The 51,135-nt window shown below is 42.1% G+C and carries 38 protein-coding genes, 1 tRNA gene and 1 pseudogene (1 of these 40 cut by a window edge); 24 read left to right on the top strand and 16 right to left on the bottom strand.

The features are described from left to right. On the top strand, positions 1 to 527 hold the end of the coding sequence (locus ACM0OS_RS02275; protein ID WP_414541527.1) for a GAF domain-containing protein. 2,602 nt of this gene lie to the left of the window's left edge; only the last 527 of its 3,129 coding nucleotides appear in the window; the start codon falls outside the window, past its left edge; it ends in the stop codon at positions 525 to 527. A gap of 17 nt (positions 528 to 544) precedes the next feature. Here ACM0OS_RS02275 and ACM0OS_RS02280 read toward each other — a convergent pair whose 3' ends face one another. Together ACM0OS_RS02280 and ACM0OS_RS02285 are read right to left on the bottom strand one after the other, a co-directional pair. Further along, complete coding sequence (locus ACM0OS_RS02280) at positions 545 to 1,714, bottom strand: AGE family epimerase/isomerase (protein ID WP_414541528.1); 1,170 nt, start codon at positions 1,712 to 1,714, stop codon at positions 545 to 547. Positions 1,715 to 1,785: 71 nt separating this feature from the next. Further along, the gene (locus ACM0OS_RS02285) at positions 1,786 to 2,037 is read right to left on the bottom strand and encodes a hypothetical protein (protein ID WP_414541529.1); all 252 of its coding nucleotides are present in this window, start codon (positions 2,035 to 2,037) and stop codon (positions 1,786 to 1,788) included. A 126-nt stretch (positions 2,038 to 2,163) separates the two neighbouring features. Between ACM0OS_RS02285 and ACM0OS_RS02290 the strand changes: the two genes are divergently transcribed. Next, complete coding sequence (locus ACM0OS_RS02290; protein ID WP_414541530.1) at positions 2,164 to 2,469, top strand: DUF4090 family protein; 306 nt, start codon at positions 2,164 to 2,166, stop codon at positions 2,467 to 2,469. Positions 2,470 to 2,569: 100 nt separating this feature from the next. On the opposite strand, the gene petA is transcribed toward ACM0OS_RS02290, so the two are convergent. Together petA and petC are read right to left on the bottom strand one after the other, a co-directional pair. Continuing rightward, the gene (gene petA, locus ACM0OS_RS02295) at positions 2,570 to 3,571 is read right to left on the bottom strand and encodes a cytochrome f (RefSeq protein ID WP_414541531.1); all 1,002 of its coding nucleotides are present in this window, start codon (positions 3,569 to 3,571) and stop codon (positions 2,570 to 2,572) included. An 84-nt stretch (positions 3,572 to 3,655) separates the two neighbouring features. Then, positions 3,656 to 4,195, bottom strand: a complete 540-nt coding sequence (gene petC, locus ACM0OS_RS02300) for a cytochrome b6-f complex iron-sulfur subunit (protein WP_414541532.1) — start codon at positions 4,193 to 4,195, stop codon at positions 3,656 to 3,658. Positions 4,196 to 4,424: 229 nt separating this feature from the next. Here petC and ACM0OS_RS02305 point away from each other — a divergent pair, with 229 nt between their 5' ends. The 7 genes from ACM0OS_RS02305 to truB all read left to right on the top strand — a co-directional run bounded on the left by ACM0OS_RS02305 (position 4,425) and on the right by truB (position 14,197). Further along, a complete protein-coding gene (locus tag ACM0OS_RS02305) occupies positions 4,425 to 4,733 on the top strand; it encodes a DUF3067 family protein (protein ID WP_414541533.1) in 309 nt (102 codons plus the stop codon). Between the two features lie 832 nt (positions 4,734 to 5,565). Beyond that, positions 5,566 to 7,341, top strand: a complete 1,776-nt coding sequence (locus tag ACM0OS_RS02310; protein ID WP_414541534.1) for an alpha/beta hydrolase — start codon at positions 5,566 to 5,568, stop codon at positions 7,339 to 7,341. A gap of 223 nt (positions 7,342 to 7,564) precedes the next feature. Next, positions 7,565 to 9,799 carry an ATP-binding protein gene (locus tag ACM0OS_RS02315; RefSeq protein ID WP_414541535.1) on the top strand — a complete coding sequence of 745 codons (2,235 nt, stop codon included), beginning with the start codon at positions 7,565 to 7,567 and terminating at the stop codon, positions 9,797 to 9,799. A gap of 105 nt (positions 9,800 to 9,904) precedes the next feature. After that, positions 9,905 to 10,501: a Uma2 family endonuclease gene (locus ACM0OS_RS02320; RefSeq protein WP_414541536.1), complete on the top strand. Its 597-nt coding sequence runs from the start codon at positions 9,905 to 9,907 to the stop codon at positions 10,499 to 10,501. Between the two features lie 203 nt (positions 10,502 to 10,704). After that, positions 10,705 to 11,154, top strand: a complete 450-nt coding sequence (locus ACM0OS_RS02325) for a response regulator (protein ID WP_414541537.1) — start codon at positions 10,705 to 10,707, stop codon at positions 11,152 to 11,154. Positions 11,155 to 11,418: 264 nt separating this feature from the next. Beyond that, a complete protein-coding gene (locus ACM0OS_RS02330; protein WP_414541538.1) occupies positions 11,419 to 13,143 on the top strand; it encodes an ATP-binding protein in 1,725 nt (574 codons plus the stop codon). A 181-nt stretch (positions 13,144 to 13,324) separates the two neighbouring features. Beyond that, a complete protein-coding gene (gene truB / locus ACM0OS_RS02335) occupies positions 13,325 to 14,197 on the top strand; it encodes a tRNA pseudouridine(55) synthase TruB (protein WP_414541539.1) in 873 nt (290 codons plus the stop codon). A 99-nt stretch (positions 14,198 to 14,296) separates the two neighbouring features. On the opposite strand, the gene ACM0OS_RS02340 is transcribed toward truB, so the two are convergent. Then, on the bottom strand, positions 14,297 to 15,508 hold the full coding sequence (locus tag ACM0OS_RS02340; protein WP_414541540.1) for an RNA-guided endonuclease InsQ/TnpB family protein: 1,212 nt from the start codon (positions 15,506 to 15,508) through the stop codon (positions 14,297 to 14,299). 157 nt (positions 15,509 to 15,665) lie between these two features. On the opposite strand from ACM0OS_RS02340, the gene ACM0OS_RS02345 reads away from it, so the two are divergent. Continuing rightward, positions 15,666 to 16,370: a mobilization protein gene (locus ACM0OS_RS02345; RefSeq protein ID WP_414541541.1), complete on the top strand. Its 705-nt coding sequence runs from the start codon at positions 15,666 to 15,668 to the stop codon at positions 16,368 to 16,370. 13 nt (positions 16,371 to 16,383) lie between these two features. Here the strand turns inward: ACM0OS_RS02345 and ACM0OS_RS02350 are convergent, their stop codons facing one another. Further along, positions 16,384 to 16,680 (bottom strand): hypothetical protein, encoded by a 297-nt coding sequence (locus ACM0OS_RS02350; RefSeq protein WP_414541566.1) that lies wholly within the window; start codon positions 16,678 to 16,680, stop codon positions 16,384 to 16,386. Between the two features lie 382 nt (positions 16,681 to 17,062). Here ACM0OS_RS02350 and rnc point away from each other — a divergent pair, with 382 nt between their 5' ends. Beyond that, complete coding sequence (rnc, locus tag ACM0OS_RS02355) at positions 17,063 to 17,782, top strand: ribonuclease III (protein WP_414541542.1); 720 nt, start codon at positions 17,063 to 17,065, stop codon at positions 17,780 to 17,782. A 100-nt stretch (positions 17,783 to 17,882) separates the two neighbouring features. Beyond that, a complete protein-coding gene (locus ACM0OS_RS02360) occupies positions 17,883 to 18,935 on the top strand; it encodes a Gfo/Idh/MocA family protein (protein ID WP_414541543.1) in 1,053 nt (350 codons plus the stop codon). Between the two features lie 22 nt (positions 18,936 to 18,957). Here the strand turns inward: ACM0OS_RS02360 and ACM0OS_RS02365 are convergent, their stop codons facing one another. Beyond that, on the bottom strand, positions 18,958 to 21,120 hold the full coding sequence (locus ACM0OS_RS02365; RefSeq protein ID WP_414541544.1) for an ATP-binding protein: 2,163 nt from the start codon (positions 21,118 to 21,120) through the stop codon (positions 18,958 to 18,960). Between the two features lie 292 nt (positions 21,121 to 21,412). Here ACM0OS_RS02365 and ACM0OS_RS02370 point away from each other — a divergent pair, with 292 nt between their 5' ends. Together ACM0OS_RS02370 and ACM0OS_RS02375 are read left to right on the top strand one after the other, a co-directional pair. Next, positions 21,413 to 22,153, top strand: a complete 741-nt coding sequence (locus tag ACM0OS_RS02370) for a RibD family protein (RefSeq protein WP_414541545.1) — start codon at positions 21,413 to 21,415, stop codon at positions 22,151 to 22,153. A gap of 103 nt (positions 22,154 to 22,256) precedes the next feature. Beyond that, a complete protein-coding gene (locus ACM0OS_RS02375; protein ID WP_414541546.1) occupies positions 22,257 to 23,438 on the top strand; it encodes a GNAT family N-acetyltransferase in 1,182 nt (393 codons plus the stop codon). A 417-nt stretch (positions 23,439 to 23,855) separates the two neighbouring features. Here the strand turns inward: ACM0OS_RS02375 and ACM0OS_RS02380 are convergent, their stop codons facing one another. Continuing rightward, the gene (locus ACM0OS_RS02380; protein WP_414541547.1) at positions 23,856 to 24,119 is read right to left on the bottom strand and encodes a hypothetical protein; all 264 of its coding nucleotides are present in this window, start codon (positions 24,117 to 24,119) and stop codon (positions 23,856 to 23,858) included. A gap of 304 nt (positions 24,120 to 24,423) precedes the next feature. Next, on the bottom strand, positions 24,424 to 26,424 hold the full coding sequence (gene bchD / locus ACM0OS_RS02385; RefSeq protein WP_414541548.1) for a magnesium chelatase ATPase subunit D: 2,001 nt from the start codon (positions 26,422 to 26,424) through the stop codon (positions 24,424 to 24,426). Positions 26,425 to 26,636: 212 nt separating this feature from the next. Between bchD and ACM0OS_RS02390 the strand changes: the two genes are divergently transcribed. Continuing rightward, positions 26,637 to 27,410 (top strand): Uma2 family endonuclease, encoded by a 774-nt coding sequence (locus ACM0OS_RS02390; protein WP_414541549.1) that lies wholly within the window; start codon positions 26,637 to 26,639, stop codon positions 27,408 to 27,410. 61 nt (positions 27,411 to 27,471) lie between these two features. On the opposite strand, the gene ACM0OS_RS02395 is transcribed toward ACM0OS_RS02390, so the two are convergent. Together ACM0OS_RS02395 and nifJ are read right to left on the bottom strand one after the other, a co-directional pair. After that, entirely contained in the window at positions 27,472 to 28,503 is a 1,032-nt protein-coding gene (locus ACM0OS_RS02395) for a dihydroorotate dehydrogenase-like protein (protein WP_414541550.1), read from the bottom strand. 104 nt (positions 28,504 to 28,607) lie between these two features. Continuing rightward, positions 28,608 to 32,180, bottom strand: a complete 3,573-nt coding sequence (nifJ, locus tag ACM0OS_RS02400) for a pyruvate:ferredoxin (flavodoxin) oxidoreductase (RefSeq protein ID WP_414541551.1) — start codon at positions 32,178 to 32,180, stop codon at positions 28,608 to 28,610. Between the two features lie 218 nt (positions 32,181 to 32,398). Here nifJ and ACM0OS_RS02405 point away from each other — a divergent pair, with 218 nt between their 5' ends. Then, complete coding sequence (locus tag ACM0OS_RS02405; protein WP_414541552.1) at positions 32,399 to 33,475, top strand: ATP-dependent 6-phosphofructokinase; 1,077 nt, start codon at positions 32,399 to 32,401, stop codon at positions 33,473 to 33,475. A 47-nt stretch (positions 33,476 to 33,522) separates the two neighbouring features. Here ACM0OS_RS02405 and ACM0OS_RS02410 read toward each other — a convergent pair whose 3' ends face one another. From ACM0OS_RS02410 to ACM0OS_RS02420, 3 genes are all read right to left on the bottom strand, one after another. Beyond that, positions 33,523 to 34,767, bottom strand: coding sequence for a DUF4912 domain-containing protein (locus ACM0OS_RS02410; RefSeq protein ID WP_414541553.1), 1,245 nt, complete (start codon positions 34,765 to 34,767; stop codon positions 33,523 to 33,525). Positions 34,768 to 35,166: 399 nt separating this feature from the next. After that, on the bottom strand, positions 35,167 to 36,147 hold the full coding sequence (locus tag ACM0OS_RS02415; protein WP_414541554.1) for an AEC family transporter: 981 nt from the start codon (positions 36,145 to 36,147) through the stop codon (positions 35,167 to 35,169). Positions 36,148 to 36,183: 36 nt separating this feature from the next. Further along, a complete protein-coding gene (locus tag ACM0OS_RS02420) occupies positions 36,184 to 38,478 on the bottom strand; it encodes an IMS domain-containing protein (protein ID WP_414541555.1) in 2,295 nt (764 codons plus the stop codon). A 691-nt stretch (positions 38,479 to 39,169) separates the two neighbouring features. On the opposite strand from ACM0OS_RS02420, the gene pdhA reads away from it, so the two are divergent. From pdhA to ACM0OS_RS02455, 7 genes are all read left to right on the top strand, one after another. Next, entirely contained in the window at positions 39,170 to 40,204 is a 1,035-nt protein-coding gene (gene pdhA, locus ACM0OS_RS02425; RefSeq protein WP_414541556.1) for a pyruvate dehydrogenase (acetyl-transferring) E1 component subunit alpha, read from the top strand. A 263-nt stretch (positions 40,205 to 40,467) separates the two neighbouring features. Continuing rightward, on the top strand, positions 40,468 to 41,340 hold the full coding sequence (locus ACM0OS_RS02430; RefSeq protein WP_414541557.1) for an aldose epimerase: 873 nt from the start codon (positions 40,468 to 40,470) through the stop codon (positions 41,338 to 41,340). 60 nt (positions 41,341 to 41,400) lie between these two features. Beyond that, positions 41,401 to 41,472 (top strand) — tRNA-Lys (locus ACM0OS_RS02435). Positions 41,473 to 41,709: 237 nt separating this feature from the next. Beyond that, positions 41,710 to 42,789 (top strand): class II fructose-bisphosphate aldolase, encoded by a 1,080-nt coding sequence (gene fba, locus ACM0OS_RS02440; RefSeq protein ID WP_414541558.1) that lies wholly within the window; start codon positions 41,710 to 41,712, stop codon positions 42,787 to 42,789. Between the two features lie 289 nt (positions 42,790 to 43,078). Then, positions 43,079 to 44,728, top strand: a complete 1,650-nt coding sequence (locus ACM0OS_RS02445) for an alpha/beta hydrolase (RefSeq protein WP_414541560.1) — start codon at positions 43,079 to 43,081, stop codon at positions 44,726 to 44,728. A 1,323-nt stretch (positions 44,729 to 46,051) separates the two neighbouring features. Beyond that, entirely contained in the window at positions 46,052 to 47,149 is a 1,098-nt protein-coding gene (locus ACM0OS_RS02450) for a mechanosensitive ion channel family protein (RefSeq protein ID WP_414541561.1), read from the top strand. A 5-nt stretch (positions 47,150 to 47,154) separates the two neighbouring features. Continuing rightward, positions 47,155 to 48,285, top strand: a complete 1,131-nt coding sequence (locus ACM0OS_RS02455) for a mechanosensitive ion channel family protein (protein ID WP_414541562.1) — start codon at positions 47,155 to 47,157, stop codon at positions 48,283 to 48,285. Positions 48,286 to 48,323: 38 nt separating this feature from the next. Here ACM0OS_RS02455 and ACM0OS_RS02460 read toward each other — a convergent pair. Continuing rightward, positions 48,324 to 49,187, bottom strand: a pseudogene (locus ACM0OS_RS02460) (hypothetical protein); the annotation flags it as partial. Positions 49,188 to 49,586: 399 nt separating this feature from the next. On the opposite strand from ACM0OS_RS02460, the gene ACM0OS_RS02465 reads away from it, so the two are divergent. Next, positions 49,587 to 50,051 carry a hypothetical protein gene (locus tag ACM0OS_RS02465; RefSeq protein WP_414541563.1) on the top strand — a complete coding sequence of 155 codons (465 nt, stop codon included), beginning with the start codon at positions 49,587 to 49,589 and terminating at the stop codon, positions 50,049 to 50,051. On the opposite strand, the gene ACM0OS_RS02470 is transcribed toward ACM0OS_RS02465, so the two are convergent. Further along, positions 50,010 to 51,035: a M20/M25/M40 family metallo-hydrolase gene (locus ACM0OS_RS02470; protein ID WP_414541564.1), complete on the bottom strand. Its 1,026-nt coding sequence runs from the start codon at positions 51,033 to 51,035 to the stop codon at positions 50,010 to 50,012. The genes ACM0OS_RS02465 and ACM0OS_RS02470 overlap by 42 nt on opposite strands. Positions 51,036 to 51,135: the final 100 nt, after the last annotated feature.

A 51,135-nucleotide genomic window follows, 5' to 3' on the forward strand; every position in this document is an offset into this window, starting at 1 on the left:
GTTTTTCGAGACTTGATGAATCAGGCATGAAGCCTATTGACCTTCATGAAGGCATTGATAGTACTCTATTAATTTTACAACATCGTCTGCAAGCAAAAGATGGTGCTGTTGCGATTGAAATAGTTAAACAATATGGCGATTTACCTCCAGTTTTATGCTATGCAGCCCAGATGAATCAGGTATTCATGAATATAATTAATAATGCTATTGATGCTTTAGAGGAGTCAATAACCAACGCAAAGTTAACTGATAAACCGCGAATTTGTATTAGTACACAAGTAATCAGAACCAATACTGTTTTAATTCGGATTGTTGACAATGGTGGTGGCATTCCAGAAAACCTGCGATCGCGCATTTTTGAACCTTTCTTTACCACCAAGCAACCCGGTAAAGGTACTGGTTTAGGTTTATCTGTTAGCTATCAAATTATTGTGGAAAAACATGGTGGTCAAATTAAGTGTCTTTCTGAACCAGGTCAAGGCTGTGAATTTTGGATAGAAATTCCCATCACTAATTCAATTAGTTAATTCGTAGTTCGGACTATTCAACTCAACGCTGCAAATTGTTGCCAGCAAAGATACAATGCACGGGGTACATGGAAACAGCCTTTCCATTTCCCACCTTTAAGGTTTAATAGTACTTCACCACGACGATTGAGATAGCCAAACCACTCACCGTATTCTGGATCAGCAAAGTGTGACCAAGTATAATCGTGCATTTTTTGATACCATTCCCTACAAGCCTCACGCCCTGTCAAGCGATCGCCCATTGCTAATGCTACCAAAGACTCTAAGTGAACCCACCAGAGTTTTTGATCCCATTCTAGTTGCTGTGGGGGATGACCATCTGCATCCATAAAGTAATACAAGCCGCCATAGTCGCTGTCCCAGGCAAAATTGAGGATATTTAGTACTACATCAACGGCTTGGTTAATAGTATGAGTGTCGTTTTGGCGACTGGCAATATCCATGATGAACCACATGGCTTCAATACCATGACCAGGATTAATTAATCGTCCCTCAAAACAATCAATGTGGGAACCATTTAGGGCGACATTTTCGTACATCAGCCCCCGTTCCTGATGGAGAAAATCCGTCATGACTTCCTCCACAGTGCTAGCCAGAACACTGTCTAGGGTTTCGCTGGGTAGCAACCATGCCATTTCTAAAGTGAGGTTGGCTAAAATCATCGGCACAGCCAAGGATTTCATCGGGCGTGTTCCAGGATAAGTTTTATTATATTTACCCTTGGGATTATCCTTACGGCGTAAAACGTTGTTGTAAGCTTGCATAGCCACATCCTTGGCCCAATCTTCTCCAGAAGCCAGAGCATATTGACTAAATGCCATCGCCGCAAAACAGTCAGAAAAGATATTGTAAGGCTGAACTAGTGGCTGGCCGGCACGATTAAGGGCAAAGTACCAATTGCCATCGGCATCTCTGCCATGTTGGGCCAGAAAATTAGCGCCATTTTTGGCAATATTCAACCAGTTTTCCCGTTTTTCTAGCTGGTTGTACAACATAGAAAAAGTCCAAATTTGGCGATTTTGCAACCAAATAAATTTGTCTGTGTCGTAAACCTGTCCCTGACGATCAAGACAAGTAAAATAGCCGCCTTGCTGCCAGTCAATAGAGTATTTTTCCCAAAATGGCAGTACGTCATTGAGAAGCGCATTTTGATAAAGTTCAGCCAGCTTTGGAAACTCGTACCCCATAGATTGCCTACCCTTTAGTGCCAAAGTTAACAATTTAACAGATATTCAGAGCAGTTTTTCTAACTAATCAATCAACGCTCTAGACGTGTGATCGAACCGCCAACAAATGCTCCTAAAACTGTACCCAACCAGATTCCAGTTGTGCTACCTTGCCATGCTGCTCCTGGTGTCACCAAAACCTGACACATGACCTTTAAACTCCAAGAATGGTTTTGACATTTCTGCTTATGTAGCATCGATGTGGTCTGTCCACCGATGTAACCACCAAATAACCCCCCTGTCAATGCTAAAAAGGTGCAAATTAAAATTCGATGTTTAGTCATTTTCTAAATATCTGTTGGGGCTTTACGAGATTGTAATAGATTTCCACTTTTTCTCCCCCCACTAAGGATTTTTTGGTGACGGTAAGACTGGTAGAATCTACCTGATAGCTTTGAGAACAAATTGCCATGTCTGCTGAAACTAACCAAGTAAATCCCGCAACTACAGGTGCTGATGCTATTGATGAAGCGATCGCCCAGGGAATTGATTTTGATGGTTCTACCATTCCGCCTGCAAAGCTAGAACTGTATAGCAAAGTCATGGCATTAGAGGCCAATAGACAACGCAGTGGCGTATCAAATACCATGCGATCGCGCATTGTGCGAATTGGGGCTAAACACATTCCTCAATCAGAACTTGATAAGTTGCTTATAGATGCAGGTTTTGCGCCTCTAAAAGAAAAAGAAATTGCCTTTTTCTATGGCGGGAAGTAGTTGAGATATTTTTCTCACTACTTGGGGCGGTGTCGCATCTGGGGGATAAAAAAAGACAGGCATTTCGCCTGTCGTCACATATATTGATTTAGCAAAGATTTTAGAAATTAAGTTCAGCAGCTTGGACTTTTTCCACCTGCTTCTTCTTCAGCACCAGCATAACTTGAGCTAACATTACCAGAGCAATGAAAGCAATCAACCATTGGACTCTAGAAGCATCTTGCAATACGATTTCTGCATCTTGTTGACCAAATCCACCAACGTTGGGGTTATTAGTCAAAGCATCACCAGCAGTTACAGATTGACCTTCAGAAACAATCAATTCTGGCCCTGGGGGAATCGTGTCAACAGTGGTTTCACCGGAGTCTGTTTGAATGTTGACTAGATATTTGGCGTTACCATATTCATCTTCCTCTTTGGCAATTTTGCTAATTGTGCCAGTAGCGGAAGCATTGTAAACGGTATTATTGCTCTTTTCGCCAGTAGGATAAACCTGTCCACGCCCACGGTTAGCACCTAAGTGTACTGAATATTTACCGAAGTGAATATTTTTATCGGTTGCGGGGTTGGGAGAAAGAACTGGGAAGACAATTTCTTGATACTGTTCACCGGGTATAGGCCCAACAAGAAGTACATTGTCTTTTTCTTCGCTGTAGGGCTGGAAGTAAACATCGCCGACTTCTTCTTTGAGTTCTTCAGAAATGCGATCTGCTGGCGCAATTTTGAAACCTTCCGGTAACATTAACACAGCGCCAACGTTCAAGCCAACTTTAGAACCATCAGCACCTACCTGCTGCACGCCAGTGTCATAGGGAATTTTCACCACCGCTTTAAATACGGTATCAGGTAACACTGATTGGGGCACTTCCACTTCTGCTGGTTTGGCGGCTAGGTGACAGTTAGCGCAAACAATCCGCCCGGTCGGTTCGCGGGGGGTTTCAGGATAGGTTTGTTGGGCCCAAAACGGATAAGCAGCAGCGGTTTGGGGAAGAGCTAGATCGCTAGTGAAGTAAAATGTCAAGGTAGCGATCGCTATGAGCAATGTTTTGGTAATTGCTCTAGCTGTGCGAGTTAACCTCGCTGTTGTACAGGCATTTCTCATCTCGATAAGGACAACGATTCTCTGATTAATTGGTCATTGGTCATTGGTCAAGAGCCATGTTTTGACTCAGCAATCAGCACTGTGTTATGACCACCAAGGTTCTTCGCCAGTGCGGAAGTCGGTTTCAGTCCAAGGGGTCAAGACGATTTTGTCATCTTCTGTTTTGGCGTGTGCGAGAGCCAAAGACAGTGGTGCTGGGCCTCTGACTACTTTACCAGTGGCATCGTATTGGGAACCGTGACAAGGACATTTAAACTTGTTCTCAGCCACATTCCAAGGCACAACACAACCCAAGTGGGTGCAGATGGCATTAATGCCGTAATCGCCAATTGCTTCTTTGCTTTCTACTACAACATATGTGGGGTCGCCCTTGAGTCCTTGAACTAGGGTGCGATCGCCTACATTATGGGTGTCTAGAAATTTGCTGAGGGTGACATCGTTGCCTAGCTCATCTTTTGCTGTTGTACCGCCACCAGCGCCACCACTAGCTGGTGGAATAAAATACTTGACTACGGGATACAATGCTCCCAGAGCCACACCTGTGACAGTGCCAAAAGTGAGCAGATTCATGAACTGACGACGCCCCATATCGGGAACGTCCATTGATTCAGAAAATTGAGCCATAACCTACGCGCTCTGTGTGTATTTTGTTAAGCATTCTTACAAGAGTACCAGTACTTGAGCAACTCCTGTTTGGGTGGAAATGCCAACGCCTACAACGATGCTAAAACTCTTTATTCCAAGATATTTGTAGCATCTCTTCTGTTAGCATTACATTTCTTTATATCCCTATCATACTTGAGTTACGGAACGTAACATCATAACTAAATGTAAAATCTAATTGAGGAAATCTATGACAGGACAGGAATTACGTAAACTATTGCTGGACAAGTGGGGCTATTCGTACGATGTTCAGTTTCGACGTACACAGGGTAAGATATTTCTCCAAGTCATGTGGAAGTATCTGGAGCAAGCTTCTTTTCCTTTGAGTGAGGCCGAGTACCAAGAGCATCTTGACGGTGTGGCTAACTATCTTCAAGCTTTAGGCAGCGCTGTACAAGTACAAACATTTATTCAACAAACACGCGATCGCCCTAGACTGGGCAAAGCTGTGAGTATTCCTTTAGATTTAGGTGAGCGCGCTTCGGAATGGATTGTGTGATTGGCCATCGCCCCAATTTTCTCATGCTGAACCCAGCATATTTAATTAAAAGTCTTAAGAAAATATATTTTTGATTTCATCAAGCCGCATTTTTTCGTGTTCAATACACAAATTTAATTACAGCCCCAGGTAAATATATTTTTGGTAGTTCTTTGATTGTCTGAGGTACAGCAGCACAAAAGCAATTATTACAAAGCTGATCTTCCATGAATATTATGCTGATTATTTATGGTGAATGTGCTTTATTATTCATGCCATTTGCTCAACTGTGAACCATTATCAATTGGCATATTTTCTAGGCATTTGTTTTACTATTTTGTGCTTTAAATACCTTGATTACTTATGAGATTGTTGCCGTTCATCAAACCATAAAGAAGCTTAAATAGTTAGTGTAGTCATATTTTTGTCTTCTGATAACTTGATTTTTTATAAAAATTATTTCAGTAATTACACCTGTTGAGATTTTTGTAGAACACCTCAGCTTAATTGGCATATTAGGTGCTGGATTAGTGGTATGTATTTCAGTAGCGATCGCCTGGAATAAAACTGATAATTAACAGCGAATTTACATGATAAATACTGAGGTGAGGTAATTTTTTATTTGTTATGATTTCATAATGAGTGCAAGCCAGTGGAGTTAATCTTTTACTAGGTGAATCTTTGCTCTACCTATGTGTTTTTACCACATTTAAATTTTCACCTTGTTATCAAAAGAAAAACTCAATCACAATTCATCAGACGAAGGCAAATAATATTAGTTGAATTTCCAGGGTGTCTCAGTAACTACCAAAGCCAACGCCTAGTGAAACAACATCACCGAAACAGTTGAGCGATGAATAGTTTGTTTGATAATTGGACAAGCACCCTGAGAAAAAATTCGCTCTTGCTGGTTCTTTCAATGCTGCTGCCAACATTTTCTATGAATGCTTCTATGATGGCAGCAGAGCGAATTTACACATCTTTTTCTGCCCTAGAAATATCAATTTCAGTTAGTGCTTTAGCAAATTATGCCAAAAATGGTGTCATTGAAGATGAATTAGCAATTTATCAGCAATATCTGTCACCAAAACAGTTTCAAGAATTACAGAGAATTTTACTCACACCTGTAAAAGTAAGTCCAGTAGTCGTTTCACAATTTCTCTACACACCCCAAGGAGAATTGTTGCTACATCGGTTAGCAAAAGTAATTAAACCCGAATCTCGTCAACAACCGCAACGCGGATTTTATGCCTTAAGGTCAGCATTGATTTCCGCCTCTGGGGAACCGGAAGGTTTAACACTATTAAATCTGTTGCGGAAATATCCCGATAGCAGCATCCGCATTGATTTAAGGCGTAGTTTCGCTATAGCTGGGGAACTAGAGAAAGTAGTTAAAGAAAGTAATCGGGCCATCGCCGCAGTTACCCAAAAGTCTAATATAGAAGCTGCGACAATTCCCAAACCCTTAAATTTCTTACAACTAGCAGATTTACGTGGACAGGGACAGTTCCAGTCCCGAAAACACACACTGAGGTTGTTTGACTCTACACGCCATCGGCTATTGTTGACTGATGTTTACATTCCTGATGTCCAGAGTCCCACACCTGTAATTGTGATTTCTCATGGTTTGGGTACAGACAGTAGCAACTTTGAATATTTAGCTACACATCTAGCTTCCCACGGATTGGCTGTAGTGGTGCCTAATCATCCGGGTAGCGATGCTAAACAATTGCAATCATCTTTGAATAAACAAGCCAGCGAAGTTATAGAACCAGAAGAATTTCAACACCGACCTTTGGATGTGAAATATGTATTAAATCAACTGGAAAAAATTAACCATTCTGATACACGGTTTTATGGTCGGTTAAATCTGCAACAAGTGGGAATATTCGGCCACTCTTTGGGTGGCTACACAGCTTTAGCTTTGGCTGGGGCGAAAATTAACTTTGAACAGTTAGCAAAAGACTGTCAGCCAGAAGTTCTACACAAAACCTGGAATATGTCTTTACACTTCCAATGTAGTGCTTTGGCATTAAATGGCAAGTCCAGCCCAGAGTATAACTTGCAGGATGACAGAATCAAAGCTGCGATCGCAGTGAACCCCATCACTAGTTCAATTTTTGGGGAAGCTGGTTTAAGCCAAGTTAAAATTCCCGTGATGATTGTCGGTAGTAGTGATGATACTGTCGCACCAGCTGTCTACGAACAAATTCAACCTTTCTCCTGGTTGACCAATTCCCACAAATATCTTGTAATGCTTTTGGGTGGAACTCATTTTTCCACAATTGGTGATGGTAATCCAGCTAGCCAGCAAGTCCCATTACCCAGCGATGTCGTTGGGGATGCTTCCCAAGCGCGTTACTACATGAATGTTTTGAGTTTACCTTTCTTTCAAACACATGTTGCTAACAAATCACAATACCTCCCCTATCTCAACGCCGCTTATACCAACACTATTTCTAGTGAATCTCTCGGTTTGAGTATTGTCCAGTCTTTCAGCCAAACTGAGTTAGCCCAAGCCCTAAATCGTGACTCCTTAAAACCCAAGTTTCCCAACCCCATAGTTAATTTTGGCTTCTGGATGTTAGATGTGGGTGTCGCCATGCTACGGGTAACGATTTTTATCTAGGAATACACCCCAAATCCTTAACAAGTAGCGTGTGTTGTAGAACTAAAGTCCATAACACACTCTACCAGTTAAAAACAAACAGGGACGCCGTAGCCCAACTCCCGAGAACACTCAGGCTGCTTTTATCATAAAAATCTTAACAATCACAGATTCACTATATAATCTTAAGAAATGTGAAATTTATTTGCATTTTGCAAAAAATCAGCTTTATGTCGGTTGATTTATGAGCCAGTCTGAAGATAACTTTGCCCCAACGACTTCTTTGACTAATCACGATCGCATACCCATTCACATTCCTGGCTCTATTCAACCTCATGGCGTACTCTTAGCACTCAATAACCAGCTAGAGATTCAGCAAGTCAGCAATAACACCCAAGAATATTTGGGCAAAGATGTCGATGATTTGCTAGGACAACCCCTGAGTTACTTGCTTAACGCTAAACAGGTTGCAGCCGTCAAGCAGTGTTTGGGGAAAAAAGTTGGTAGTGCTAAAGTTTTTGAAGTAACTATTAATACTTCACATAGAAATCGGGACTTTTACGGTATTACTCACCGTACAAAAGACTGTGTGATTCTAGAACTAGAACCTAAAGATGCGGCATCAGAATTGAGTTTTCTAGAGTTTCAGGCTTTGGCAGGTGAAGCGATCGCTCAAATGCAAGAGACATCAAATTTGACGGAATTTTTGCATTTAGTAGCCAAACAAATCCAAGAAATTACTGAATTTGACCGAGTGATGGTTTATAAATTTGACCAGCAAGGAGCAGGTTCTGTAGTTGCTGAAGTCAAACGTGACGACTTATCACCATATTTAGGACTCCACTATCCAGCTACAGATATTCCGGCACCAGCCAGGGAATTATACCAGCGCTGTGGCTTGAGATTCATTCCCGATATCAATGCTCAACCTGTCCAGCTACTTCCTCAAGAAAATCCCCCTCTTGATTTAAGCTACTCTGCGCTAAGAAGTTTTGATGCTTGTTGTGCTGAATATCATCAAAACATGGGCGTAACTTCGCTGTTGGTAATTTCCCTGATTCAAAATCAGCAACTTTGGGGATTAATCTCTTGTCATCATCAAACTCCCAAGTATCTGCCTTACGAAGTGCAAAAGATGTGCGAACTTTTAGGACAGATTGCATCTTCAGAGTTAGCACACAAAATTAGTAATTCGGAATGGGACTATGAGGTTAAGCTGAAATCGCTCCAGTCGGAGTTTTTAGAGTCCATTTCCCAAGCCGATAATTTTATCGATGCCCTCATCAAACCAGAAATCCGCTTATTGGATTTAGTCAGTGCCGCTGGTGCAGCAGTTTGCCTGGATAATGAAATTACCTTGGTGGGGACAACACCAAATATTCATCAGGTGCGGGCATTAATTGAATGGGCAGATACCCAAGTTAACGATAACCTGTTTGCTAGCGATTCTCTGCCGAAGCTTTACCCAGAGGCGACTGCATTTAAAGATGCTGCAAGTGGCTTACTGCTATTGCGAATTTCTAAAGTCCGCCGCTACTATATTCTTTGGTTTCGCCCTGAAGTCATCCAAACGGTAAACTGGGCAGGAAACCCCAACGACTCGCTGAAAGTTGAGGCTGATGGTAGTGTTACCCTTTGTCCGCGCAAATCTTTTGCGGCATGGCAAGAAACTGTACGTTTAACTTCCTTACCTTGGCAACCATGTGAACTTGATAGTGCGATCGCTCTGCGGAATGCCATCGTTGGTATTGTACTATCTAAAGCCGATGAATTAGCCAAAATCAACTTAGAGTTGGAGCGCAGTAACCAAGAATTGGCTTCCTTTGCTTACGCTGCTTCTCATGACCTCAAGGAACCTTTGCGGGGTATCTATAACTTCTCAACGGTGCTGTTAGAAGACTATAACCAAGTACTAGATGATGAAGGGATAGAGTGCTTAGAGACAGTGGTAACTTTGTCTGTGCGGATGGAAACGCTGATTAATGCTCTTTTACGCCTTTCCCAGTTAGGACAAGTACAACTACACCGTCAAGCAACAGACTTGAATGAATTAATTAACCATGTGATTGATGTCTTTCGTGCTAGTCGCCAAGAAACGCAGTTTATAGATATTCGCATTCCCCGACCTTTACCTACAATTGAGTGTGATCGAGTTCTTGTCAATGAAATTTTCAGTAATCTCATTGGCAATGCCTTTAAATACAACGAGAAGCCAAACCAATGGGTGGAAATTGGCTACCTAGATACAGATGAACATCCCCTCGTCTTTTATGTCCGAGATAACGGTATTGGCATTCCCGAACATCACTTAGAAACAATTTTTCGATTATTTAAGCGCCTTCATTCTCAGGAAAAGTATGGTGGGGGTGCAGGTGCAGGACTCGCAATTGTCAAAAAAATTGTTGAGCTGCACGATGGTCAAATATGGGTTGACTCTACCTTGGGTGTTGGCTCGGCATTCTATTTTACGCTGAATTAATTGAGAAACTGCCATCGCCCTTGTGTGATGCGAATCGAGGTTTACTCCCAAAAAAAAGGTAAAATGAACAATTAGTTCTCATCTGGAAACAGACTGGAGACTCACATGACACCAGCAGCGATCGCTACACCTCCAAAAGAATTACCCCTTTTGTTTGAGGGACTGACTTGGAGAGAATTCAAAGCCGTTGAGCAGTTGTTAGACCGTCCAGGGTATCGGCTATCTTTTTTGGATGGTGTTTTGGAGATTCGCAGAATGCCAGGAGAACCCCACGAAACCGTTAAGAAAAGAATTGCTGCGCTGGTTGAATTTTACCTGCTCATGGCAGGGTTTGATTTTACTCCAACTGGCTCAATGACCTTGGAAAGTGAATCGGGTGCTGTTAAGCGAGAGGCAGATAAATCCTACAAACTTGCCCCTGGTCGAGTGCGTCCTGACCTGGCTATTGAGGTGGTGTTTACCAGTGGTGGTATTAATAAACTCGAAGCATACAAGCGGCTAAAGATTCCGGAATTATGGTTCTGGGAAGATGGTGTCTTAGAAGTTTATCACCTGCGTTCAGAAGGCAATGCACTTCACTATGAAAGAGTCTCTAGTAGTGAAGAGGTCAAAGGGATCGATTTGGATTTGTTGTTACGCTGCATTAATATGGTGAATCATGTTGATGCCATCAAGACTTTTCAACAAGCGCTGCAAAAATAGCTGGTTATCTGCTGCCATTTTTCCAGGTGCATAGACGCTTTGCGGCTTGTTGTTAGGCATGGCACTTGGTTAACCCACGCTACAAATTCTCTCTCATAATTCATCCAACTACCAAGCTTTCAGCTATAGTGAGAGACTTATTACCGTATTCTGTTAAAATATGTACAAAAATATTTCGTTTTGTTACGTTTAGCCAATAAGTAATGACAACAAAACTTCATGAGCCGCTGCTCGTTGTTGAGGACAGCAATGAAGATTTTCGGATGCTGCAACGCCTCATGCGGCGGATGGCTGTCCAGAATCCTATCCATCGCTGTACCAATGGGGATGAGGTTTTAGAACTGCTGTATCAACACAAGAGTGATTGCCACTCTAAAGTAGTTATCAGACCCTCTGTGATCTTGCTCGACCTCAACTTACCAGGAATTGATGGTCGTGACATCTTAGAGCGGCTCAAACAAGATATGAGTTTTAAAGAAATCCCGATTATTGTTTTTACCACATCCTCGAACCCCAAGGATATTGAATTATGTTACCAAAAGGGCGCAAATGGATATTTGGTAAAGCCGATGGATGCTCAAGAATTAAAAAAGACGATTCAGGCTTTTGTTGACTACTGGCTGGAAACCAATACTCCGCCACACCGATATTAATTTGTGGATTGTCTGTTGATGGGGCATTAGGGAAAAACGCATTGCCGGGAAGGCTGAGAGGACACACAGAGGTTTTCCTCTGGGAGTCGTTGTGTCTTTTTGTCTTCCTGCGGTTGATTTGCGTCATTCTCTCCAGTATAGCTTTATAATTAATTAAGAAATTAGATTTTATTTAGATTTATTTTATATTATTTTTAGAATTATGCAACAAAACACAATCTGGATAAAAGGGATCTACACAGCTCCCTGATCCTCATAAATTTTATGTTGGACACGTGGACGCTACTAATCATCGATGATTGTGCCGCAGATCGGAAAATTTATCGCCGATATCTTCTCAAAGATCCGCACCATTCTTACCAAATTTTGGAGGCAGACTGTGCAGAAGATGGACTGGCTTTGTGCCAAAAAATGCGCTGTGATGCGATTCTGCTTGATTTCTGCCTACCTGATATGAGTGGGTTAGAACTTTTCGACCAGCTCAAGCATGAAATATTTGAAACCTCTATTCCTGTGATTATGTTAACAGGCCGTGGTGATGAAGAGGTGGCTGTACAAGCCATGAAACAGGGAGCTTTGGATTATTTGGTTAAGCAGCACCTGACATCGGATGTATTACAAATAGCAGTCCGCAACGCCATTAAACAGTCGTATTTACAAGCCCAACTAAGTAATATTCAAGAACGACAGCGCCTAATTGCCATGACAGCGCTGCGAATCCGCCAGTCTCTGAACCTAGAGCAAATCTTGAATACTGCTGTAGCAGAAGTACAGCAACTTCTCAAGTGCGATCGCGTGATGGTATATAAATTTGCTCCAGACGAAGGCAGTAAAATTGTCGCTTCCTCAGTTTTTTTAGGGAGTAGTGAGTGGGGAGTAGGGAGTGGGGAATGGGGAGACAGGGAAGATGTAGACGTGATAGCGGCTTCCCTGAGGGTGGAAGCAGGGCAGAAGAAACAGGAGTATAGGGTGCAGAATGTAGGAGTGAACAATTACCCAGTACCCAATTCTCAATCCCCAACGCCTTACGTTTATGAACTGGGATTAAGTAATTCTATTAGCCTGAAAGAACAATTTAATACAGAAGCCAATTTAGTAGTTCCGATTAATATAAGTTATAACGGTGACCCTAATCCTCATCTGTGGGGCTTGTTGATAGCCTCTCATAATACAGATGAACCACAATGGCATACTCATGATGCACAGATGCTGTATGAGGTTTCAGTGCAACTGGCGATCGCAATTCAACAAGCTGAATTATTAGCCCAAACTCAAGCAGCACTCAAGAAAGAAAAGCAACTCAATATCTTTAAATCTCAAATCATTGCTACGGTTTCCCACGAATGTCGAACACCGTTAACTTCAATTTTGGCTGCTGCATCAACTTTGGTAAAACATGGTCAACAGCTAGATGATGGTAAACAAAAAAGATTTCAATCCATCATTGAACAGAAAGCCAGGTATATGTCCAAACTTGTGGATAATATGCTGTTGGTGAACCAATTTGAACTAGACAAAGCCAAGTTTAAACCAATGCCGCTGGATTTACTGCAATTTTTCTCTGACCTCATAGACCAAGAACGAGAAGCAGTAGGCGAAAGTCACGAATTAGTGTTTAAAATTACTGGCAATATTAAAGGATTTTGGGGCGATCGCGGACTGTTACAACAAATTTTTATTAATTTAATCTCCAATGCCATTAAATACTCCCCCGCAGGCGGTACTGTAGAATTTCACCTCATCGGCAAAGAATCACAGGTGATATTGCACATCAAAGACGAGGGAATTGGGATACCAATGGCAGATCAAAAAAACTTATTTCAATCCTTCAGTCGTGGTAGCAACGTAGACACCATTCCCGGTACAGGTTTAGGACTGGCGATCGCTAAAGCTTGTGTAGAGTTACATGGTGGCAACATCACCTTATCCAGTAAAGTAGGACAAGGAACCACATTCACTGTCAGTTTACCAAAACAACTCGGTAAGTAATTCGTAATAGAGCCTCCGGCACGCTACGCGAACGTAATTCGTAATTCGTAATTTAGTCATTATTCGTAATTTAGTGATTATTCATTAGACAATTTCTTCCCCCAACTCCCAACTCCCCACTCCCAACTCCCAACTCCCAACTCCCAACTCCCAACTCCCAACTCCCAACTCCCCAATCACTGTGCAAGGCTTTCTCAACTTAAACAAACCCTTTGACTGGACATCTCACGACTGCGTGGCGCGGGTGCGGAAACTCTTGCGCCTCAAACGTGTGGGACATGCAGGAACATTAGATCCAGCCGCTACTGGTGTATTACCTATTGCATTGGGTAAGGCTACAAGATTATTACAATATTTGCCAGAAAACAAAGCCTATACAGCCACAATTCGGTTCGGTGTGCGTACCACAACTGATGATTTGCAAGGTGAAATTATCACTTCTCAACCTTGTCCAAAATTGGATTTGGCAGATGTGAAAATAGCCTTGGCACCATTTCAAGGCAAAATTGAGCAAATACCACCTATTTACAGTGCAATTCAAGTAGATGGTAAACGCCTGTATGATTTAGCACGCAGAGGCGAAACAGTAGAAGTTCCTAAACGCACAGTAGAAATTTTTCATACAGAAATTTTGGATTGGCGGGAAGGAGATTTTCCCGAATTGGATATTGCGATCACCTGTGGTAGTGGTACATATATTAGAGCGATCGCCCGTGATTTAGGTGCAATCTTAGAAACTGGTGGAACTCTCGCCGCTTTAATTCGTACCCACAGCAGTGGTTTCAATTTAGCAGACAGTCTCACCTTGACCGATTTAGAAACACAATTGCAAGCCGAGACATTTCAAACCAGTGTTCTTGATGCAGCCTTACAACATTTACCCACGCTGACATTACCAGCGACAACAGCCCAAAAATGGTGTCAGGGACAAAAAATTCCGCTGACGCTGGATTTTTCTGGTGTAACTAGAGTATACGATGACGAGGCTGGCTTTCTGGGTATTGGCAAACTACAGGATGATATATTGATACCCACAACAGTTATAAAAGGTTGATCAAAACTCAAGTTTCCTTCAAATATCCAACACCCGATCCCTAAAAAAAGCACATATCTGAGAAAGTTAACAAAGTTACTCAGCTTGACACTCTCCACCCTATAAGGGCGAAGATTCTTCATTCATAGATCCAACTTGCTCATACAGGATTTCTCCAGCATGAGTAGAGGTCGAATCTCCTGAAGCGTTTGGATCTAAGATCCAAGTTCCGGTATGCCCTACCGTACTTAAGGCTAATTTCAGAATATTAATCGCTGCGTTCCAGTCCCTATCCATCACAAACCCACATTCACAAACATGAGTTCTTGTAGATAAAGATTTTTTAACGACTGCACCACAATTAGAACATTCTTGAGAAGTATACGCAGGATTAACAGCAACAGTTATTCTGCCAAACTTCACCCCAAAATACTCTAACCATTTTCTGAATTGATACCAACCAGCATCATTAATAGATTTGGCGAGACAGTGATTTTTAACTAAATTTTTAATCCTCAAATCTTCGTAGGCTACCAAATCGTTAGATTGGATTACGCAACGCGCAACTCTCTTTGCGTGTTCTTCACGTTGCCTACTTATTTTGAGGTGTATTCGCCCTAATTTATTAATAGCTTTCTTACGGTTGATAGAGCCTTTCTTTTTCCGAGAAACGCGCTTGTGTCTAAACTTCAGACGTTTCTCGCCTGTGCGATAAAACCTTGGGTTAGGTTCACTATGTCCATTACTGTCTGTGTAGAATTCTTTTAAGCCAACATCTAAGCCAATGGTTTTACCAGTGGGTTGAGATTCTACTTTGTTGTCTGCACTAATCAGAAATTGAACATAATACCCATCGGCACGACGGACTAACCTGACTCGTTTTATCTGCTCTAATTGGTAGAAATTTAAATCCCACGTCCCTTTGAGATTGAGCTTGCCAATGCCTTTTTTGTCAGTGAAGTTTATTTGTTTTCTTGTCTCGGAAAGCGACCACCCAGATATTTTATACTCAACTGATCGAGAATTTTTCTTAAACTTTGGATATCCCTTCTTACCTAGAACAGACTTTTTGCAGTTGTCGTAGAAACGAGCGATAGAACTATAAGCCCGTTCGATGGAGGCTTGGCAAGCACTAGAATTCAAAGCTTTTACAAATGAAAATTCACTTCTCAATAACTTACTCAGGCGATATAACTCTTTTTGTCCTACACCTCGGTTATCCATCCAAAAACGGATGGACTTATTGCGGACAAATTGAGCAGTTCTAATCGCCTCATCAATAGCAGCGTATTGAGTTGTTTTCCCTTTAGCTTTGAATTCTAAAACAATCATTTTACGTGGAAAACTCCTACGCAAATATTATATCATGATTAAAGCCGGGAAGCGAAGCACGGGGCTTTAGACCCAGTTTTTTGGTAAAACTCCAAACATCCACTAAGCTAATTGCAGATATTTTAAATGATTTCAATCAGTGTTAGGAGTAGCTGTTATGCCGACGATTCATTTAGTGGATGGTGAAAAGGGTGGAGTAGGGAAATCTCTGCTCACCAGAACCATGATTCAATATTGTTTGGATAAAAGAATACCATTTGTACCTGTGGAGACTGATAGGTCGAATCCTGATGTAGCGGGTGTGTATAAGGGAATATGTCAGTATGCTGTGTTTACTGAAGATGAACGGCACGCCGATAAAGCTGATAAAATTTTTGAGATGGCCATGTCTAAGCCAGTGATTGTAAATTTAGCTGCACAATCCCATCGCGCCGTCAAAAGCTGGATTGAAAGAAATCAGTTACTTGAACTAGGAAGTTCTGAGGGCGTAAGTTTTTGCAAGTGGTTTGTGTCTACTGGCGGATATGATAGCCTCAACTTGTTTGCACAGTCGGTGAATAGCTACGGCGAAAAAATCCCGCATATTTTGGTGAGAAATTTAGGGCTGTGCGATGATTGGGAGCATGTTGATTCTGATGCTGCCATTCAGAATTTAGTCACACAATATAAAATCAAGGTGGTGGATTTTCCCAAGTTGTCATACAGAGAAAGAAATTTAATTGACCAACATCGTCTGACTTTTGCGGAAGCACGAGAGTATAAAGAATTTGGAGTGCTTGGTAAACAGCGGGTTGTGCAGTTTCTCAAATCTGCTTATGCTGCTTTTGAAAAAGTAGGGATTTGGTATGAAGAAGTTAAATAGAAAAGCTCTCAAGCTATTCCCAAGTTGAAACATCTCGTAAAACAGCCGGAATTTCCCCTTGAGATAGGGGAAACTCCAAAAAAGTTTCTTTATAACCCAAATACCCAGATTCAGCGAACGACAACAACATGCGCGCCAATGCTAACCAAACCTCTGGTTCATATTCCCAATCACGATAACGGGAAGCTCGACCAGCAATTGAACGTAACGCCCAAAAGTATGAATTTCTGACTACAGAACCCCCCTTTTTAAATTCGGGTAAGTCTTCATGGTGGAGAAAAAGTATTGTGTTTTCAATTCTGGCTCTCATATTGGCCATGCTAATTTTCATTCATTATAAGACTTACGCATTGACCAGCTAATACTGGATTTTTGTCAACAAGATAAGTAAATTTAAGTATGTCTAAATAGCATCATTTTTTAAAAGCTTTGTCAGCTGGTGTCCAGATTTTATTGATTAACTCATCAATATCTGTTTAATCAAGTAAAGCTAATGAATATACCTGCAATCATTGCTAACAGTGTTTTAAGGAAGTAAGCATGAAATGGCGATCGCCTGTCAATTTCAATTCTTACATGTTTTTATTTTTACTTGAATTGCAGTAATTAAACTTAGTCTTAAAAGTCCCCACCCAGTTGTTAAAATAAGCTAAGAGTTATATAATCTGCCTCATCTCCCCCATCTTCATTTGATGACACTTGTTTATCCACGTCGCCAACGCCAACTTGAAAGTTTAATTAGAAAGTTAGGTCTACCAACAGGATTACCCATCAAATGGGAACTGTTGGATTTAGCTTTAACTCATCCCACTGTTTCAGACTCGGCAAATTATGAACAGTTGGAGTTTGTGGGTGATGCAGTGGTACGGTTAGCTGCGGCGGTTGTTTTGTGGGAAAAATATCCAGAATGTCCAGTAGGGGATTTTGCAGCAATTCGTTCGGTGTTGGTGAGCGATCGCATTCTCGCTCAATTAGCTAGAGAATATGGTTTAGAGTTATATTTGCTAGTGGCAGGTAGTGCTACCAGTGATAAAGTTGGTCAAGAATCACGACTAGCCGATGCTTTTGAGGCTGTTTTAGGTGCGCTTTACCTCAGTACAAATAATTTAGAATTAATTCGCCCTTGGCTAGATGATCATTTCCAAAAACTAGCCACAGAAATTCGCCTCGATCCCGCTAGACTGAATTACAAAGCGGCTCTCCAAGAATGGACACAAGCACAATTTAAGGTTTTACCTGAGTACCGAGTTGTAGAAGTTCATCAAACTAATCAAAATCAAGAGCGTTTTGCAGCTGAAGTCTGGCTGCATGAAAATAAATTAGGTGAAGGAAAGGGACGCTCAATTAAAGCCGCTGAACAAGCAGCAGCCAAAGTAGCTTTTTTAGCAATTGCTAATCAGGAAAATTCCTGAACTCATCAGGCAGCGTCTCAGCCGAGATATGGGTAAAATGTCGGTTGTGAGTTGTTGGTAATTTTTGTACCAATGACTAATAACTAATGACTAATAACTAATGACTAACCAAATTAAAATTGCTGTTATTGGTATTGGGCGTTGGGGAGTGCATTTACTACGGATTTTTTTAGCACATCCCCAAGTGAGTGTGGTGGCGGTAGTAGATCCTCATGCAGAAAGATTGGCGGCAGCAAAGCAGCAATTTAACTTAGATGAAAATATACTTTTGGCTACTGAGTGGGAAGCTTTACAGCAACTACCAGAACTGACAGCAGTAGTAATTGCCACTCCAGCTACAACCCACTATGCCTTAATTAAGGACGCTCTCAAGCAGGGATACCATGTTTTGGCAGAAAAACCCTTAACTCTAGACACAGCAGAATGTCTGGAACTTTGCCAATTGGCAGAGCAGCAGCATTTAATACTCATGGTTGACCACACTTATTTATTTCATCCAGCAGTAGAGCAAGGGCAAGGTGTAGTTCAAGCAGGTCAATTAGGTGATCTGCGTTATGGCTATGCTACCCGCACCCATTTAGGGCCAGTCCGGCAAGATGTCGATGCTTTATGGGATTTAGCCATTCATGATATTGCCATCTTTAACAACTGGCTGGGTCAAGTACCAGTGAAGGTACAAGCTACAGGTACTGTGTGGTTGCAAGGGCAGGGAAGTATAGGGAGTAAGGAACTTACACAATCTGTATCAGGATTAGCAGATTTAGTGTGGGTAACACTGACATATCCAGATAACTTTCAGGCATATATTCACCTGTGCTGGCTCAACCCTGATAAACAGCGACGACTGGTGGTTGTGGGTAGCCACGGCAGCTTGATTTTTGATGAAATGTCACCCTCATCACCTTTAACTTTGCTACATGGTGAGTTTGAACATCAAGGAAATCAATTTTTGCCTGTGAATCAAAGGCGAGAGGTGTTAACAATAAAACCCGGTGAACCTTTACAGCGAGTGTGCGATCGCTTTATTGTCAGTATGATTGAGAATACTCCTCCCAATATTTCATCTGGCTGGGTAGGCACAGAATTAGTAAAAATTCTCTCTGGTTTGACAGCATCGCTGAATCAGGGCGGACAACCTGTGTTTTTCGATTAAACTCGTGTTTGGGGACAATTTTTTACTTTTCAGTAGTTTGGTTAGCATATGCTTCTGCCGAGGATAGAAGGGGAAGGGAAGCTTGAGGCGGTAGGAGAACAAGTGGTAGTTCCAATTTTTCTTCATCTAACTCAAATGGGTGAGATTCATTAATCCCGTGGGAGTTAGGCGGATTGTCTTCTTCATCTAACTCAACTGGGTGAGATTCATTGATCCCGTTGGAGTTAGGCAGATTGTCTTCTTCATGAGTAGCATCTGAGTTAACTTCCCCTACCGCCTCATCTCCAGTAGAGACTCCCAACTTTTGATAATCTTCTTCCTCTGTGGGAGTAGTTAATTGGTCAAGATCAATCATCGGCAAAGTAATCTTGACAGTTGTACCTTGGTGAAGACCAGCACTTTCTAGAGTAATGCTACCTCCCATGAGTTCCATTAAATTCCGTGAAATCGCTAGTCCCAGTCCTGTACCTTCAACTTTGCGTGTTGTGCCACCATCTACCATCACGAAGGGACGAAATAATTTGTGCTGTTGTGCAGGTTCTATGCCTAAACCTGTATCTGTAATGGTGACTATTACTTGAGATGTTTGATCACTATCTTGTTGAATGGCTGTGGCAATGGTAATGCTACCCTCGTCAGTAAATTTAGTGGCGTTGCCAATAATATTAATTAGTACCTGCTTCAACTTGGCGGCATCGGCCTTCACGGGAATCAGATCACTACCCAAGTCCGTTTTTAACTGCAAACCTTTTCGTTGAACATTAACTGATTGTAAGTTAATTACCTCCAGAAGAATTTGGCGCAGATCAATCGGTACTTTAACTACTGAGAGTTTACCTGCTTCTATTTTGGAAATATCCAGTAGCTCGTTAATAATCCCTAGCAAGTGAATAGCTGTGTCATCGGCACGTTTGAGAAACTCAATTTCTTCTTCTCGGCTATCACACATGCCTTCATGAACTACGCGTATACAGTTAATAATGCCATTGAGTGGGTTTCTTAACTCATGGGAAGTTGTCGCCAAAAACTGACTTTTAACTTGGTTAGCAGTTTTGGATTCTTTCCAAGCAATTTCTAGTTCTTCTGCCCAGGCTTTCAGCCTTTCCAGCATTTGGTCTATGGCTTGTGCTAGTTGATTGAACTCCCGGATGTTGAAGTCTTTGGGTACTGGTTGTGCAGCGTGGTGGCTGTGGAGGTTGAGGGCATAGTCGCGCAATTTTTCTACAGGACTTGCTAGGTAAGGCGCTAGATAAAACGATGCCAACAGACTTGCACCAATTAAACCAACTGTCAAAACGATGAGGATAAGTTTGATTTCTTCTAAACCAAACAAAGCATTATCCACAGTGGTTACAGCTAAAATTACCCATTGTTGTCCCTGCTGTTCTGTTAGAGGATCGGCAATAACTGTATAGCCAGCTACTAATTCTGTGCCTTCTTGCAAAGATAAATTGAGCGAACTACTTTGCCCAGCGATCGCATGGTTAACTATTCTTTTGAGTCCGGAACCATCTGGGTTCTCTTGAATATTACGCCCTACTTGTTCTGCCACGGGATGGGCTAAAATCGTCCCGTCTCTAGCAATTACCAAGGTAGAGCCTGTGAGCGATCCTGGTTGATTACTGGTTTGCTTATACAGTGTTGATTGAACACTCAAAACATACTGCAACTCTCCATTGGGATTGTAGACTGGGGCAGAAAACAACAATTGCAGTTGATTCAGCGTATGTTTTTTACCAGTTGTACCTACTTTTGGCGGTAATATTTTCTGGATATTAACGTTGTTACTCAAAGGTAAACTCTGTTGGGCAATTACTTTGTCGCCACAGGTACTGGCAATGATCTCGTCACTTTGTATATTAGTTAATTGCAGGCACTCAATGTGAGTTGGTAGTTTTTCTGCTAGATAAGTGAGGTATTCTTGAATTTCAGGGGCAGAACCTGACTGAAGAACTGTTGTTTGACTGATTGTGAATAAGTGAGTTTTTAGAGACGTGATCGCATTAGCAATTTTCTCACCTTTAAAAATAGCGCTTTCTGCAAGATTCTGACGGGCAGTTTTCAACAGGCTAGACCTAGCTCTATTCAACGCCACAATCTGTCCCAGTAATAAAACGGGGACAAATAAAAGCAAAATTCTTGTTACTAAAATACGTCGAAAGGATGATTGACGGGACTTAGCCATCTAGTAACTCACTTCGCATCTGTAAACCACAAAAGCACTGATATGCCATCAGAACAGCTAAAGGAGACATTTGACTAAGTTATTAAACTCGGATTGTCAATCCCCAAAAGTAATAAAATTTGAACATATAAGCTAAAACATGCTATACCAAAACTTGTATAAGGTAGATATGAAAGTGACTTGTGTTGCATATAGCTCCAGTTATGACATTGGTAAATAGTAGCTTGCAGGTAGAGATTTTGTGCAATCAACACACTAGCAAGAAAAATATCCAGCCTATCCAACCAACCCTATGATGCAACGCCGTCCTCATACCACAGTAGTTTTGGCAATGAGTGCAGATGGCAAGATAGCAGATTGCAGGCGATCGCCTGCTCGGTTTGGCTCAGGGGCTGATAAATCGCACCTACAAGCACAAATCGCTGCCTCTGATGCCGTTTTACTAGGTGCTGGCACTCTTCGTGCCTACGGTACATCACTTACCGTATCACAACCAATTCTGCTGCAACGCCGAATGCAGGAAGGCAAGCCCGCACAGCCGGTTCATATAGTGATTACACACTCTGCTGACTTTAATCCGGAAATTAAGTTTTTTCAACAGCCAATCGAACGTTGGTTACTAACAACAACAAAGGGGGCAAGCCTTTGGCAAGCCAGAGAAAACACACTTCAATCAACGCGGGTAAAACCCACACATGATTATCCTCCTAAATTTAATAAAATTATAGTTTTTGACACATCAACGGGCAAGGTTGACACGTCAGCGGCTTTGCAACACCTAGCATTTCTAGATATAACACGCTTAGTGGTCTTGGGAGGCGGTGAATTAGTAGCTTCTATGCTGGAATTAAATTTAATTGATGAACTCTGGCTGACGGTATGCCCATTAATCTTAGGTGGTGTCACTGCCCCCACACCAGTAGAAGGCACAGGCTTTATCTCTCAATTAGCTCCGAAATTAGAACTTCTAGAAGTTCACCAAGTTGAGCAGGAAGTATTTTTGCACTATCGGCTGCAACAATCAGCAGATTAGATTACCTTATTAGTCATTGGTCATTGGGAATAAAGAGGAATAAAGAAAATTGTTCCCCAATCCCCATTAGTCCCCAGTCCTTAGTCCTCTAAAAAGACCCAAAATGGTGGAACAAATTAAGCCTCGCTACTCTAGCGTTTGGATCAATAAAATCGCGGAAGTGCCTCAACTTGCTTGGGATGCTTTGGCAATACCACTCAATACGCCTTTTTTAGAATGGGATTGGCTAAATAATTTAGAAATATCCCAGAGTGCTACGGCTAAAACAGGCTGGTTACCAAATCACTTGACGCTGTGGCGAGACAGGACACTAATTGCGGCGGCGCCACTGTACTTAAAAGGTCATAGTTATGGCGAATTTGTCTTTGATCACCAATGGGCAGAGTTAGCCGAGCGCATCGGAGTCCAATATTATCCTAAATTACTAGGAATGACCCCATTTACTCCAGCTGAGGGCTATCGATTTTTAATTGCTCCGGGGGAAGATGAGGATGAAATTACAGGAATGATGGTGCATGAAATTGATGCTTTTTGCCTGAAAAATCGCATTTCTGGGTGTCATTTTCTGTATGTCGATCCCCAATGGCGTCCAGTGCTGGAACGGCAAGGTTTTACAACTTGGTTACACCACAGCTACATTTGGGAAAATGTCGGGTTTAAAACTTTTGATGATTACTTAGGATTGTTCAACGCCAATCAACGTCGCAATATCAAGCGAGAACGTAAAGCTGTAGAGAAAGTTGGTTTACGACTACAAGCATTGACTGGTGATGAAATTCCTAAGTCTTTATTTCCTTTGATGTATCAGTTTTATGCGGATACTTGTGACAAATTTGGCTGGTGGGGTAGCAAATACTTAACTAAGCAATTTTTTGAGCAGCTACACCATAATTATCGTCATCGAGTGTTATTTTTTGCTGCGTATCATGAGCAAGATGAGCGTCAACCTGTGGGTATGTCCTTTTGTTTGTATAAAGGCGATCGCTTATATGGGCGCTACTGGGGTAGTCTTCAAGAAATAGATTGCCTACATTTTGATGCTTGCTATTATGCACCCATTGAGTGGGCGATCGCTCACGGTATCCAAAGCTTTGATCCTGGTGCGGGAGGACGGCACAAAAAACGCCGAGGTTTTCCGGCTCTGCCTAATCACAGTCTGCACCGCTTTTACAATAATCGTTTAGAACAAATTCTCTGTTCTTATATCAAAGAAGTTAATCAGTTGGAAGCAGAGGAAATGCAGGCCATTAATGAGGATTTGCCATTCAGTAAACGTGATGATTAAGAAATTACAAAACAAGTAGTAAGACTTATTCTTCTAAATTTTTCTAGTTCGAGCACCAGGTGACGGTCATTCTCGGCTATACAGACCAAGGGACTTCCAACTAAATAAATGTCCAATCACTGGGTAAGCAGGGGAGCAGGGAGCAGGGAGCAGGGAGCAGGGAGCAGGGAGCAGGGGGGAAAAAGACAACCTTGCATCCCAGTAAATTGGATAATTTAATTTCTGGAAGTCCCCAAACCCGCACTTCTCTACGACGAGACGCTGCGCCGTAAGCGTTTTTATAAAAATCATTTAAAAGAAAGCGACAGATGAGTATCTTCAATAAAGTCAATGAACACAATATTGAAGTGTTGTATTGCATATTTTAGACCAATATACATCTGTCGCCATAGTTTCTTCAGTTGTTATATAGCCTAGTTAGCTATTGCTAAGTCCGTAACTAAATGAATGAGCTAGGTAGGTAATATGGCCAATAGCATATGTGGCGACAAATGCCTCAGCTAGCTTAGTTAGAAATGACATATCACTCATGCTAGCGTTTCCATAAGCATTTCCATAATGACCAGAACTATCTCCACCTGCAACGAAATCTACATCTTTAAGTTCATTGAGAAAACTTTCAGAATCTTGAAATAAGTCAGAACCAGCAGCGGTTAGTTCATAAATATTGATATTAGACATGGTCGGCTCCTCAATAAAATGTAGCGAATGAATTAACTTGGTAAACAATTAAGTTTTAGCTCGCTTAACTGTTATCCTTAGTTGTATTCAACAAGTTAGAAGAAATCAATATATTCAACGTTTATAATTAGACATATATTAATGAATTGAGTCGGACAAATTTGTCAAATAATGGCGATAAATAAATAGACAAAATCATCATATAAAATACTATAGGACAACCCTATAGTTGGGAGGCATTTCTGTTTATAATGCAATTTTCATGTGCTTCTCCCCCACCTATCAAGGTTTTCAGGGCAAATTCTTAATGAGCGATAAGCCCGGAGGGCATGGCTACGCCTATCGCCTGTTGTGCCATTGCTGCGATCGCTTTATCCGTGGCTTTTGGCAAGTAGTAATATATACCTTGGGCTATGTGCGCCAATTCTTTGGCTAATCCTTGAGAAATAAATTTACTTTCTGTATCAATTACCAATAATTGTATGCCCAACGCTCGAATCCTGGCCGCAATGTTCAGTAATTCCCCTTTGATATCTGGTTTTTCATCTCCCATTTGTGGTTGACCCAGAGAGCGTGACAAAGGAATATTTGCCCGTCCATCGGTAATGGCGACAATCACCACCTGGCCAATATCTTTAGATTGTCTGGCATTTAAACCAATTCTCACAGATTGGGTCAAAGCATGAGCTAAGGGCGTACCTCCACCGCATGGTAATAACTCCAACCGTTTTCGCGCTGCGGTAATCGAGCGTGTGGGTGGTAACAGTACATCGGCTCGTTCACCCCGACAGGGAATTAAGGCTACTTGGTCACGGTGGCGATATGCTTGTGCCAAAAGTTGTAGAGCCGCACCCTTGGCTGATTGCATTCGATTCAGTGCCATTGAGCCTGATGCATCTACCAAGAAAATAATTAATGCGCCAGCTTTACGAGCCAATCGTTTGACACGGATATCATCATCCTCGATAATTACCCGGCGACCAGGTTGGCGTTTGTGTCTGGCTTTTTGGTGGGGAGCCGCCGCCCGGAGTGTAGCATCCACCGCTACCCGTCGAATCGGCCCCTTGGGAAACATGGGTTTGACGTAACGCCCCCGGTCTTGGGAAAAAATCAAACCGCGACCTCCGGCTTTACCGCTTCGGGGCTTAGTTATCTGGGCAAAGTTGAGAATGGCAGGATCGAGAATTACTCCTTGTGAAGTAAAGATAAACTCTTCGGGAATGTCGGGTAATTCTTTGACTTCTTCTGGTGTTTCGCTGTCTGTTGGTTGTTGGTCTTCTGGCTGGGGCTGTTCTTCTGGAAGTTGCGGTGCTGGGGGTGGTGGCATTTCCAAAACCAGCGCCCGTGGGACAATGACTAATTCCACTGCCAAATGTAAATCTTCGGCATTAACTAATAAACGCTGATTCCATGCAGCAGAGGCCTTGGCAACTCGCAGGGCAAATAATTCACCGCGATGCCCTTCAACTGCACCACGTATGGCTTCGTTCACCAGATAAGCAATTTGTTCTGGTTTGACTTGGACTTTGGGCAGCAATTCCCGTGCCAAGAGAATTTGCAGTTTCAGATCATCTATGTCTGCGGTATGATGCTGAAGAAAAGTTTGGGGAGAATCAGCATAACTCATTGCTTGCTCTACAGCGAAGACGCGATCGCTTAAGCTTAACACCTCGTCGGCCGAGAGTGCGATCGCAAATCGATCCAGCAAGTGTTCTCGCAATACTCCTTCCTCTGGGTTATAAGTGGCAATTAACAAAGGTTTGCAAGGATGTTGAAAACTAATACCTTCCCGCTCAATTTGGTTTTTCCCTTCGGCTAATATTGTCAACAACAAATTGACGGTATGTTCTTCTAATAAGTTAATTTCATCCACGTAGAGAATACCCCGGTGAGCTTGCGCTAACAATCCTGGTTGAAATACTGGTTCTCCTTGCTTGATTGACTGACTCACATCTAAAGAACCGAGTAATCTATCTTCAGTTACACCTAGGGGAACTTGAATAAAAGGGGTAGGAATTACTTTAGTTGGCAATTGGGAGGTATTTTTTGCTCTAGCGATGGTTTCATCATCCCATTCATCAGGTTTTTCCGGATCGCAGTTGCAGTAGGAACCTAAAATTATTTCTATGGGAGGTAGTAAAGTTCTTAATGCTCTGGCCATGACGGATTTGGCTGTACCACGGCGACCAGCAATAATTACTCCCCCTAAACCTGGATCAACTGCTGCTAATAAGAGGGCTAATTTAATTGCTTCTTGACCGACAACTGCTGTTAACGGAAATGTTGGTGCGGTAGATGATACCATTTTAGGCTTTGGGCGTTGCTGAATGAGGATTTCAAAGCTCACGCAAAGAAAGAATAAGAGATTATTTTGCACCCAAATTCAGCGTATTCTGAGTGGCAGCAGGATTCAGGATTATAGGTTGTAGTTAAGTCTGTAATAACCTCATACCTTAATTTTAGCTCGGCAGTACTGACAGCGATAAAATAAAAACAAATCGACCACAGGCAGTCTTTATGGCAACCCAACTCGGTGAAATTAAATCACTAACTCAACCGGTCATCTCTTGGGAACCATTGCCCGATGATTTTAAATTAGAGGATGAACCAGTGGAAAATACAGGTCAGCCAATTTTGGCTGGTGCTTTGCGTGAAAGCTTGGAAATTAGTGGTTTCATCCAACCTCCGATGTTGATTGCTTCTAATTTTGGTCTTTGTGCGACTGTCAACGGGCAATTTATTGTGAAAGCACCAGACTGGGTTTATGTTCCTGGTGTCAATCAAGTTGTCGGAGAACGCAAAAGCTATACACCCAATTTAGAAGGTGATGTGCCTGGGGTGGTGATGGAATTTTTATCGGACACTGAGGGGGAAGAATATTCGGTAAAACGAACTTATCCGCCAGGAAAATGGTTTTTTTATGAACAAATTTTGCAGGTTCCTGTCTATATAATTTTTGACCCCAATGGCGGTTTGTTGGAATATTATCAGTTGGAAAATGGACGCTACGAATTAAAGCAACCCGATGAAAATGGTCGTCATTGGATTGATGCGCTGGGTTTATTTTTGGGAACTTGGCAAGGTACAAAAGAGGCCAGAACTGGTTATTGGTTACGGTGGTGGGATCAGGCGGGAAATTTATTACCCTGGGCTGTGGAACTGATTGAACAAGAACGCCAACGTGCTGAACAGGAACGCCAACGGGCTGAACAAGAACGCCAGCAAAAAGAACAGCTCATGGCTTATTTACAATCTCAGGGAATTGACCCAAATAATTTGCCTATAAACTAACACCAGTGAATTAAGAATAAATACTTAGATTTTTACACCATTAGGTAGCCGAATACAACTTTTAACCAAAGTAATGTGATGTATCATAAATGATTGCCCATTCAGGTTTATACGTGGCGAGCGATCTCATATACTGGGAACGTTCAAAAGCACTGGGATTTGGGCAATTTTTTTGACTCATACTTCCCTGCATTTGTTGAATTGATTCATACTCATGTTGTTGCATCCATTCGCGCATTTCCTGTTCAATAACTCGTATATGGTTGATACCATGCCGTAGTAATACTGAGCAAAGCATGGTGATTTTAGCCCCAGACATCACCATTTTCAACACATCATGTCCTCTGTGGATTCCACTAGTTGCAGCCAAGTCGGCATGAAGGCGATCGCTAAGAATGGCAATCCAACGCAGTGGTAATCGCATGGAATGCGGTGTACTTAACAACACATTGGGCTCAACCTCCAGGTTACTCAGATTAATATCCGGTTGGTAAAAGCGGTTAAATAAAACCAAAGCATCAGCACCTGCATCATCTAAACGTTTGGCCATATTTGCCATATTGGTGAAATACGGGCTGAGTTTGACGGCTACAGGGATAGTTACTGCTGCTTTAACTGCTGTGAGAATGTCAATATAAGTCTGCTCAATTTGCTCACTTGTCAATTCTAAGTCTGTAGGAACATAGTAAATATTCAATTCCAGTGCATCTGCACCCGCTTGTTGAATTTGTTTGGCATAATTTGTCCATCCACCCACCGATGAGCCATTGAGACTGGCAATAATGGGAATACTAACCTTTTCCTTGGCTTGGTGAATATGTTCTAGATAAGTTTCTGGCCCCACCCGAAAGTTCATGGAATCAGGGAAATAAGTTAAGGCTTCGGGAAAACTTTCGGTACCGTGGGTGAGGTGATAGTTAAGTTCATAGCGTTCTAGGCGCAATTGTTCTTCAAATAAGGAATGCATGACTACTGCTGCTGCACCAGCCTCTTCCATGCGGGCAATATTATCCATATCTTCCGATAGCGGAGATGCAGAGGGAACTAAAGGCGATCGCAATGTCATTCCCAGATAATTTGTAGTAAAATCCATAACAACCTCAATAAAAACAATTCGCAATAGAGTCTACGGATGCCGCTAGGCTGTACGCAATTCGCAATTCGCAATAAATAGGGACTAGAGAAGAAAAAAGAACGTCAACGTGCAGCCAAATATTGATACATCTGCCAACGGGTATTTACATCTTGTTGAGCTTCTTGAAGTAACTGTTTTGCAACTTCTGGGTGACTCTTGGTCAACATTTTGAAACGGTTTTCCCAGTACATATACTGTTCTATTGGTAACTTTGGAGTCCGTGAATCAAGTTGTAGGGGGTTCTCTCCTTGTGTGATCCGGTCTGGATGAGATCGATACAGTAACCACTGACCTGAATCAACGGCAGCTTTTTGATTTTGCATGGCTGTACTCATATTGATGCCGTGGGCGATACAATGGCTGTAAGCAATAATCAGTGATACTCCTTCATAAGCTTCAGCTTCTAAGAAAGCTTTTAAAGTATGTTCATCCCTGGCGCCCATTGCCACACTAGCAACGTAGACATTGCCGTAAGTCATAGCCATTAAACCCAAATCTTTTTTCCGTGCAGTTTTACCGCCGGCGGCAAATTTAGCTACGGCTGCTTTGGGTGTGGCTTTGGACATTTGTCCACCTGTGTTGGAATATACTTCTGTGTCGAGGATGAGAATATTTACGTTGCGTCCACTAGCGAAAACGTGATCTAGTCCCCCAAAGCCGATATCGTAACCCCAGCCATCACCACCAATAATCCAGACGCTTTTTTTCACTAGGTAATCAGCTAGGGATTTGAGATTTTGGACGTCGGCTACGCTCAGTCCAGGGATTTGAGATTTTAAATCGGGGTGCTGTTGATAATTGATGATTTCGTCTAGCCGATTTTTCAGTAATTCTACTCGTTCCCTTTGTTCCCAAATATCCGCTTCATCTTTTTGTTCAGCACTCAAAATACTATTTGCTAGTTCTTCACCTACATCTGTAGCGAGTTGTTGGAGTAACTCTGCGGCAAATTCGGCTTGTTTATCAATGGAAACCCGAAAACCCAGTCCAAATTCGGCGTTATCTTCAAATAGCGAGTTGGACCAAGCGGGCCCGCGTCCAGCAGCGTTCTGAGTCCAAGGTGTTGTGGGTAAATTACCGCCATAAATAGAAGAACAACCAGTGGCGTTAGCCACAATCATGCGATCGCCAAATAATTGCGTTGCTAGTTTAATATAAGGTGTCTCTCCACAACCCGCGCAAGCCCCAGAAAATTCAAATAAGGGTTCTTGCATCTGCTGTTGGTTAATATGCGTCAGCTTGAGATGACTTCTATCTGGATTGGGAATATTCAAAAAGAAATCCCAATTTTCCCGTTCTTGGGCGCGTAATGGTCTTTGCTGTTCCATATTGATGGCTTTGCGCCGTAGTTCTGATTTATTCTTCGCCGGACAAACATCTACGCAAATACCGCAACCAGTACAATCTTCTGCTGCTACCTGAATAGTGTATTTTAAACCTTGCCAATCGTGGTCTTTGGCATTGGTACTTTTAAATGTCGGTGGTGCATTTTCTAACTGCTGCACTTCGTAAACCTTACTGCGGATCACACTATGAGGACACACCATCACGCATTTACCACACTGAACACAAACATCTGTATCCCAAACGGGGATTTCTTGGGCAATGTTGCGCTTTTCCCATTTCGCTGTGCCTGTGGGATAAGTGCCGTCTGCGGGTAATGCACTAACTGGCAGTTCATCTCCTTGACGGGCAATCATTTTACCGAGAACATCACGAATAAATGGGGCTTGGGTACTGGGTACTGGGGATTGGTCTTCTTGGTTAATTTCTACTTCATATAGGTTTTCTAATGTGGTATCTACAGCTTTGAGATTCATTTGTACGATTTCGTCGCCTTTTTTGCCGTAAGTCTGGCGGATGGAGTTTTTAATTTTAGTAATTGCTTCTTCTCTTGGAAGTACACCCGATAAAGCAAAGAAGCAAACTTGCATAACTGTATTAATTCTGCCAGCCATTCCTGCTTCACGGGCGACTTTGGAGGCGTTAATTACATAAAAATTCAGATGCTTCTGGATAATTTGCTCTTGTAATGATGACGGCAAACGATGCCAAATTTCATCTTTTTCATAGGGAGAATTTAGCAAGAATGTTCCGCCGGGGATGATGTCTTTTAAAATAGGGAACTTTTCCAGAAAATCCCATTGATGACAGGCAACAAAGTTTGCTTTAGTAATTAAATATGTAGAACGAATTGGTTGTGAACCAAAGCGCAAGTGAGAAACTGTGACTGAACCTGATTTTTTCGAGTCGTAGACGAAATAGCCTTGAGCGTAATTGTTGGTTTCTTCGCCAATAATTTTGATGGAGTTTTTATTAGCACCCACCGTCCCATCTGCACCTAAACCATAAAAAATTGCTCTGACGATGTTGTCTGGTTCAATATTAAATTCAGGGTCATAATCCAAGCTGGTGTGGGTGACATCATCATTGATGCCGATAGTAAAATGATTTTTTGGTTCAGCCGTAGCCAAGTTATCAAAGACGGCTTTAATCATTGCTGGCGTAAATTCTTTAGAAGATAAACCGTAACGACCACCAACAATTGATTTGAGATTTGGGATTTGAGATTTTGGATTGGCTTCATGGATGGCATTGACTACATCCAAATACAATGGTTCGCCAGATGCGCCTGGTTCTTTGGTGCGGTCGAGGACTGCGATGGTGCGGGTAGTTTTTGGTAAAGCGGCGACAAATCGCTGACTATCAAAGGGGCGATATAGCCTTACTTTCAAAACTCCTACTTTCTCACCACGGCTGTTGAGACAATCTACTGTTTCGTGTAAGGCTTCACAACCTGAACCCATTAATACTATGACTCGTTCAGCGGTTGGCTCACCGTGGTATTCAAATAGTTGATATTGTCGCCCTGTCATGACAGCAAATTCATCCATGACTTTTTGGGTGATGTCTGGACAAGCTAAATAGTAAGGATTGACGGTTTCTCTGGCTTGGAAGTAGACATCGGGGTTTTGTGTTGTTCCACGTAACACAGGTTTGTCAGGAGTGAGGGCGCGTGAACGATGGGCGAATACTAATTCATTGGGAATAAAACTGCGTAAATCGTCTTCTGTTAAAGTTTCTATTTTGTTAATTTCGTGGGAAGTCCTAAAGCCATCAAAAAAATGTAAAAAAGGTATACGTGATTCTAAGGTTGCTCGTGTGGCCATTAAAGCAAAGTCTTGGGCTTCTTGCACTGATGCAGCACACAACATGGCAAAACCTGTACTCCGCGCTGCCATCACGTCGCTATGGTCACCGAAAATAGATAGTGCTTGTGCAGCGAGCGATCGCGCGGCAATATGAAATACTGTTGGTGTTAATTCCCCAGCAATTTTATACATATTGGGGATCATCAACAATAATCCCTGGGATGCTGTAAATGTTGTTGTTAGTGACCCTGTTTGCAAAGCCCCATGTATTGCACCAGCTACGCCGCCTTCACTCTGCATCTGGATGACACTGGGAACAGTACCCCAAATGTTTGGTTTTTTTTCACTAGACCAAGTATCTGCCCATTCGGCCATTGGTGAAGAAGGTGTAATTGGGTAAATTGCCATGACTTCATTCAGTCGATAAGCAACTTGGGCAACAGCCTCATTGCCATCTATGGTGGCAAAGCTTCTTTTGTTCATTTTCTGCACCTGTGAAAACCGCTCATGCTGCGTAATTCTGCGCTTAACAATTACATTAGAATTAGAAGTTGAGAAACTTGTGAAGAAGTAATCTTTTTTTCCACACAAAGGGTGCAAAGGCTAGCTAAATTTATCGGCTACGAATTTAATTCCCATCCTCACAGCTTCCTCAAGTTTTTGATTTAACCTCAACCTTAATTGAGGCGTGAGTAATAACTATGCAAAAACGAGTTGGTATTTTGACCAGTGGTGGCGATTGTCCTGGACTCAATGCTGTAATTCGGGCAGTGGTTAGCCATGCTACCCTCACTTATAATTGGCAGGTGTTGGGCATTCCCTATGCTACTAGGGGTTTGTTGGAAATAAAGGCAACTCCTCTGAGAATCCACGGTCTAGATTTACGTGGTATCGACCCTTTGCTAAATATGGGCGGGACTATTTTGGGCAGTATCAATAAAGGGGATACTTTAGCTCATATTCAGGAGATTATTGCTGGTTATCATGCTTTAGAATTAGATGCCCTCATTGGTATTGGTGGAGATGGTAGTTTAGCGATTTTCAATCAACTGCAAATCCAAGGAAACTGGCAGTTCATCGCTATTCCTAAAACCATAGATAATGATGTGGCAAAAACTGAAAGAGTAGTTGGTTTTGATACTGCGGTTAATACTATTGTTGATGCTTTGAATCGGTTGATATTTACCGCCGCCAGTCACGATCGCGTGATGATTGTGGAAGTTATGGGACGCAATGCTGGTCATTTAGCCTTACATTCTGGCATTGCCGGGGGCGCAGATGTGATTTTAATTCCAGAAATTCCTTACTCGATTCAAGGAGTGTGTCACCATTTAGCAGAATTACGCGATCGCTGGGAACGCAAGTTTGCTATTGTCGTGATTGCTGAAGGCGCTCAAATTGCCGCAGATTCTTCTAACTATACATCTTGTGAAAAACCATCTTGTGGGATGGGGCAGTATTTGGCTGAGGAAATTCGCCATTGTAGTCATCATCAAATTGATGTGCGTGTCTCAGTTTTAGGACATATCCAACGCGGTGGTATTCCTTCAGCTTTTGATCGGTTGCTGGCTACGGCTTTTGGTAAGGCGGCTGTGGATTTGTTAGCTACTGGACAATCTTCCCAAATGGTAGCTTGGCAAAATGGACAAGTGGTAGCAGTGCCTTTAGATGCCGTTTTAGCTGATAGTCCATGTTTGGTAAATCCCGATAGTTTCTTGGTGCAAACAGCGCGATCGCTTGGTACTTACATGGGCATGGAAAAACCCGCTACAGCATGACTATAGCGGGTGATGATTCAATATTTCACTCTGAGAGATTTAGCAATTTAGGAAAACCATTCAACTACAGCGTCTTCTTTGGTGTTGGTGTTTCTCGATGGAGTTTCACGGTTAAATTTCATGTGAATTGACCGAGTTTGTTCACCATCAGCCGCAACAGCCAAAATAGGATAGTCGATTAAACCATCTTGGAAGGACATTTGGAAGCGGAATGTACCATCTGGATTCAGTTTAATGGGACGACCACCAATTGTGACGGTAGCATCAGGTTCGGTAGCACCGTAAACAATTAACTCAGCGTCAGCAACTAACCAGAATTGGCGGGGACGCACGGGTACGGCGGAAGCAGAGAAGCCTACACCAGACATACCTACACCAGACATGGTTAAACCAGAAGCGCTGGGAACTGCCCACATACCTACACCGGATGGAAAAACATAGGAACTGATGGCTTGTTCAGGAGTTTGCTGCATGGAACCGAACAGAGAACCAGCAACCCGTTGAGCTTCGGCAGATTCGGCCATGCCAAATATTTGGTCGTAGATGGGGTTACTACCGTTGACTCCTGCGGCTGATGTTGCTGCTGCTGCAACCTTCTTGGCAGGGGGAACTAATTCGTAAACGGTCTTATCACGTAAATCTTCTTCAAAGTTCACAGTCACGAAGACATCTTCAATCCAGTCGGATGGATACACAGGAGGAATATGCACTCGCGCAGAACGGGCTAATACCAACCAACGACCATCAGCAGTACGGTAGCCAATGTCAATTACATAATCACGATCGCTCACAGGAACAGGAATATACCATTCTCTGGCTAGTTCGTCAGCAGGATATTCTTGAATACTGTGGGGGCTTTGATGATCAAGGCTGATGTCGGTGACATCGTAGATCCGCAGTGCTAGTTGCTGTCCACCTTGTTGTCTGAGTTCGGCTTTGTGTTCGTTGGGTATATCCCAGTAGGTATAAGCCCATTGAGGATCGCGGGGTAAAAGCACAATCCGGCTTTCACCATAACCTGATGGTAGATCTGCTAGTCCTTCATCCACATCCGCCAGAGATCCACCAGTGCGGTCTTCTTGACCTAATTCAAATTTTGCTGCTTCCACGGTTTCCTGTGCCTCCAGTGAACGAGTTGGGTTAAGTGCCACTTTACTGCGCTGAACTTCTTGAATTGATGCGAGTAATTGAGATTTACGCATCCGGCTATAGCGAGAGATACTATATTCGCTGGCAACTTTACGTAATTGCCTTAATGTCATCTCCTCTAGCGGTGGGCGTTCTTTCGCCATAATTTTGGCCTCCAGTAGTTTGAAAGGTAAACGATTTACCCGGGTTAAAGAATGCTTGATAAAATCTCATCCACCCCAGATGAATTTCTTATTCCTGACTTCTGGTTTTGCCCAGTTTTAAGTTTTTTAGTTTGTTTTTTAAATTACGGAGTACTACCTTTGGTTCCTCAGGAATGCCAAGATTAGCATTTCTTTGGGATCGGAGGAGTCCTTGTTGTTAAGTAAATATTAACCAGTAATCCTTGGTAGGGATCAAGGGGTCTGGGGGTGCTTTTTTCCCTACTCTACGAATTTATCAGCCGTTGCGGGATCACAGTGTCATGAAATCATAACATTGTGAGTTATGGTAGCCCAAAGAACTAAAATCATGTCATGACTTGATGACAATTAGAGTGGAGATCAGCCAAAAACCGCAATCCATAAAGGAAGCAGCAGCAGTAACAAAAGTATGGAGAGGATGATACTGCTAGCAACTAAATCGCGGTCAAGGTTGTATTCTTCTGCCAAAATCAGCCCAGCAAAGCCTGTAGGCATTCCCGACATCAAGACCATAGCCAAACGGCGATCGCCTGACAAACCCAACAACAAAGTGGTCAGTAAGCCTACACATAAAGGCATGATCACAACCTTGAGAACAGCAGGGATCACAGCCAGTCGAAAATTTTGCCATCCCTGGAGTTGACCTACGCGAATACCAGTTAATAAGAAGGCACAGGGAATAACAACGTTAATCGACCCTTGGAGTCCTGATTCCATAACCGTCGGCAGTGGTATATGCCGAGTCAGAATGCCAATAATAAAAGCCCATAAAGGGGGTACAGTTAACAGATCCCGCAGTTGCATCCACCAACGATTGGCAGATTTTGCATGACTAAAGTAGCTGGCAATTAACACGCCTAAACCATAGGGCCCCACAAAACTGTGGGTGATACTGTAAAGTAATACCCAATTAAGTGCATCCGGTTGAATTAAATAAGGGGCGATCGCTAACCCCACAAAACCAGTATTTCCCAACACAGCCGCCAGCACAAAACTTCCCTGAGTGCGAGCATCCCAGCAATGATTAGCACCCGAATCTGGCTGCAACTTAGATGACAAGACTTTTTGCCATCCCCATAAAGTTAGCAATGCCACCAATAAACCAATCAGCAGCGCTCCTACCGTAATTACTGATGCTAGCAAAGGCAAACTCCCCGCACCACTCAATTCCTGCTGTTGAGTTTTGCGTGCTAACGCCAAGAGTTCCAGGGGTATACCTACCCAGTAAAGACCACGACCTAACAAATGTGGTAACCACTGAGGTAACAATCTAAATAATAATAGCCCCAGACTCGTCCACAGAATCAGGGGTATATAAGCATGAATTAGAGTTTCTGCCATCAACAACGATCCGAATTGAACACCAATTACGAATTACTAAAAATTCATGCTTACTTGATTAATCACTGACATATTTTGGATGCGCCAAACATCTGCTTGTCGAATTAAGGAATATCGTACACGCAAAGTTTCATCCGTAATATTATTAATCTGACCTCTTTCGTAAAACTGTGTGACTTCCCTGACTCTAGCTACTGCTACTACTGATTGATCTGGGTTTTGGTTGACATATTCGACATTCACCGTGTGGTTGTAAGTCCGATAGCGATTTTGTGACCTTTCCTGTTGGGCAATTAGCCGCCACTGAGCTAAAGTTGCACCTGTTAAAATGTCTTGTAGACTCCCAATGTCATGACTTGGGCCTAAAGCTGAGGCTTTAGTAGATAACCAAGTTTGAATGACCTTCTGTGCCATCTCCTCTGTTAAAGAACCCTCTGGAGGTAGCAACTTGCTGTTTGGCTCAGGAATCGCCAAGGGTGGTTCATTTAGCTGCACCGCTAGCTGTTCACCCTGCAACACAGGTGTAGGGTCAAAGATATTTCTCACCCATCCAAATGTCGTGGAAACTATCAACCAAAAAACTAATATACCTGCCAAAGAAGCAAATACAGTCCAAACAAGTCGGGTTTTTCCTTCTAAAGTATGAGCAAAATTTGCTCGTGGCCCAGAAGCACCCCTACTGTTAGCTGGTTTTGCCTTGCGCCGCCGCCGCTTTTTGACTTTACGCGGGGGAGTAGCATTAGCGGTGCCATTTAAATTGTGATTAGTGGGCCTAGCTGTGTCTACAGTCCGCGAAAATGAAGGTACATTTGTTTCCGGGTTCGCACCGTTGGCAACATTACCTAGTGGTATATTTCGGTTATTTGAGGCAAAGTTTGGCTGTTGGGGTCTTTTGTAGTTGAGTGTTTCTGGTAAATCCGGGTCTAGTTTTCTTTCTTGAGGGAATTTTGGATCAACAACTGGGGAATGATTACTTGGTCGGGGAGGTTGCGAAAAAGACCGCCCGTTGATCACAGCCCAATCATTTGTCGTTTCTGCCTCTGTAGGTAAGGCTTCTAAATAAGCTTGCACCTGTGGGGTAGCAAAATAATCTTTGAGCGAGGCTGGTTGCTGGGCTAAATCACGGAAGTGCGGAAAAACTTCGTTTTGTAACCACTGTTCTGCATATAAACATAACCCCGGTAACAAGTCTGGAGAATCTAGGGATCTCTCCCGAATAAAAGCTAGGGCCTCGTATTCCTGACTGAGTTCTAAAACACGGGTGGCTTCTTCGGTTTGTCCTAGTAGCAGCGCACATAGGGACTGTTCTAAATGCACATCTTGACGCTTTCCTAGACCCATCAGCATCTGCTTGGCCTGACGAATTAAAGCAGGTTGACGTTGAGTGAATCCCCGTGCCAAAGAAGCATAAACCGCCAAGTAATTAGCAACAGCAGATGGACGTTTACTTTCCGCTTCAAATAACTTGTGCTGTTCGGCGACTGTTAAATGGTGGCGTAGTTGCTGGATAAATCGCAGAAAATCATCTATGTTTAATCCTGAGTAATCATTACCAGTGCCATCGATGCCGCCGCGATCGCTTAAAATATTATGCAAGAAAGCCAAGCCTTGCCGTCGTTCCGCAGCCTTTTCTTCCGGCAGTGCCAGTAATTCTAAAATCCGATATGGGCGCAACTTATATAAGTCAGCCTGCATTTCTGCTTGCACACTGGCAAATAGCCCTTCCCGTGACAGCAGTTCTTGTCCCGTTTCTAAGGAAATAGCCGCATTTTCATGGTGGCCTTGCTGCCATTGCTCCCGACCCAATTCTAGACAAGCCAGCGCCACAGTCAGCACAATATCTGGGTACTCCGAACTTTCGCTTAATTCGTCACTTACCAGATGATTACCCACTTTGGCAGCTGCCACACTGCTTTGATTGGTCAGGTAATTATGACCTAATTTGAGTACGAGTTCATATTCTCCTAATTCTTGCAGAATTAATAAAGCACCAACTAATTCCTGTTGAGAAATGTCAATGCTGAGACTTTGAGTATCAGGATCGCCCTTGTTGCTGTCTGTGTGGTTTCCCACTGCAACAGTAGCATTAGCATTGCCGTCAGGGCCATAGGCGTGGGCAAGATAAAGCTCATTGTAACTGCTACGTTCTTTAGGATTTGATAAAACCACGTAAGCTTCTTCTATAAGTTGTTTACGAGAAGAAATCGCTGCTTGAGAATACTCTCGTCGCGGCAATTGTACAATGCGATCGCTGTATGACTGCCGCAACTGTTCATCACTTGCCGCTAACGGTAGTCCTAAAATTCGGTAGTAATCTAGCGGAATTCGCACAGTCTACTTCCCCTGCACCGTGATCAACATAATTCACCTAGAGCATTCCAGGCATGTAAAACCGTGCCACAATAATACGGTGAATAATACCGTGTTGGACTTACACTATAAGTTTATATTGCAACAATTGATTTTGTTCCTTCCGCAAATTTGAGTCATATTCTAGTGCTAGCTTTTGGCATTTGCCTAGAAAGCCCCGATGCTTTGTGTTAATTTTTAGTATTGTTGCCTGTAAAAACTTATAGTTGTCAAGAGCCAGTGAATTTCCCTAACTATACAGTTAGAGAAGCTACCCCCGAAAGGATAAAATTTAAGATAAAGAAATAGAACCATATCATAAATACAAATAAATAACAAGTATCTAAGTATACAAAAATAATCATTGTTCATTTTCCCAAATTGTTCATGGATATGCAGAAACCAAGCTATCCTGATTGATAGCCTATGAACAGGGGTAGGGAACGAGAAAAATCAGGGGGCATCTGCTGCCGTTAGGATGAGATCCTCGCAGAACGTGGGTTGAAAAATGCCAAATTCACCCATTTTTCTGATAATTGCCGACAAACCTTTGAGGCGCATAATTTTTGGTTGTTAACTCCAGCAGACCCAGCTTGCGAAAAGCAGATATTGTCTGAGAGCAACTTATTTGAGATGGTAAATTTCAGTTTTACAATAGGGATACTAAAAAAGAATGGTTCAAGAACGCACGTTACCTACATTTAATGCTGCCACTACTCAGATCACCAAAGAAGAAGGGTTGCGGTTGTATGAAGACATGGTATTAGGGCGCTTATTTGAAGACAAGTGCGCTGAAATGTACTATAGGGGCAAAATGTTTGGTTTTGTCCACTTATACAACGGACAAGAAGCCGTTTCCACAGGCGTAATTCAAGCGATGCGACCGGGCGAAGACTTTGTTTCCAGCACCTACCGCGACCACGTTCATGCTTTGAGTGCAGGCGTACCAGCCAGAGAAGTCATGGCAGAGTTATTTGGCAAAGCCACAGGTTGCAGCAAAGGGCGCGGTGGTTCCATGCATATGTTTTCTGCCGAGCATGGTTTACTGGGTGGTTATGCTTTCGTGGCCGAAGGAATCCCTGTAGCAGCCGGAGCAGCTTTCCAAAGCAAATACCGCCGCGAAGTCTTGAAAGACCAAAATGCCGACCAAGTAACAGCTTGTTTCTTTGGTGATGGTGCTGCTAACAACGGGCAATTTTTTGAAACTTTGAACATGGCGTCCCTCTGGAAACTGCCAATTATTTTCGTAGTAGAAAATAACAAATGGGCCATTGGTATGTCTCACGAACGGGCCACTTCCCAGCCAGAAATTTATAAAAAAGCCAGTGTATTTAACATGGTGGGCGTAGAAGTAGATGGTATGGATGTACTAGCAGTCCGAGCCGTCGCTCAAGAAGCAGTAGCCCGCGCCCGTGCAGGAGAAGGCCCCACCTTAATCGAAGCCCTTACCTACCGCTTCCGGGGTCACTCCTTGGCAGATCCCGATGAAATGCGGAGCAAAGCCGAGAAAGAATTTTGGTTTTCCCGCGACCCCATTAAAAAGCTAGCAGCTTATCTAATTGAGCAAAATCTAGCAGATGAGGCAGAACTCAAAGCCATTGATCGTAAAATTCAAGCAGTGATCGATGAAGCTGTGAAGTTCGCCGAAAGTAGCCCCGAACCAGACCCCAGCGAGTTATATCGCTTTATATTTGCGGAAGACGAGTAAAAAGAGGCAGGGGAGCAAGAGGCAGGGAGCAGGGGAGAGACTGCAACAAGGCTTGTACTCCGCCCCAGATCAAGCGTCCTAAAAGCGGCTCACTGTATCACTTGCCGAAGTGGACAGGGCTTGATACCCATGTTCCGCTTCTCTGCGACACCCTACGCTGTAAGCGGAAGCTATGCCGTTCGCATAGCATCTCCCTTAGGAGAAGGTTTTACGTTCCACAGCATCCCCCTACTCCCCACTCCCCACTCCCCACTCCCCACAATATGTTTACCATTGCCCTGCAACAGCAACAATACAAAACTTACATCCTTTCAGATGAAAGTGCTGGCTCTCAAGTCGAAGTAGTACCAGAAAGAGGGGGTATCATCACCCGTTGGCGCATTCAGGGGCAAGAAATTTTCTACCTGGATGCTGAACGTTTTACTCATCCTGATTTGAGCGTCAGGGGTGGAAATCCGATTTTATTTCCTATCTGTGGTAACTTGCCGGATAATGCTTACTCCCACAATGGGCAGCAATACACCTTAAAACAACACGGTTTCGCCCGTGACTTACCTTGGGAAGTCTCTGAACAACAAACTCAAGGGAAAGCTAGCTTGACTCTGGTACTCAATAGCAACGAGCAAACGAAGGCGGTTTATCCCTTTGATTTTCAACTAGTTTTCACTTACGAATTGCAAGGAAATACTTTATCAATTCGGCAGCAGTACAAAAATTTGTCATCTACATCTTTGCCATTTTCGGCGGGTTTTCATCCTTACTTCCTCACGGGTGGTGATAAAACTCAGCTAGAGTTTCATATTCCTTCCCAGCAGTATCAAGACCAGAAAACCAAGGAAATTCATGCGTTTGATGGTAACTTTGATTTCAACCGGGATGAAATTGATGTTGCCTTTGGCGATTTAACTAGTCAATCTGCCACAGTCACAGATAGTAGCCGTAAATTAAAACTGACCTTGGATTACGACCCCATCTATTCCAAGTTGGTATTTTGGACTCTCAAAGGCAAAGACTTCTACTGTCTAGAACCGTGGACTGCTCCTCGTAATGCCCTGAATACAGATGAAAACCTGACTGTGTTGGCACCAGGCAACGAATTGCTGACAACTTTCCGCCTCACAGCAAATTTTTTCTAAACCCCTTTACAAATCTCTAACTATTCATGCTATAATTGCAAAGTTGCAGAAAAAGCAAAAGGGTCGCTAACTCAACGGTAGAGTACTCGGCTTTTAACCGATTAGTTCCGGGTTCGAATCCCGGGCGACCCATATAGAAAACCAAAGAGTCTGATTTATCGGTTACTAAGCGTAGCTAGGGATTTGTTTATGTTTGACAGATAGCGGTCACCATTCCCTTATAATCAGGCTTAAAGGCGTAAAGTTTTTCAACATAAACACCCGTCACTAGTTATAATTTCCTATAAGTTGAAAAAAGTCTTAAGATTAGCGTAATAGTTACGCTTCTCTCACACCGACTAGCTGAAAATACATTTAGGAGGACTATCTATGGCGCTCGTACCAATGCGGCTGCTTCTGGATCACGCGGCTGAAAACGGTTACGGCATTCCAGCTTTTAACGTTAACAACTTGGAGCAGATTCAGGCAATTCTGAAGGCGGCAGCAGAGACAGATAGCCCCGTAATTTTACAAGCTTCTCGTGGCGCTCGTGCTTATGCAGGCGAAAACTTTCTACGCCATCTGATTTTGGCAGCAGTAGAAACCTATCCTCATATCCCCATTGTCATGCACCAAGATCATGGTAATGCACCTTCTACTTGCTACTCAGCAATTAAAAATGGCTTTACCAGTGTGATGATGGATGGTTCACTGGAAGCTGATGCTAAGACTCCTGCTAGCTATGAGTACAACGTTAATGTTACCCGCGAAGTGGTAAACGTAGCTCATTCTTTGGGTGTCAGCGTTGAAGGTGAACTTGGTTGCTTGGGTTCTCTGGAAACTGGTGCTGGTGAAGCTGAAGATGGTCACGGATTTGAAGGTACTTTGGATCGTGAGCAGCTACTGACTGACCCTGACCAAGCAGTAGATTTCGTAGAACAAACCCAAGTAGATGCTCTGGCTGTTGCTATCGGTACTAGCCACGGTGCTTACAAGTTTACCCGCAAACCAACCGGGGAAATTTTGGCTATCAGCCGCATTGAAGAAATTAACCGCCGTCTGCCTAACACCCACTTGGTAATGCACGGTTCTTCATCTGTGCCAGAAGATTTACTTGCCCTAATTAACCAGTATGGTGGTGCAATTCCCGAAACCTACGGTGTACCTGTAGAAGAAATTCAAAAAGGTATCAAGTGTGGTGTGCGTAAGGTTAACATTGACACCGATAACCGTCTAGCTATCACCGCCGCCGTTCGTGAAGCTTTGGCAGCAAATCCCAAGGAATTTGACCCCCGTCACTTCCTCAAGCCTTCTATTAAATACATGCAGAAGGTGTGTGCTGACCGCTATGAGCAATTTGGCACTGCCGGCAATGCTAGCAAGATCAAGCAAATTTCTCTGGAAGATTTTGCTGCTAAGTATGCTAAGGGTGAACTCAAAGTTGTGACCAAGGCATCTGCTAAAGTTTAATTTTGTCAAAAAATAAATAGGAGCATGAGATGATTACTCGGTTCCTTAAAGAATAAAGTTTTGATGTTGGTATAGATAAACCGGGCGACATAGAAGTTTCCCGGTTTTTTGTTGGTCTATATTGGTAATTAGTCATATTTCCTGCGGAAACCCTGCACTTACCGCGCAGCTATGCCCGCAAGGGCTTTACGTAATTCGCAATTTGTAATTTGTAATTATTAATCAATAGAGTAGTCAAATACACTAAATATTCGCTATATTCCCGTAAGTATTCATTAATGAAGTTTTTATGAAAAGAAACTGGAAAAAGCTGAAGATAGTTGCAAGTTTCTTTTGCGCGATCGCCTTGACACAATTTTTGGGGGCAAAAACCCCTGTACAAGCGGCCCAAAATGTTGTCGTGCGTTTCGGCCCATTTGCAGAAACTCTCTCACTGGCTGAATTACAACAGGCTGCGGAAACTGGTGAATTTCCTCAAGGGTTGGAACTTTACACCGGGGGATTATCTCAAGAACAACGTCGCTTCTTTGTAGGAGCGCTCAGAATGAGAGTGCCGATTAATGTTGTTACTCTCAGTAGTTTACTCAATACGCAAATTGGTACAACTATTCTCAGTAATATCTCTGAAGCTTTAGTCCGCAAAGATCAGGCTGGTGTCCAAGCACTGAGAGCCGCATTAGTGTTAGGTGCTACTGAACCACAAGGGCTTTCTCTACTCAATTTCATTGCCGCTTATCCCAGTCAACGCCTGGAAATTGATTTGTTCAAGGCTGTTCAAGTTGCAGGACGTTTAAACACATCTTTTTGGCGTACTCAACAATTTATGCTGGGGATTTCGCCTTTACTCGATTCCAGAACCCCACAGATTTCTCTAGAATTTGACCCCACCCAGTCGGGAATAGGCCAAGTACAAGTACTCAACTTCAACTGGAATGACCAAAAGCGGAGTCGAGAAATTCCTGTTGATGTCTACTGGTCAACAACAAGCAATTCCGAAAAACCCGTAATTGTCTTTAGTCACGGCTTAGGGTCAGTTCGCCATGAATTGCGTTACCTTGCCAATCATCTAGCATCCCACGGTTATGTGGTTGCGGCCTTAGAACATCCGGGTAGTAATGAAACAAATACTAACTTAGCCGCACAAGGTAAAACCAGGGTTGTCCAGCCTCAGGAATTTTTGCAGCGTCCCCAAGATGTAAGTTTTGTTCTCGATGAACTCGAAAAGCTCAATCAAACAGCTAATAACCCATTACAAGGGAAACTGGCGACTAATAACGTGATGATTGTTGGTTATTCTTTTGGTGGCGGTACAGCTTTAGCCATGGCTGGCGCTGAGTTGCAACTAGAACGCCTCAAACAACGCTGTCAAGGTAACTTAGCTGGGTTCAGTTTAGGGGAAACTATCCAATGTGTCGCTCAAGAATTGCCAGAAAATAGCTATCAACTACGAGATGAAAGAATCAAACAGGCGATCGCTCTCAATCCTACCAGTTCGCTAATCTTTGGTACCACTGGTTTAACTCAAGTAGCCGTACCAACCCTAGTTTTGGCGAGTTCCGCAGATAAAACTACCCCAGCGTTGACTGAACAAATTGTGGGATTTAATCAAATACCATCTCCCAAATGGCTGGCCGGTGTGGTGGGCGGTACTCATCTAAGTGTGAAAGACCCTAGTACCACTATGGATCAGGTAGGACGACCAAATACACCTTTTAGTGGTGGTGAAGTTGTGGGTGAACAAGCAGCAGATGTCCGGAAATTTGTGAAAGCTATATCTTTGGCGATGGCTGCACAACTGACTTCAGAAGCTGAGAAATATGCTGTCTTTCTGACCTCAGATTATGCTCAGATAGCTTCGACTCCAGCATTTCCATTTCGCTTGGTGATGGAGATTCCTCCAGATGCTATGTCAATGTTGAAAGAATTGGACGCTAACTAAGGGACTTCCAACTAAAACAATATCCCATAGCTGGGGTAAGCAGGGGAACAGGGGGAAAATAAGAAATATTATTTGCGTAAATTGGATAATTTATTCTTTAGAAGTCCCTAAGAAGCTGCCAAATCAAGCAATGTCCCATCGCAGGGGGATAAGGGCAAAACAATTCGTCTTGAGTACAAATAATCATTGATTTTCTGGAGTTCCCCTGTTCTCAATTTCCCTTGTAAATGCATAAGCATTTTTTATGAAGGGTATTGATTATTTTGTGTCAATTTATGTTGACTACTATAAATAGTATCGTTACACTTAGTTATATAAATTAACAAAATAAATAAATCAACATTAATTTTGATTTCTTGTGCAGTTAGCTAAAAAAACTGGTTTCGGTATTGGTACCTCCTATTAACATTTGGACTTCTCCTAATCGCCTCGGTGTCATAACTGAGGTTTTTTATTGCTCAAAAATATTATGTGACTGTACTTTGAAGCGATCGCTCAGATCCTAGTGTCATTAGCATCTTGACTATAATGTTTGCCAGGGATCTGACTTGTCAGCGCTGGGGCGATCGCCTGAGTAGTCAATACTAGTTGATTTTTGACGGTGACGGCATTCGTTACCATTTTCCATTATTTGACTATTTTTGCTCCGATGATCTATCCTAGAATCAGAATAAAAAGACAAAGATAGCTCTAATAGTCATATATTTTGCTAGCTAGTTGGTTATTGTTGCTGGTATGTACAGCGGTTTAGGACTAGCAGCAAAAGACAGCTTGGGTGAAAAGCTAGTCAATAATTAGGCAAGTATAATTCATCACCGCTGTTCAGCCGCTTAACTCACCAGATTTGAGGTTAGGCAAAAATTTGTATTTATTTGCAAATTTAGTTTTGGAATAAATAACCTTTGGGATTAGCTATCACTAAATTGTCCCCAGGTTTGTCGTTTCATCTATTTAGGGATCTAATTAATTTTGTTGAATTTAAATTACTGCATCCCCTTATCTGGATGTCAACGACAAAGATTACAAACTTGCATTTGTCATATTCTTGTACACTTTTACCTTGAATAAAGTACCATGAATGATTGTGATTTTATATTAAATATCTGCATTCTATCGATAGCCTATCTATCTAGTATTTACTTTTGGATAGCTTTTTCTCAACACTCCAATGAGTGACTGAATACTGGCATATTGATTGCCAGTTATTGCCCATTTTTACTAGACTTTAGAGAGCAGGTGACCAAAAATACATCTGTCAGAGTATCCAGTGGAAAATCTTATGAAAAGTTTAGCTAAATAAATAATTGCATTATTAATCTCAGAATGTTAGTTTTTTTACCAGAAGTGCTTACAACTAGAGATATACAAATTGGCTTACTGGGACTCATAGCTGGATCTTTAGTTTTTGTCTTTATTCGTTTATTTTTTACATGGATAAATTTACTCTTGAAAAAGCTCCAAGTTTTACCAATTAGTGATATTTACCAAAACGTAATTAAGTCTAACAAATCCTTAGTTATGTCCGTATTGGTAATTTCTTGTCTTGAGTTAATTTCATTTTTTCTACCTATCAATAAATGGTCTAACTCATTAGAGATTATTATTAGTTTAACTTTAGCAATTACTGGAAGCTGGTTAGCATCTAGATTATTTAAAAACTTTTTTGATTTCTATTTATTAAATGCTGCTTTCCAAACAGGACAAAAAATCAGTAGTGAGTTATTAATTCTTTTTAAATGGATAGCTAATATTATTATTATTTTTACAGCTATTCTGATCTATGCTCAAACCCATAAAATTAATCTCTTAGGATTACTAGCTAGTTTAGGAATCGGCGGATTAGCCGTAGCTTTTGCTGCTCAAAAAACTTTAGAACAAGTTTTGGGTGGTATAGTTCTCTATCTTGATCGTCCCTTCGTAATTGATGATTATATTGGTTTACCCGATGGTACTTTCGGGAGAGTCGAATCTATCGGATTGAGATCGACACGCATTCGGACATCTGGTAAAGGAACTTTGGTGATAGTCCCTAATAGTTCTCTAACTCAACTCAATATTGAAAACTTTACCGGTGCGAAGAAAGTCATGTCTATTCTTTATTTGATTTTCTATAGATCCATCAGTAGCGAAGAAAAAGCGTTAATTCGCCAAGTAATATTAGAAAGTACAAACGGGATTTTTGGCATTGATTCGCGTAATACCGATGTAAATTTTCAAAATTCCAGCACTTCGGTAGATCCAGATAAAACCCAAGCGCAAGTTTCTTTCTTTATTTTGGGTTCTGGAGATGTTTCAATGGAATTACGTCGTCAACTTTTAGATTTAGCAACTCAAAGTATTACTCAAGATTTGAAAGAATATGGTATTGCATTTGAGATAGAAGAACCAACAATATATGTTGATTCACCGATTACAATTTAGCCAGAATGACCAACATTTCACAGCTTATTCTAGAATTTTTCCAGCAGGACACTACAAGATTAGCTCTATTTAGATTTGGCACATTTCTAATTTTTATTCTACTGTCTTTACTAGTTGGACGATATACACCTACATTTGTACGAATTGTAATTCGACGTTTTGCACCACAACAGGTTGCCAGTATTTATAATAATTTAATTGAACCTATCAGAAACTTATTTAGAATCACTGGTACTTTAATTCTTATTTCATTATCTTTAGCCTGGATTATTGAATATCAATATATTTATGGATTTATTTCACCCATTGTAGACTTAGCTGTTATTACTAGTCTCGCTTGGCTCGCCTCTCGTCTATTTCGTCAATTTATTCGATTTTATGGCATTGAATTAGTAGGAAAATTAGGACGAGAAGTAGATGAATTGCTTTTAGTATTTGAAACTTTAGCGAATGTAATCATTGGCTTTATTGCCGTTCTTGCTTTTGCCCAAAGTCAACAATTTAATTTAGTGGGTTTATTAACTGGTTTGGGAATCGGTGGATTAGCTGTGGCGTTTGCTGCTCAAAAAACACTAGAACAGTTAATAGGAACCATTGTGTTGTATTTAGATAGGCCATTTATTCCTGGAGAATACATTCGTTTACAGAAATCTCCACAAATCCCAGAAGGTTTATTCGGACGAGTTGAATCAATTGGCATCCGTTCCAGTAAAATTCGTACTGCGGCTAAGAGTACGTTGTTCATTATTCCTAATTCAATATTGGCAAACTTAGAAATTGAAAATATTACTCGAGGTAAAAAAGTTATGGTTCTACTCTACCTCGATTTTTTTAAACTACTGCAAGACCAAGAAAAAGCTTTAGTTCAGCAGGTAATTATCGAGAGTACTAACTCCCTTTTCGGTATAGATCCTGGAAGTACCAGTATTACTTTTTTAAATCAAAATGCTGCAATACAAACAACTCGAACAAGAGTCACGTTCTTTATTTTAGGTTCTAATGATAACTCTTTACAATTACGTAAACGTTTATTGGAGTTAGCAAATGAAAAAATTTCTAAAAAACTATTTTCTTCGGGAATTGAGTTTAAAATGCAAGAACCAACCATTTATGTAGACTCACCAGTCACGCTTTGATAATTGAGGTGGAATTTTCATTTGCTAGTGATTCTTCCTTTCTTCCACGCAGCAATGTGAGATGCCAATAAGATAGTGTATCTAGGTTCATCAGCTAACCTTTGTAGAGCTGCTGCTATGGGTATTTCTGTATCTTGTGAAGTAAAAACAGTGACAATTTTTTCTAATGCCACAGTTTTTCCGGGAAAGCATTGGAAGCTAGTAAATAAACTGGGGTTACTAGAAGTACTCTCTACCCATACAGGCAAAATTTCGTCACCATCTACCACCAATTTAGCTGCCATACCGAGTTGAATGCCAGAGTGAACAGTTTGACTCTGTAGCCAGATAATTTGTTCTATACCACCTTGATTTAAAGTTCGCCAATGTTGCTCTGCAATTTTTGGGTTAGGGTCGAATCCCACTTCAACTGTGACATCACCTGTAAAATCTATAGATGTAATTTGACAACGGATTGCTAAAATATGTTGATCGGCCAAACTAGCAAAACGTTCAAAGTAAAAATCTAGGGTATGACCTGCTGGACTACGCCACCGCACACAACGACTAACTAAACCCAAACGCAGATCAAGTTGACGTTCATATTTGATAATTTCACCACTGTCCATACTAAAACGTTCACCTGCAACTGTCACCACTAAAGGTAGCCAGTTGGGACAGTTTACAAGTTTAGTATGGGGTATTTTTTCGTCATAAACACCATCAATCATTGTCACTGGCCAATCCTGGGGATAACCTTCCTCGAAAGTCCCCCGTGTACCTAAATAACCATTGCTAAGGGTGAAGACAGTTTCCTGATAATGTAGCTCTGTGGGATTAAACTCTCTTTCAATCACCTGGGAAACGGTACTCTTAACTATTAACTGATTGTGTGGAGAATTTTCCACAGATACATCAAGCATGGTAAATAAACCTATATCTGGGAACAGAATACAATTCAATTAATCTGATTTCAATAACTAATCTAATTACTGCCTCCATTGCTGAGACTTGAATGTAGTTTTTACAGACAGAAGAGTTGAGTTTTTTGCTATTAAATCAATTTGGAAATTCATCCGTCTCTAGTTAGGTTCCATATATAACTCATGTGGGAACGCATAAATGCAAAAATCGATACAAATTTATATATTTATACATATAGAATTAGAGACTTGCAATTTCTTGTGACTTTTATAACGCTTAGACCTGTTAATACAGGATTGAATACAGTAAAAATCATCCTCAAGACTGATCACAAAAAGACAGAATAGTCGTTATCAATTTATTGACTAAAAAAGCTGAGTGTTCTGTTTCTGATATTTATGCGTCGCCAAATCGCCTATGTTTTAATTTTGCTGTTTTCGCTGATTATTGTGACACTTTGGTGGCCCATAAACGATGCGGATTGCAACGCGAAAGCGTTTCTGGCATCAAAAACCCCAAAATTTTCCATCCCAGCGAGTCAGATTGTAGTGCAGCCGTGGCGTGGAGAACACCAGGTATATGGAATCTTTATGGTTCCCAATGAATACAAGCGATCGCCCTTTTTTGTTTTATCAGTCAAAGGTATTGGTAGTCACTGTTCTAGACCATTTGGCTACAACCAAAACTATGATGACGTGGTTGCTAAACCTGGAACTCATTTAATCAGGTACTACATGAGAAGTCGTATTGCTTTACGCGGCATACTTCAGGGTTTGTACTTGCAGATAAATAATCCCCAAAACTGGACACTGACCTATCCGTTAATTAACCTCAACCAAGTCAGTGGGAATTTCACTATGTAACAACGTATTAGTAGCATTGATGACAACCTGCGCTGCACCTGTAAAAAATGATTTCTCAATATTGGTTGGGACATCACTCGGTAAGTGGTAGTGGGGAGTACGGAGATTAGCGGTATCTGTTACCAGCACAGCACCCACACCCTGATACCAAAATGGTGCATGGTCACTACGTAGGGTATCAGGTGTCAGCAACCCTTTCAGGGGAATAGGTAACCGTAGCACCGATGGGACATGAGGTTGATCAGATTGTTGAAAGGCGTTCAGCAAAGACAAATGTTCTGTATCACCAACCGCTACCAAAAAGTCGCCTTTATCGCTGGGTGGAGTCACCGGTAAACCCACCGGATATTGCTGACAACCTGACGTGTAGCAGGCATAACCCACCATATCCATGACAATGACACCGCTAAGGTTTTGCAAGCGTTCTATCTGGGTAACGAAAGCCTTACTACCTAAAAGTCCCGTTTCTTCCTGGTCAAAAAAAGCTAACTGCAAAGTCCGTGGTGACGGTTTTGAACCCAGAAGTCGGGCAACTTCCAACACCACCGCCACACCGCTAGCATTATCATCAGCACCAGGGGAAGCGTTAACAGTGTCATAATGTGCAGCTACAAGAATTGCACCAGCTGCTTGATTAGTCCCCAAGCGTTCAGCAAAAATATTCACACCGGCGGAAAATTCTTCTAACTTTGGTTCCCAACCTAACTTTCTCAGTTCAGTTGTAATATAACTGCGAGTACGCGATCGCTCTGTTGGTGAGTAGCGCTGAAAATCTAAATTTTGAATGTGGTGAAAAAGCTTGTCAGTCGATACCGCCGGGCCAATTTTCACTGATTGTAACTTTGGTTGTGGTTGTGGCTTTTCTACAGGCATCTCAACCACTTCTGAACTAGAAGGCTGCTGCCAAAATGCTCTAATAACAGTATCCCTACTACCCACAACCATCACCACCACCAGCACCAACAGCCAAATCCATTTTTTCATGTAAATTGATACCTCTGCATAGCTACTGCATTCAAAAAAATGTATTGAGGAATATGAATTAAATAACATGCAAGTCTAGTTTTTGACCTCACCCCGCCTT

It is taken from the genome of Nostoc sp. CCY0012 (assembly GCF_963920855.1).
In the GTDB taxonomy this organism is placed as follows: Bacteria; Cyanobacteriota; Cyanobacteriia; order Cyanobacteriales; family Nostocaceae; genus Cyanocohniella.

Excerpts from the sequence above, each read along its gene's own strand:
- ACM0OS_RS02280 (WP_414541528.1), bottom strand. The coding sequence starts at position 1,714 with ATGGGGTACGAGTTTCCAAAGCTGGCTGAACTTTATCAAAATGCGCTT.
- ACM0OS_RS02285 (WP_414541529.1), bottom strand. The coding sequence starts at position 2,037 with ATGACTAAACATCGAATTTTAATTTGCACCTTTTTAGCATTGACAGGG.
- ACM0OS_RS02290 (WP_414541530.1), top strand. The coding sequence starts at position 2,164 with ATGTCTGCTGAAACTAACCAAGTAAATCCCGCAACTACAGGTGCTGAT.
- petA (WP_414541531.1), bottom strand. The coding sequence starts at position 3,571 with ATGAGAAATGCCTGTACAACAGCGAGGTTAACTCGCACAGCTAGAGCA.
- petC (WP_414541532.1), bottom strand. The coding sequence starts at position 4,195 with ATGGCTCAATTTTCTGAATCAATGGACGTTCCCGATATGGGGCGTCGT.
- ACM0OS_RS02305 (WP_414541533.1), top strand. The coding sequence starts at position 4,425 with ATGACAGGACAGGAATTACGTAAACTATTGCTGGACAAGTGGGGCTAT.
- ACM0OS_RS02310 (WP_414541534.1), top strand. The coding sequence starts at position 5,566 with ATGAATAGTTTGTTTGATAATTGGACAAGCACCCTGAGAAAAAATTCG.
- ACM0OS_RS02315 (WP_414541535.1), top strand. The coding sequence starts at position 7,565 with ATGAGCCAGTCTGAAGATAACTTTGCCCCAACGACTTCTTTGACTAAT.
- ACM0OS_RS02320 (WP_414541536.1), top strand. The coding sequence starts at position 9,905 with ATGACACCAGCAGCGATCGCTACACCTCCAAAAGAATTACCCCTTTTG.
- ACM0OS_RS02325 (WP_414541537.1), top strand. The coding sequence starts at position 10,705 with ATGACAACAAAACTTCATGAGCCGCTGCTCGTTGTTGAGGACAGCAAT.
- ACM0OS_RS02330 (WP_414541538.1), top strand. The coding sequence starts at position 11,419 with ATGTTGGACACGTGGACGCTACTAATCATCGATGATTGTGCCGCAGAT.
- ACM0OS_RS02340 (WP_414541540.1), bottom strand. The coding sequence starts at position 15,508 with ATGATTGTTTTAGAATTCAAAGCTAAAGGGAAAACAACTCAATACGCT.
- ACM0OS_RS02345 (WP_414541541.1), top strand. The coding sequence starts at position 15,666 with ATGCCGACGATTCATTTAGTGGATGGTGAAAAGGGTGGAGTAGGGAAA.
- ACM0OS_RS02350 (WP_414541566.1), bottom strand. The coding sequence starts at position 16,680 with ATGAGAGCCAGAATTGAAAACACAATACTTTTTCTCCACCATGAAGAC.
- rnc (WP_414541542.1), top strand. The coding sequence starts at position 17,063 with ATGACACTTGTTTATCCACGTCGCCAACGCCAACTTGAAAGTTTAATT.
- ACM0OS_RS02360 (WP_414541543.1), top strand. The coding sequence starts at position 17,883 with ATGACTAACCAAATTAAAATTGCTGTTATTGGTATTGGGCGTTGGGGA.
- ACM0OS_RS02365 (WP_414541544.1), bottom strand. The coding sequence starts at position 21,120 with ATGGCTAAGTCCCGTCAATCATCCTTTCGACGTATTTTAGTAACAAGA.
- ACM0OS_RS02370 (WP_414541545.1), top strand. The coding sequence starts at position 21,413 with ATGATGCAACGCCGTCCTCATACCACAGTAGTTTTGGCAATGAGTGCA.
- ACM0OS_RS02375 (WP_414541546.1), top strand. The coding sequence starts at position 22,257 with ATGGTGGAACAAATTAAGCCTCGCTACTCTAGCGTTTGGATCAATAAA.
- ACM0OS_RS02380 (WP_414541547.1), bottom strand. The coding sequence starts at position 24,119 with ATGTCTAATATCAATATTTATGAACTAACCGCTGCTGGTTCTGACTTA.
- bchD (WP_414541548.1), bottom strand. The coding sequence starts at position 26,424 with ATGGTATCATCTACCGCACCAACATTTCCGTTAACAGCAGTTGTCGGT.
- ACM0OS_RS02390 (WP_414541549.1), top strand. The coding sequence starts at position 26,637 with ATGGCAACCCAACTCGGTGAAATTAAATCACTAACTCAACCGGTCATC.
- ACM0OS_RS02395 (WP_414541550.1), bottom strand. The coding sequence starts at position 28,503 with ATGGATTTTACTACAAATTATCTGGGAATGACATTGCGATCGCCTTTA.
- nifJ (WP_414541551.1), bottom strand. The coding sequence starts at position 32,180 with ATGAACAAAAGAAGCTTTGCCACCATAGATGGCAATGAGGCTGTTGCC.
- ACM0OS_RS02405 (WP_414541552.1), top strand. The coding sequence starts at position 32,399 with ATGCAAAAACGAGTTGGTATTTTGACCAGTGGTGGCGATTGTCCTGGA.
- ACM0OS_RS02410 (WP_414541553.1), bottom strand. The coding sequence starts at position 34,767 with ATGGCGAAAGAACGCCCACCGCTAGAGGAGATGACATTAAGGCAATTA.
- ACM0OS_RS02415 (WP_414541554.1), bottom strand. The coding sequence starts at position 36,147 with ATGGCAGAAACTCTAATTCATGCTTATATACCCCTGATTCTGTGGACG.
- pdhA (WP_414541556.1), top strand. The coding sequence starts at position 39,170 with ATGGTTCAAGAACGCACGTTACCTACATTTAATGCTGCCACTACTCAG.
- ACM0OS_RS02430 (WP_414541557.1), top strand. The coding sequence starts at position 40,468 with ATGTTTACCATTGCCCTGCAACAGCAACAATACAAAACTTACATCCTT.
- fba (WP_414541558.1), top strand. The coding sequence starts at position 41,710 with ATGGCGCTCGTACCAATGCGGCTGCTTCTGGATCACGCGGCTGAAAAC.
- ACM0OS_RS02445 (WP_414541560.1), top strand. The coding sequence starts at position 43,079 with ATGAAAAGAAACTGGAAAAAGCTGAAGATAGTTGCAAGTTTCTTTTGC.
- ACM0OS_RS02450 (WP_414541561.1), top strand. The coding sequence starts at position 46,052 with ATGTTAGTTTTTTTACCAGAAGTGCTTACAACTAGAGATATACAAATT.
- ACM0OS_RS02455 (WP_414541562.1), top strand. The coding sequence starts at position 47,155 with ATGACCAACATTTCACAGCTTATTCTAGAATTTTTCCAGCAGGACACT.
- ACM0OS_RS02465 (WP_414541563.1), top strand. The coding sequence starts at position 49,587 with ATGCGTCGCCAAATCGCCTATGTTTTAATTTTGCTGTTTTCGCTGATT.
- ACM0OS_RS02470 (WP_414541564.1), bottom strand. The coding sequence starts at position 51,035 with ATGAAAAAATGGATTTGGCTGTTGGTGCTGGTGGTGGTGATGGTTGTG.